Origin of the sequence: Pseudomonas sp. PWP3-1b2 (genome assembly GCF_049896045.1) — a bacterium.
Lineage (GTDB): Bacteria > Pseudomonadota > Gammaproteobacteria > Pseudomonadales > Pseudomonadaceae > Aquipseudomonas > Aquipseudomonas antarctica_B.
Map to the genome: position 1 here is coordinate 1 of NZ_JAFCTN010000030.1, position 54,816 is coordinate 54,816.

General features: G+C 58.3%; 59 protein-coding genes, 2 tRNA genes and 1 pseudogene (1 of these 62 only partly in view). 27 read left to right on the plus strand and 35 right to left on the minus strand.

The genetic code is table 11. The features are described from left to right. Positions 1-333: 333 nt before the first annotated feature. From ACP7A2_RS18860 to ACP7A2_RS18870, 3 genes are all read right to left on the minus strand, one after another. Positions 334-1,716 carry a heavy metal sensor histidine kinase gene (locus ACP7A2_RS18860; RefSeq protein WP_426135417.1) on the minus strand — a complete coding sequence of 461 codons (1,383 nt, stop codon included), beginning with the start codon at positions 1,714-1,716 and terminating at the stop codon, positions 334-336. Next, positions 1,713-2,387 carry a heavy metal response regulator transcription factor gene (locus ACP7A2_RS18865; RefSeq protein ID WP_426135418.1) on the minus strand — a complete coding sequence of 225 codons (675 nt, stop codon included), beginning with the start codon at positions 2,385-2,387 and terminating at the stop codon, positions 1,713-1,715. The genes ACP7A2_RS18860 and ACP7A2_RS18865 overlap by 4 nt, the downstream gene beginning before the upstream one ends. Positions 2,388-2,747: 360 nt before the next feature. Further along, positions 2,748-4,067 carry an OprD family porin gene (locus ACP7A2_RS18870; protein WP_426135419.1) on the minus strand — a complete coding sequence of 440 codons (1,320 nt, stop codon included), beginning with the start codon at positions 4,065-4,067 and terminating at the stop codon, positions 2,748-2,750. A gap of 225 nt (positions 4,068-4,292) precedes the next feature. Between ACP7A2_RS18870 and ACP7A2_RS18875 the strand changes: the two genes are divergently transcribed. Further along, positions 4,293-4,625 (plus strand): DUF2790 domain-containing protein, encoded by a 333-nt coding sequence (locus ACP7A2_RS18875; protein WP_426135420.1) that lies wholly within the window; start codon positions 4,293-4,295, stop codon positions 4,623-4,625. A 141-nt stretch (positions 4,626-4,766) separates the two neighbouring features. Continuing rightward, positions 4,767-5,342: a flavin reductase family protein gene (locus ACP7A2_RS18880; RefSeq protein ID WP_426135421.1), complete on the plus strand. Its 576-nt coding sequence runs from the start codon at positions 4,767-4,769 to the stop codon at positions 5,340-5,342. A gap of 237 nt (positions 5,343-5,579) precedes the next feature. Here the strand turns inward: ACP7A2_RS18880 and ACP7A2_RS18885 are convergent, their stop codons facing one another. Next, positions 5,580-6,389, minus strand: coding sequence for an AraC family transcriptional regulator (locus ACP7A2_RS18885; protein WP_426135422.1), 810 nt, complete (start codon positions 6,387-6,389; stop codon positions 5,580-5,582). Positions 6,390-6,669: 280 nt separating this feature from the next. Between ACP7A2_RS18885 and ACP7A2_RS18890 the strand changes: the two are divergent. Continuing rightward, a pseudogene (locus tag ACP7A2_RS18890) lies at positions 6,670-6,798 on the plus strand (D-alanine--D-alanine ligase A); the annotation flags it as partial. 26 nt (positions 6,799-6,824) lie between these two features. On the opposite strand, the gene ACP7A2_RS18895 reads toward ACP7A2_RS18890, so the two are convergent. The 8 genes from ACP7A2_RS18895 to ACP7A2_RS18930 all read right to left on the minus strand — a co-directional run bounded on the left by ACP7A2_RS18895 (position 6,825) and on the right by ACP7A2_RS18930 (position 14,454). Further along, positions 6,825-7,139, minus strand: coding sequence for a helix-turn-helix domain-containing protein (locus ACP7A2_RS18895; RefSeq protein ID WP_375066013.1), 315 nt, complete (start codon positions 7,137-7,139; stop codon positions 6,825-6,827). Beyond that, complete coding sequence (locus ACP7A2_RS18900) at positions 7,126-7,368, minus strand: hypothetical protein (protein ID WP_375066015.1); 243 nt, start codon at positions 7,366-7,368, stop codon at positions 7,126-7,128. Before ACP7A2_RS18900 ends, ACP7A2_RS18895 begins: the two co-directional genes overlap by 14 nt. 237 nt (positions 7,369-7,605) lie before the next feature. Further along, positions 7,606-8,316 carry a peptidoglycan editing factor PgeF gene (pgeF, locus tag ACP7A2_RS18905; RefSeq protein WP_426135423.1) on the minus strand — a complete coding sequence of 237 codons (711 nt, stop codon included), beginning with the start codon at positions 8,314-8,316 and terminating at the stop codon, positions 7,606-7,608. A 25-nt stretch (positions 8,317-8,341) separates the two neighbouring features. After that, the gene (ggt, locus tag ACP7A2_RS18910; protein ID WP_426135424.1) at positions 8,342-10,171 is read right to left on the minus strand and encodes a gamma-glutamyltransferase; all 1,830 of its coding nucleotides are present in this window, start codon (positions 10,169-10,171) and stop codon (positions 8,342-8,344) included. Between the two features lie 94 nt (positions 10,172-10,265). Then, the gene (locus tag ACP7A2_RS18915) at positions 10,266-11,099 is read right to left on the minus strand and encodes an EamA family transporter (protein WP_426135425.1); all 834 of its coding nucleotides are present in this window, start codon (positions 11,097-11,099) and stop codon (positions 10,266-10,268) included. Continuing rightward, a complete protein-coding gene (locus ACP7A2_RS18920) occupies positions 11,096-11,662 on the minus strand; it encodes a GNAT family N-acetyltransferase (RefSeq protein ID WP_426135426.1) in 567 nt (188 codons plus the stop codon). Before ACP7A2_RS18920 ends, ACP7A2_RS18915 begins: the two co-directional genes overlap by 4 nt. A gap of 1,078 nt (positions 11,663-12,740) precedes the next feature. After that, positions 12,741-13,304, minus strand: a complete 564-nt coding sequence (locus ACP7A2_RS18925) for a carboxymuconolactone decarboxylase family protein (protein WP_426135427.1) — start codon at positions 13,302-13,304, stop codon at positions 12,741-12,743. Positions 13,305-13,323: 19 nt separating this feature from the next. Then, positions 13,324-14,454, minus strand: a complete 1,131-nt coding sequence (locus tag ACP7A2_RS18930) for an FAD-dependent monooxygenase (protein ID WP_426135428.1) — start codon at positions 14,452-14,454, stop codon at positions 13,324-13,326. A 208-nt stretch (positions 14,455-14,662) separates the two neighbouring features. Between ACP7A2_RS18930 and ACP7A2_RS18935 the strand changes: the two genes are divergently transcribed. Genes ACP7A2_RS18935 through ACP7A2_RS18950 form a run of 4 tightly spaced genes read left to right on the plus strand, consistent with a single transcriptional unit; the run spans position 14,663 to position 17,741 of the window. Next, positions 14,663-15,820, plus strand: coding sequence for an alpha/beta hydrolase family protein (locus ACP7A2_RS18935; protein WP_426135429.1), 1,158 nt, complete (start codon positions 14,663-14,665; stop codon positions 15,818-15,820). Positions 15,821-15,867: 47 nt separating this feature from the next. After that, positions 15,868-16,125: a hypothetical protein gene (locus tag ACP7A2_RS18940; protein ID WP_426135483.1), complete on the plus strand. Its 258-nt coding sequence runs from the start codon at positions 15,868-15,870 to the stop codon at positions 16,123-16,125. After that, complete coding sequence (locus ACP7A2_RS18945) at positions 16,118-16,960, plus strand: hypothetical protein (protein WP_426135430.1); 843 nt, start codon at positions 16,118-16,120, stop codon at positions 16,958-16,960. Before ACP7A2_RS18940 ends, ACP7A2_RS18945 begins: the two co-directional genes overlap by 8 nt. Then, positions 16,950-17,741, plus strand: coding sequence for an alpha/beta fold hydrolase (locus tag ACP7A2_RS18950; protein WP_426135431.1), 792 nt, complete (start codon positions 16,950-16,952; stop codon positions 17,739-17,741). Before ACP7A2_RS18945 ends, ACP7A2_RS18950 begins: the two co-directional genes overlap by 11 nt. 19 nt (positions 17,742-17,760) lie before the next feature. Here ACP7A2_RS18950 and ACP7A2_RS18955 read toward each other — a convergent pair whose 3' ends face one another. Next, positions 17,761-18,675 carry a helix-turn-helix domain-containing protein gene (locus tag ACP7A2_RS18955; protein WP_426135432.1) on the minus strand — a complete coding sequence of 305 codons (915 nt, stop codon included), beginning with the start codon at positions 18,673-18,675 and terminating at the stop codon, positions 17,761-17,763. Between the two features lie 237 nt (positions 18,676-18,912). Between ACP7A2_RS18955 and ACP7A2_RS18960 the strand changes: the two genes are divergently transcribed. The 3 genes from ACP7A2_RS18960 to ACP7A2_RS18970 all read left to right on the plus strand — a co-directional run bounded on the left by ACP7A2_RS18960 (position 18,913) and on the right by ACP7A2_RS18970 (position 22,452). Beyond that, positions 18,913-20,049 carry a Rieske 2Fe-2S domain-containing protein gene (locus ACP7A2_RS18960; RefSeq protein ID WP_426135434.1) on the plus strand — a complete coding sequence of 379 codons (1,137 nt, stop codon included), beginning with the start codon at positions 18,913-18,915 and terminating at the stop codon, positions 20,047-20,049. Further along, positions 20,046-21,041 carry a PDR/VanB family oxidoreductase gene (locus tag ACP7A2_RS18965; RefSeq protein WP_426135435.1) on the plus strand — a complete coding sequence of 332 codons (996 nt, stop codon included), beginning with the start codon at positions 20,046-20,048 and terminating at the stop codon, positions 21,039-21,041. Before ACP7A2_RS18960 ends, ACP7A2_RS18965 begins: the two co-directional genes overlap by 4 nt. 64 nt (positions 21,042-21,105) lie before the next feature. Continuing rightward, complete coding sequence (locus ACP7A2_RS18970) at positions 21,106-22,452, plus strand: outer membrane beta-barrel protein (protein WP_426135436.1); 1,347 nt, start codon at positions 21,106-21,108, stop codon at positions 22,450-22,452. Between the two features lie 490 nt (positions 22,453-22,942). Here ACP7A2_RS18970 and ACP7A2_RS18975 read toward each other — a convergent pair whose 3' ends face one another. The 3 genes from ACP7A2_RS18975 to ACP7A2_RS18985 form a co-directional block, all read right to left on the minus strand. After that, positions 22,943-23,626, minus strand: coding sequence for a hypothetical protein (locus ACP7A2_RS18975; protein WP_426135437.1), 684 nt, complete (start codon positions 23,624-23,626; stop codon positions 22,943-22,945). 322 nt (positions 23,627-23,948) lie between these two features. Beyond that, positions 23,949-24,025 (minus strand) — tRNA-Met (locus tag ACP7A2_RS18980). Positions 24,026-24,429: 404 nt separating this feature from the next. Then, on the minus strand, positions 24,430-24,981 hold the full coding sequence (locus tag ACP7A2_RS18985; RefSeq protein ID WP_348058747.1) for an RNA polymerase sigma factor: 552 nt from the start codon (positions 24,979-24,981) through the stop codon (positions 24,430-24,432). A 263-nt stretch (positions 24,982-25,244) separates the two neighbouring features. Here ACP7A2_RS18985 and sctW point away from each other — a divergent pair, with 263 nt between their 5' ends. Genes sctW through sctU form a run of 11 tightly spaced genes read left to right on the plus strand, consistent with a single transcriptional unit; the run spans position 25,245 to position 35,391 of the window. Then, on the plus strand, positions 25,245-26,318 hold the full coding sequence (gene sctW, locus ACP7A2_RS18990; protein WP_426135438.1) for a type III secretion system gatekeeper subunit SctW: 1,074 nt from the start codon (positions 25,245-25,247) through the stop codon (positions 26,316-26,318). Further along, positions 26,315-28,405 (plus strand): type III secretion system export apparatus subunit SctV, encoded by a 2,091-nt coding sequence (sctV, locus tag ACP7A2_RS18995; protein ID WP_426135439.1) that lies wholly within the window; start codon positions 26,315-26,317, stop codon positions 28,403-28,405. Before sctW ends, sctV begins: the two co-directional genes overlap by 4 nt. Before the next feature lie 37 nt (positions 28,406-28,442). After that, a complete protein-coding gene (locus ACP7A2_RS19000) occupies positions 28,443-29,342 on the plus strand; it encodes an FHA domain-containing protein (protein WP_426135484.1) in 900 nt (299 codons plus the stop codon). Beyond that, entirely contained in the window at positions 29,339-30,697 is a 1,359-nt protein-coding gene (locus tag ACP7A2_RS19005) for a FliI/YscN family ATPase (protein ID WP_426135440.1), read from the plus strand. The genes ACP7A2_RS19000 and ACP7A2_RS19005 overlap by 4 nt, the downstream gene beginning before the upstream one ends. Continuing rightward, a complete protein-coding gene (sctO, locus tag ACP7A2_RS19010; RefSeq protein ID WP_426135441.1) occupies positions 30,684-31,112 on the plus strand; it encodes a type III secretion system stalk subunit SctO in 429 nt (142 codons plus the stop codon). The genes ACP7A2_RS19005 and sctO overlap by 14 nt, the downstream gene beginning before the upstream one ends. Further along, positions 31,109-31,567: a type III secretion system HrpP C-terminal domain-containing protein gene (locus ACP7A2_RS19015; RefSeq protein WP_426135442.1), complete on the plus strand. Its 459-nt coding sequence runs from the start codon at positions 31,109-31,111 to the stop codon at positions 31,565-31,567. The genes sctO and ACP7A2_RS19015 overlap by 4 nt, the downstream gene beginning before the upstream one ends. Beyond that, positions 31,564-32,577 (plus strand): FliM/FliN family flagellar motor switch protein, encoded by a 1,014-nt coding sequence (locus tag ACP7A2_RS19020; protein WP_426135443.1) that lies wholly within the window; start codon positions 31,564-31,566, stop codon positions 32,575-32,577. The genes ACP7A2_RS19015 and ACP7A2_RS19020 overlap by 4 nt, the downstream gene beginning before the upstream one ends. After that, positions 32,574-33,227: a type III secretion system export apparatus subunit SctR gene (gene sctR / locus ACP7A2_RS19025; RefSeq protein ID WP_426135444.1), complete on the plus strand. Its 654-nt coding sequence runs from the start codon at positions 32,574-32,576 to the stop codon at positions 33,225-33,227. The genes ACP7A2_RS19020 and sctR overlap by 4 nt, the downstream gene beginning before the upstream one ends. A gap of 7 nt (positions 33,228-33,234) precedes the next feature. Continuing rightward, positions 33,235-33,498, plus strand: a complete 264-nt coding sequence (sctS, locus tag ACP7A2_RS19030) for a type III secretion system export apparatus subunit SctS (RefSeq protein WP_348058731.1) — start codon at positions 33,235-33,237, stop codon at positions 33,496-33,498. Positions 33,499-33,508: 10 nt separating this feature from the next. After that, positions 33,509-34,297 carry a type III secretion system export apparatus subunit SctT gene (gene sctT / locus ACP7A2_RS19035; RefSeq protein WP_426135445.1) on the plus strand — a complete coding sequence of 263 codons (789 nt, stop codon included), beginning with the start codon at positions 33,509-33,511 and terminating at the stop codon, positions 34,295-34,297. Beyond that, on the plus strand, positions 34,294-35,391 hold the full coding sequence (gene sctU, locus ACP7A2_RS19040; protein ID WP_426135446.1) for a type III secretion system export apparatus subunit SctU: 1,098 nt from the start codon (positions 34,294-34,296) through the stop codon (positions 35,389-35,391). The genes sctT and sctU overlap by 4 nt, the downstream gene beginning before the upstream one ends. Here sctU and ACP7A2_RS19045 read toward each other — a convergent pair whose 3' ends face one another. The 19 genes from ACP7A2_RS19045 to ACP7A2_RS19135 form a co-directional block, all read right to left on the minus strand. Then, entirely contained in the window at positions 35,392-35,763 is a 372-nt protein-coding gene (locus ACP7A2_RS19045; RefSeq protein WP_426135447.1) for a transcriptional regulator, read from the minus strand. Continuing rightward, a complete protein-coding gene (gene hrpT / locus ACP7A2_RS19050) occupies positions 35,760-35,963 on the minus strand; it encodes an HrpT family type III secretion system protein (RefSeq protein ID WP_426135448.1) in 204 nt (67 codons plus the stop codon). Before hrpT ends, ACP7A2_RS19045 begins: the two co-directional genes overlap by 4 nt. Then, positions 35,960-38,101 (minus strand): type III secretion system outer membrane ring subunit SctC, encoded by a 2,142-nt coding sequence (gene sctC / locus ACP7A2_RS19055; RefSeq protein ID WP_426135449.1) that lies wholly within the window; start codon positions 38,099-38,101, stop codon positions 35,960-35,962. The genes hrpT and sctC overlap by 4 nt, the downstream gene beginning before the upstream one ends. Positions 38,102-38,115: 14 nt before the next feature. After that, positions 38,116-38,508, minus strand: coding sequence for a type III secretion protein (locus ACP7A2_RS19060; protein WP_426135450.1), 393 nt, complete (start codon positions 38,506-38,508; stop codon positions 38,116-38,118). Beyond that, complete coding sequence (locus ACP7A2_RS19065; protein WP_348058717.1) at positions 38,505-38,723, minus strand: hypothetical protein; 219 nt, start codon at positions 38,721-38,723, stop codon at positions 38,505-38,507. Before ACP7A2_RS19065 ends, ACP7A2_RS19060 begins: the two co-directional genes overlap by 4 nt. A 92-nt stretch (positions 38,724-38,815) precedes the next feature. Beyond that, entirely contained in the window at positions 38,816-39,406 is a 591-nt protein-coding gene (sctL, locus tag ACP7A2_RS19070) for a type III secretion system stator protein SctL (RefSeq protein ID WP_426135451.1), read from the minus strand. A 14-nt stretch (positions 39,407-39,420) separates the two neighbouring features. Then, positions 39,421-39,960: a type III secretion protein gene (locus tag ACP7A2_RS19075; protein WP_375066067.1), complete on the minus strand. Its 540-nt coding sequence runs from the start codon at positions 39,958-39,960 to the stop codon at positions 39,421-39,423. Beyond that, positions 39,953-40,735 carry a type III secretion system inner membrane ring lipoprotein SctJ gene (gene sctJ / locus ACP7A2_RS19080; RefSeq protein ID WP_426135452.1) on the minus strand — a complete coding sequence of 261 codons (783 nt, stop codon included), beginning with the start codon at positions 40,733-40,735 and terminating at the stop codon, positions 39,953-39,955. The genes ACP7A2_RS19075 and sctJ overlap by 8 nt, the downstream gene beginning before the upstream one ends. A gap of 6 nt (positions 40,736-40,741) precedes the next feature. Beyond that, the gene (locus ACP7A2_RS19085) at positions 40,742-41,098 is read right to left on the minus strand and encodes a hypothetical protein (RefSeq protein ID WP_426135453.1); all 357 of its coding nucleotides are present in this window, start codon (positions 41,096-41,098) and stop codon (positions 40,742-40,744) included. Between the two features lie 62 nt (positions 41,099-41,160). Continuing rightward, positions 41,161-41,346 carry a type III secretion effector protein gene (locus ACP7A2_RS19090; protein ID WP_426135454.1) on the minus strand — a complete coding sequence of 62 codons (186 nt, stop codon included), beginning with the start codon at positions 41,344-41,346 and terminating at the stop codon, positions 41,161-41,163. A 181-nt stretch (positions 41,347-41,527) separates the two neighbouring features. Further along, the gene (locus tag ACP7A2_RS19095) at positions 41,528-42,451 is read right to left on the minus strand and encodes a sigma 54-interacting transcriptional regulator (protein WP_426135455.1); all 924 of its coding nucleotides are present in this window, start codon (positions 42,449-42,451) and stop codon (positions 41,528-41,530) included. 314 nt (positions 42,452-42,765) lie between these two features. Continuing rightward, positions 42,766-43,866, minus strand: coding sequence for a redox-regulated ATPase YchF (gene ychF / locus ACP7A2_RS19100; RefSeq protein ID WP_348058703.1), 1,101 nt, complete (start codon positions 43,864-43,866; stop codon positions 42,766-42,768). A gap of 21 nt (positions 43,867-43,887) precedes the next feature. Continuing rightward, entirely contained in the window at positions 43,888-44,472 is a 585-nt protein-coding gene (pth, locus tag ACP7A2_RS19105) for an aminoacyl-tRNA hydrolase (protein WP_375066074.1), read from the minus strand. Positions 44,473-44,641: 169 nt separating this feature from the next. Then, the gene (locus ACP7A2_RS19110) at positions 44,642-45,250 is read right to left on the minus strand and encodes a 50S ribosomal protein L25/general stress protein Ctc (protein WP_426135456.1); all 609 of its coding nucleotides are present in this window, start codon (positions 45,248-45,250) and stop codon (positions 44,642-44,644) included. 138 nt (positions 45,251-45,388) lie between these two features. Next, the gene (locus tag ACP7A2_RS19115) at positions 45,389-46,330 is read right to left on the minus strand and encodes a ribose-phosphate pyrophosphokinase (protein ID WP_003208392.1); all 942 of its coding nucleotides are present in this window, start codon (positions 46,328-46,330) and stop codon (positions 45,389-45,391) included. Positions 46,331-46,376: 46 nt separating this feature from the next. Continuing rightward, a tRNA-Gln gene (locus tag ACP7A2_RS19120) sits at positions 46,377-46,451 on the minus strand. Positions 46,452-46,488: 37 nt separating this feature from the next. Then, positions 46,489-47,292 (minus strand): 4-(cytidine 5'-diphospho)-2-C-methyl-D-erythritol kinase, encoded by an 804-nt coding sequence (gene ispE, locus ACP7A2_RS19125; protein ID WP_426135485.1) that lies wholly within the window; start codon positions 47,290-47,292, stop codon positions 46,489-46,491. Between the two features lie 49 nt (positions 47,293-47,341). Beyond that, positions 47,342-47,959 carry a lipoprotein insertase outer membrane protein LolB gene (gene lolB / locus ACP7A2_RS19130; RefSeq protein ID WP_426135457.1) on the minus strand — a complete coding sequence of 206 codons (618 nt, stop codon included), beginning with the start codon at positions 47,957-47,959 and terminating at the stop codon, positions 47,342-47,344. 4 nt (positions 47,960-47,963) lie between these two features. Continuing rightward, positions 47,964-49,688: a tetratricopeptide repeat protein gene (locus ACP7A2_RS19135; protein ID WP_426135458.1), complete on the minus strand. Its 1,725-nt coding sequence runs from the start codon at positions 49,686-49,688 to the stop codon at positions 47,964-47,966. A gap of 181 nt (positions 49,689-49,869) precedes the next feature. Between ACP7A2_RS19135 and hemA the strand changes: the two genes are divergently transcribed. The 6 genes from hemA to ACP7A2_RS19165 all read left to right on the plus strand — a co-directional run. Further along, positions 49,870-51,159, plus strand: a complete 1,290-nt coding sequence (gene hemA / locus ACP7A2_RS19140; RefSeq protein WP_426135459.1) for a glutamyl-tRNA reductase — start codon at positions 49,870-49,872, stop codon at positions 51,157-51,159. Continuing rightward, a complete protein-coding gene (prfA, locus tag ACP7A2_RS19145) occupies positions 51,156-52,238 on the plus strand; it encodes a peptide chain release factor 1 (RefSeq protein ID WP_426135460.1) in 1,083 nt (360 codons plus the stop codon). Before hemA ends, prfA begins: the two co-directional genes overlap by 4 nt. 12 nt (positions 52,239-52,250) lie before the next feature. Continuing rightward, positions 52,251-53,081, plus strand: a complete 831-nt coding sequence (gene prmC / locus ACP7A2_RS19150; protein WP_426135461.1) for a peptide chain release factor N(5)-glutamine methyltransferase — start codon at positions 52,251-52,253, stop codon at positions 53,079-53,081. Next, complete coding sequence (locus ACP7A2_RS19155) at positions 53,075-53,830, plus strand: molybdopterin-synthase adenylyltransferase MoeB (protein WP_426135462.1); 756 nt, start codon at positions 53,075-53,077, stop codon at positions 53,828-53,830. Before prmC ends, ACP7A2_RS19155 begins: the two co-directional genes overlap by 7 nt. Next, on the plus strand, positions 53,823-54,617 hold the full coding sequence (gene murI / locus ACP7A2_RS19160; RefSeq protein WP_426135463.1) for a glutamate racemase: 795 nt from the start codon (positions 53,823-53,825) through the stop codon (positions 54,615-54,617). The genes ACP7A2_RS19155 and murI overlap by 8 nt, the downstream gene beginning before the upstream one ends. A 112-nt stretch (positions 54,618-54,729) precedes the next feature. After that, positions 54,730-54,816, plus strand: partial view of an acyloxyacyl hydrolase gene (locus ACP7A2_RS19165; RefSeq protein WP_426135464.1) — the start only. Its footprint extends 432 nt past the window's final position; only the first 87 of its 519 coding nucleotides appear in the window; the start codon lies at positions 54,730-54,732; the stop codon falls past the right edge of the window.

Sequence of the window (54,816 nt, forward strand, 5' to 3'; positions counted from 1 at the left end):
CTGTGGGAGCTGTCGAGCTTTAGCGAGGCTGCGAAAGCGGTGGGTCAGTCGACATCTCTATCGGCAATGCCGCCGCCTTCGCAGCCTCGCTGGGGCTCGACAGCTCCCACATTTAATCGGCGGTGTGAGTTGGGTTTTGGCGGGTCGCTGGATCGGGAGCCATGCGCAATCTACTCGCCAACACAGATCAACTGTGGGAGCTGTCGAGCTTTAGCGAGGCTGCGAAAGCGGTGGGTCAGTCGACATCTCTATCGGCAATGCCGCCGCCATCGCAGCCTCGCCGGGGCTCGACAGCTCCCACATTGACCCGCGCTGGATTGCTGTGCGTGCTTCTTAACCAGGAAACACCAGGCGAAATAAGGTAAATCCCCCAGGCAGGCTGCGCACCTCAGCCTGGCCTTGGTGCAGGGTCATGATCGACCTTACGATGGCCAGGCCCAAGCCAGTGCCGCCTTCGGTGCGGGCGCGGCTGCTGTCGACACGGTAGAAACGCTCGAACAGGTGCGGCAGGTGCTGCACTTCAATCCCCGGGCCCGGGTTGCTCACTGACACCGATACGTTGTCCCCACAGGCCTCCACCAGCAGGGAAATATGTGAGCCCGCCGGGGTGTGGCGGATGGCGTTGGACAGCAGGTTCGAGAGGGCACGCTGGATCATCAGGCGGTCGCCCTGCACCTGTGCGTCGCCGTTCAAGGTCAGGGTCAGTTGTTTGTCTTCTGCACTCAGGGCAAACAGCTCCATCACCCGATGGGCTTCATCCGCCAGGGAGACCGCAATGAAAGATGCTCGCGCCGCCGGGTGGCTGACCTGGGCCAGAAACAGCATGTCCGAGACGATGCGGCCCAGGCGCTCCAATTCTTCGGTGTTGGATTCCAGCACCGCTTTGTATGCCTCCGGCGGGCGCTGGCGTGACAGCGTCACTTGGGCTTTGCCCATCAGGTTGGTCAGGGGCGCGCGCAATTCGTGGGCGAGGTCGTCGGAGAATTGCGACAACTGCTGCACCCCCGCGTCGAGGCGATCAAGCATCACGTTGAAACCTTGCGCCAATTCGCCCAGTTCCTGAGGCAGGTTGCCCACGGACAAGCGATGAGTCAGGTCCTGAGTGGTGACTTTAGCCGCCACATGGCTGAACTGCTTCAACGGCGCGAGCCCGCGTTGCACCAGCCACCAGGCGCCCATGCCGATCAGGATCAGCAACATCGGCAGCGCAATCACCGTCGCGCGCAGGTAAGCACTGAGCAGGGCCTGGTCGTCCCTGCGGTCCAGGGACAGCAACACGCGCACACGTTCGCCGCTGGCCAGGCGCATCAGGCTGGAGGCGCTAAGCACACCGTTGCCATTACTGTCGGCCCAGTTGAGGTAACCGAGGGTTTCCCGTGGCGAAAAACCTGTCAGCAACGGCTTCTGGGGTTTGGCGCCGATGCTCAGCAACACGGTTTCGTCGGGGGCGGTGCCGACGATGGTCAGGTAGAAATTGTCATGGCCGATCACCAAATCCATCAGCGAATGCGGGCGGGCGCGGATGGCGTGGGCGTCCAGGCCTTGGGCGAGGCTGTGCTGGATCTGCTCCATTTTGCTTTCCAGGCCTTTACGCGCAAGTTTCTCCAACTCGTGGGTGAGGGCGAGGTAGGCCAGTGTCGCCAGCAACAGCACCAGGCCGGCGCCCATCAAGCTGACCGTCAAACCCAGGCGCATCGACAGGCTGCTGGTTCTCATTGACGCGCTTCCAGCACATAACCCACACCGCGAATGGTATGGATCAACTTGACCTCGCTTTGGTCATCCACCTTGGCGCGCAGACGGCTGATGGAGACCTCCACCACGTTGGTGTCGCAGTCGAAATTCATGTCCCACACCAGTGAAATAATCTGCGTGCGCGTCAGCACTTCGCCGGCCTGGCGCATCAGCACTTGCAGCAGCGCGAACTCTTTGGTGGTGAGGTCGATGCGCCGGCTCCCGCGATACGCGCGGTGGCGGCGCGGGTCCAGCTCCAGGTCCGAGACGCGGAACACTTCCGGCTGCGGCATGTACTCGCTGCGCCGCAACAATGTGCGTACTCGCGCCAGCAACTCGGGGAATTCGAAGGGTTTGACCAGATAGTCGTCGGCGCCCATGTCCAGGCCCTTGATCTTGTCGGCCAAGCGGCCACGGGCTGTCAGCATCATCACGCGCTGGGTGCCGCTGCGGCGCAATTGCTCCAGCACTTCCCAGCCATCCTTGCCTGGCAGGTTGACGTCAAGAATCACCAGCTCGTAAGCGTGTTGCCCGGCGAGGTGCAGGCCGTCGATACCATTGGCGGCGCAGTCAACCACATAGCCACTTTCGCTCAGGCCTTGCTGCAGGTAGTCGGCGGTTTTTTGCTCGTCCTCAACCACAAGGATACGCATGGGGATTTACCTTTTACTGAAAGAGAAGGGCTCCATTTCCTTATGGAATGAGGTGTTTTTGGAGTAGGAAAAGTCTGAACCGTGAAGTAGCTTCAGGGTCAACTGCGACCATCGGTCGCTGACTAAAGTCTGCGCGCAAAAAAAACGCCCCAATGGGGCGTTAAAAATTCATCTCTTTCCAAAGGAGCTACACAAAAGCTTCAGAGATGAATGTGCTCGGTGAAACAAGTTGAATTGAGTATAGGAAGTTAAACTTAACGGGAGGCTGAGCCCGATATTACAGTTTTGTTAGTTGCCAATTTGTGAACAGATGTTAGTTAACCGCGAGCGAATGTAAGCGTTTGCCCTTGTGACGCTTATTCAGAGTGCTGCCAGCGGGTACTCGACGATGACACGCACTTCTTCCAGGTCTGATTCGAAGGCACTTGAACGCACAGTGGCCTGGCGCAAGCGCAACGACAAATCCTTCAGGCTGCCGCTTTGTACAACGTATTTGGCCTCGACATCGCGTTCCCAACGGCGCTGATCAGTCAACGGGTTGCCTGCTGCATCGCGACGCATATACACCGCGTTGGCGTCTCTGTAGTCGGCGCCGGAGCCTTTGCCATAGCGGGTCATGAACGACAGGCCGGGAATGCCGAACGTGTGCATGTCCAGGTCGTAACGCACCATCCACGAACGTTCCTTGGGCGAGTTGAAGTCGCTGTACTGGATCGAATTGTTGAGGGAGATCGAGTCCGACTGGCGCAGGTAGTCGAAGTCGTCGTTGCCGTTGTTGCGTTGATGCGACAGGGCCACGCTGTGGGCGCCGACCTTCATCCCGACCCTGGCACTCCAGATGTTGTTATCGAACTCGCCGAGCAGCTTTTTGCCTTCGTCCACAGCTTTGTAATAGTTGACGTCGCCGAACAGCGAAACGTCGTCGTTCAGTGGGTAGGTGGCGGCGCTGCCCACGTAGTATTGATCCCAGGCGTCTTTCAGTCGGCTGCTGTACAGGCTGACGCTAAGGTGTTTGTTGAGCTGATAATCGCCGCCGAAATAGCCGACCCAGGGCGAGTCGACCCTGCCCGCATAGAAGGTCGCGAAGCCTTTATCCATGCCACTTTGCGTGGGTTGGCTCATGCCGGTCAAACGCCCGCCTTGCAGGCTCAGGCCTTCAAGGCTGGTGTTCTGGGCGGTGACGCCGCGAAAGCTTTGCGGCAACAATCGCGAGTCGCCGGCGGCCACCACTGGCGTGGACGGGAACACATCGCCAGCCTTGATGATTGTGTCCAGCACGCGCAGTTTCGCCGCACCGCCGAATTTGCTGTAACTGCTTTCGGGATGGTTGTTGCTGTCCACCGGCAGCACGTCAAACGAGCCCTTGCCACCGCTGCGGCCAGTGCCCGAGTCGAGTTGCAGGCCGTACAGGGCAAACCCATCCAGGCCAAAACTGACGGTGCCCTGGGTGAAGCCGGACTCGAACTTGCCGATCAAGCCCTGGGCCCAGGCTTCGGAGTAGCCATTGCCCGTGGGGCTGGATTGGCCCTTGCGATCATCGCGATTGAAGTAAAAATTACGCGCCAGCACGTTCACGCTGCTGCCTTCGATAAAACCTTCGGGTTTTTCTTCCGCCGCGACGGCGGCCATAGGCAATGCGGCAATCAGTGAGAAGGGAAGGGTATAGAGACGGATATTCATGTTTCGCTCCTGGTTCATTGCAGTGTCAGCTTCTTATAGGGGTGGGCGTTTTTATTGATCTGGCCCGGGCTGATAGTTGCAAACGGCGAATAACAGCGAAGTTGCGCAAACATTACAATCCTGGAAACTCACGGCCACTTAACAGATACGTAACGTATTAGTGAACTTGTCGTCAGGGTTCACTCGTTAGTCTCGGCACTGAACTTTTCAACCGAGGAACTTGAGATGAACTTTTACAAAATAGCGGTGGGCGTATTCGCGGCGTTGCTCTCATTCGGCGCCTTGGCCGAAGGCGGCGGGGACCGCACCTTTGCCCTGATGATGGAGCGCAATGAGAAGGCCATGGCCGATTACGCGGCCAGAACCGGCAAGCCAGCCCCCGAGGTGCAGGCCTACCGCTATGGCATGCGGCTGGACATTGCCAGGGTGGTCAATGTCACGCCGCCCGTGCGCTCGTGCAATCCGGTGCCGTCGCGCATGACCTATGAGGACTCCAACGGCAAGCTCAATACCCTTGAGTATCAAGTGATGGGCGTGTGCCGAAACAACGGCAGTTAATGGATCCAAAAAAAGAGTTGGGTGCAGCCCTGAAAAGTTGTCAGTGCAGTCGGGCCGTTCGCCAATCAACTGTCGAGCTGACACGTAGGGCTCATGCTTGAGGTATCGTAGGTTTTTTCTCGCTTGAAGAGCCGATCCTCCATGAGCCCTACTCACCGTCGCCCCGTTCCGCTGTCCAAAGCCTACCGCTTGCTCAACCACGGCCCGACCGTGTTGGTGAGTGCCGCGCATAATGGCCAGCGCAATATCATGGCTGCCGCCTGGGCCATGCCGCTGGATTTTGAACCGCCGAAAGTCGCCGTGGTGCTGGACAAGGCCACCTGGACCCGCCAGTTACTGGAAGGCGCCAGCACCTTTGTGCTTCAGGTGCCGTGCGTGGCCCAGGCCGATCTTGTGCAAACCGTTGGCAACATCACCGGCGCCGACACCGACAAATTCGCCGCTTACGGCCTGCAAACCTTCACGGGCGAATACACCGAAGCGCCGCTGCTGGAAGGCTGCGTGGCGTGGCTGGAATGCCGTTTGCTGCCTGAGCCGCACACACAACAGACCTACGATTTATTCCTCGGTGAAGTGGTCGCGGCGTATGCCGACGAGCGCGTGTTCAGCGAAGGGCACTGGCACTTCGACGGCCATGATGAGTTGCGCACCTTGCACCATGTCGCGGGCGGGAATTTCCTGACCATCGGCGAGCCGGTGGTTGGGCGTCAGCTGTAAGCAGCACCACTCGTCGATAGGCGGTGAAGGGCGCTGTTTTTGCCAGCACTGCTTGCGGTCTCCAGGCAAATGGAGATCCAAATGTGGGAGCGGGCTTGCTCGCGAATGCAGTGTGTCAGCCACTGAATCTATCCACTGACACACCGCCTTCGCGAGCAAGCCCGCTCCCACAGTTTTTACCGAGCAAGCCTTCAGCAGCCTCACTGAGTTGGCTTTTATGCCGCTTTCACGATGCACTCAGCGCCCCAGCATCTTCACCCAGCGCGACGGTGGCATGCCGTAAGTGCTGCGAAATTGCCGCGTCATATGGCTTTGGTCGGTAAACCCTGCGGTCAATGCCGCATCCACCAGCAATTCGCCCTGGGCAAGCAGGCTGCGCACCAAATCCAGCCGCCGCATGGTCAAGTAACGGTAGGGGCTGGTCCCAAACAACAACCGAAAATCCCGCGACAACGCCCAGCGATCACGGCCGCAATGGTCAGCGATTTCATCCAGCGTAATGCTGCGGCCCAAGGCGCTGTGGATGAATTCCCGAGCACGCTCGGCGGCGACGTAATCGAAGGATTTACGGCTGATAATCTCGCCCGACGCATGGCTCAGCGCCTGGGCCAGGTCGAACATCGCGTCCTGCTCTTGCAAAGGATCAATCGGGCAATCCAGGCTTTGCAACAACACTTCGCTGGCACGGAACAGCCGTGGATCGGTCGACAAACCATTGGGGATAAACGGCAACGGCTTACCGCCGAGAACCTGCTGGATCAGCGCCGGCTCCACATAAATCATTCGGTACTTGAAGCCTTCCACGCTGCTGGCGCGGCCGTCATGGCTCTCATCGGGATGAATCACCATGGTCGTGCCAGGCAAGCTGTGGGTCATGCAGCCGCGGTAGTGGTAACTCTGCACGCCAAACAAGGTGCGGCCAATGGCGTAAGTGTCATGGCGATGCGGGTCGAACGCGAAACCGGCGAAGTACGCCTCGATACGGTCCAGGCCGCTGGCGTGCGGGGCGCGGTGCAACCAGTCGAGGGTGGAAGTCGGATTGCCCATGGTGGCTTGTCACAAATGGAGATGGAAATACGTTAACCGAGTCTGCATCCGTTGTCTGTGCAGGTCTTGTACGATTGTGCAGCGTGCTGGCGATGCATATGAGCGTTGATAGCGCAGTGGATATTCAAGCATTGCACGGGTGTTTTCCAGCGAGCGCATGGCCGGCGGTTACAGCCGTTCGCGCAACTGGCTCGATCGTTTCGGCGGCGGTGTTATGTGTTGTTAGGCGCACATCCTTCGAAACGGCGGTGAACATGCTTGGCCTGCCAGTGTTCGTCAAACCCGCATCAGCATGTACCCCAAGCTGTGGCAGGCGGCCGGCATGAGCTACAGCGAGTGGGTGAGCCGCTTGATTGAGCTGGCGCTTGAGCGCCATGCGGGGCGCAAGGGGTTGAAGATCAGTCGCTAGTCATTGGCCGAATGACCTTAACGGCATTAGGCGTTACTGAGTACTTCCCGAAAAACATCTGGTCTGATAGCCGCAATGTGCAGCAGAGAGCGAGCGGCACCTGAGGGGGACCGACGCCCTTGTTCCCATTCCTGAAGGGTTCTTACCGAAACCCCTAAAAGCTCAGCAAACCTGGGCTGGGACAAGCCTGTCTTGCTTCTTGCTTCAGCGGCTTGAGTGGTCTCAACGTGATTCACCGAGCCGTAACGCCCCGCGTTAATGTCCTTAACGGCGACGAGTAATTCCTCGCCGATATTGCGTTTGGAGTCACGTTCCTTCAGCTGTTTCTCAGTGAGTGGCATGGTTCATTTCCTTCGCGATTCTGTACAGGGTATGCGCTGGAATATTCTCGGTTGCGCCCTTTCCATAAATCAGTAGCGCTACCAGAGCCCCGCAAGCCAACTGTGTGGTGTAGATAATTCTCACCGCCCCGCTCTTGCCTCGCCCCTCTAAATTCCAGCGTACTTTTCGGCAACCACCTGAGCCTGGAACGACCGTTCCGGCTTCAGGATGGTTGGCTAGAAAAGCCATGAAAATACCTCTTTCCTCCTCGGTCCAGTAGTCAGGCCATAGCCTGCTGAACAGCGGAGACTCTATGATCGTTAACACGCGAAATTCTACGTCTTTGACGTAGCCTCTGGCAAGAAAGCACGGACCAGAAAATCGCAGGAGAAAAGAGGCTGCTCAAGAGGCTTTTTACTGCAAAAAATGACATGGCACTTTGCGTACGAAGCGCAGAGTGGGAGCTTGGGAGAGCTGCTTGTAGGTTCAGTCTCGCCGGTCTGTACGAGCAATCCACGAATAAATCAGCGTCTTCGCCTCCTCCGGGTTATGCGTTCTTCGGCGGTAGCTGGCGTAGGTGGGTGACGTGCAATACGTGCACACCTCACTCACCTCAATCTGCTCCCGCTTCACCCCCGCCGCCAGCAACAACATCAGCCCATACCCGCTTAAATCAAACCATGCACTGCCCGGCTGCCTCGCGTGAGGCGGTGGGATTTGCGGCGCCAGCAACGGCGACGGTTGCGTGAGGTGCCACAGGTGCCGCTGATCCGCCGGAAACTGCGCAATAAATGCGTCGCTCACCTCATAACAGCACGGCTTGATCGACGGCCCAATCGCCACCTGCAACTGGTCCACGGTGATGCCTTCGTCGGCGAAACGCTGTACGGCATTGGCGATAATTCCGGCTTGCAGCCCCTTCCAGCCACCGTGCACGGCGGCCACCCGGTCGCCGTTTTTTGCGGCGATCAGAATCGGCAGGCAATCGGCGGTAATCACCGCAATGGGCTGATGCGCAGCGGTGCAGACACCGTCGGCCTCGAGGGTGTTGGACACCTGGCCCGCTTGCCATTCAATCACTGACGCGCTGTGCACCTGCTTGCAGATAAACACGTCATCCGGGCGCAGTGGATCATTGATTGTACAAAAGCCATGGTCGACGCCCGCGAGGGCGCCGAGATTATCTGCCTGCTGCACGTGGCTCTCTCCGAAAATTATAGGTTCAGTCGCCGACCGCTTCGCCTTCACGCCGTGGGTCGGCGCCGCCGCTGAGCGACACTTTCCCTTGGGCATCGCGGGTACGCACGATGGCCTGGATGCCGCTGGTCATATCAATCTCGCTCAACGCGTGGCCTTTGTCCCGGAGTGCCTGTTTCAACGCCGGGCTGAACAAACCCGCTTCCAGTTCGGTAGCACCATTGCGGCTGCCGAAGTTGGGCAGGCCGATGGCGGCTTGCGGGTCGAGTTTCCAGTCGAGCATCGCCACCAGGGATTTGCTCACGTACTCGATAATCTGCGAACCGCCCGGTGAACCTACCGTGGCCAGCAATTCGCCGCTGTTACGGTCAAACACCAGAGTGGGCGCCATCGCCGAGCGCGGGCGTTTACCCGGTTCGACGCGGTTGGCCACCGGTTGGCCGTTCTCTTCGGGGATAAACGAAAAGTCGGTCATCTGGTTGTTCAGCAAAAAGCCCTGCACCATCAGGTGCGAGCCAAAGGCCGCTTCCACCGTGGTGGTCATCGACACGGCGCCGCCCTGGTCATCCACCGCCACCACTTGCGAGGTGGAGATGCGCAGCGGCGAACGGTCCGGCGCGTAGGCGACCTGGATGCCTGCCGGTTGGCCCGGTTTGGCGATGCCCATGCTGCGCTCACCGATCAGCGTCGCGCGCCTGGCCAGGTAGTCCGGGGCGACGAGGCTCGCGACGGGGACCGGCACGAAGTCGGCATCGGCCACGTACAGGGCACGGTCGGCGAAAGCGAGGCGACCCGCTTCGGCGAGCAGGTGCACGGCTTCGGGCGTGGGTTCAAGGCCTGCCGGCGATGGGCTCTTCACGGGCGTCATTGATGCGATGGCGAGTGCCGGGTCGCGCGCTTCAAGGGCCTGCAACGTGCCAAGGATTTGCGCGACAGCGATCCCGCCCGACGACGGCGGCGGCATGCCGCACACACGGTATTGTTTGTAATCAGTGCACAGCGGCGCGCGTTCTTTGGCGGTGTAGCCCTTGAGGTCCGCCTGCGACAGGCTGCCCGCGTTGCGATTGCCCTGAACCTTGCGCGCGATTTCATCGGCTATCGGGCCTTTGTACAGTGCGTCCGGCCCTTCCTTGGCGATGCGTTTGAACACGGCGGCCAGCGCCGGGTTTTTCAACAGCGTGCCGGTGGCTTTCGGCGTGCCGTCGGCGTTCAGAAAGTAGGCGGCCATGTCGGGCGATTGAGGGATATAGCGGTCGGCCGCGATCAAGCTGTGCAAGCGCGGGGAAATCGCAAAGCCGTTTTCGGCCAGCCGAATCGCCGGCTCAAACAGCGTGGCCCAGGGCAGGTGCCCGGTTTTTTTGTGCGCCATCTCCAGCGCCCGCAATACCCCCGGCGTGCCCACCGAACGCCCGCCAATCTGCGCCTCGGGAAACGCCATTGGAGTGCCGTCGGCTCTGAGGAACAGACGCTCAGTCGCCCCAGCCGGCGCCGTTTCGCGGCCGTCGTAGGCGTGCACGTTTTTCCCGTCCCACAGCATGATGAACGCGCCGCCGCCGATACCGGACGACTGCGGTTCCACCAGGGTCAATACCGCCTGCATCGCAATCGCCGCATCAATCGCTGAACCGCCCTGGCGCAACATCTCGCGCCCGGCCTCGGCGGCCAAGGGGTTGGCGGCAGCGGCCATATGGCGCTCGGCGTGCTGGGTGGTGAGGTCGGTGCGATAACCCGAGCCCAACTCCGGTGCCGGCGGTTGCTCATTGATGGGGCTGTGGCAGCCAGCCAGGGCGAGGGCTGCGGTAATCACTGACAGTTGACGGCGGGAAATTGAAAACACGCGCTGAACTCCGTTCATTGTGAAAATGATCTGTTGTCCTTGGGGCAGTCCTTTTTACAGGTAAATCGTGCCGTGCGGGTAGGGCACCGCTTCGCCCGAGATGATCACGCGGTCAGCCCAGCCGCAGCAGCATCGCCCCGGCGGCGATGATGCACGCGGCGACGACCCGTACCCGCGTCAGGTGTTCTTTAAGCACCAGCGCCGAGATCAACACGCCGAACAGGATGGAGGTTTCCCTGAGCGCAGACACCGTGGCGATGGGCGCCGCCGTCATGGCCCACAGCGCCAGACCATACGAAGCGATCGTCCCAGCGCCGCCGACGACGCCCAGCCGCCAGTTGCGCGTGACGTAATCGCAGAACACCGCGCGCCGAGTCGTTAACGCCCATGCCGCAAGCGGGAGACCCGTCAGCAGAAAAATCCACAGTGTGTAGGCCGCCGGCGCGCCGGATTTGCGCACGCCCAAGCCGTCGATAAGGGTGTAGCCCGCGATCACGCCCGCGTTGATCAATGCCAGGATCACGCCTTTTCTCTGCCCCGTCGAAGGCGCTACGGCCATGCTCAAGATGCCCAGAGAGATCACCGCAATGCCCAGCCATGCCAACGCCGACAAGCTTTCCGACAAAAGACATACGCTGACCGCCGCCACCAGCAAAGGCGCGGTGCCGCGCATGATCGGGTAGGTTTGGCTCATGTCGGCAATACGGTACGTCGAGGCAACCATCACGAAATACACCACCTGAAGAACCACCGACGCGCCGATGAACGGCCAGCTCTCTTTCGCCGGAAGTTCAAGAAAGGGAAGCGTGGCCACGGCGATCAACGATGCGACGCACGTGATGGTGCAGGTGGTGAGCAGCTTGTCGCTGCCGCCTTTGACCACCGCGTTCCAGGTAGCATGAAGCAGCGCGCCGAGCAGGATTATGGCGAACACGTCGAGGTTCATGCGTCGGGGTGTCCCGGATTGATCAGCGACGTCAGTACATGGTCCGCCCACACGCCATTGATTTTGAGATAGGCCCGCGCTTCGCCCTCTCGCTCAAACCCCAAGCGTGTCAGCAGTCGCTCACTGCGGGTATTTTCTGGTCGATAATTGGCCATGATGCGATGCAGTTTCATGTTCTCGAACACATGCGCAATCGCAGCCGCCAGCGCTTCGTGCATCACCCCCTCGCCCTGGGCCGATTCGCAGAGCGCATAACCCAAGTGGCAGGCCTGGAACGCGCCGCGCACGATGTTGCTGAAGTTGCAGGTGCCGATGATGTGGTCGTCGCGCAATATCAGCAGATGCAAGGCTTCGCCGCCGGCGGTTTTCTCGGCCATGGTTTCAAGGCGCAGGATGATGGCGTCAAGTTCGAAAAAATCATCACCGCGCGTTGGTTCCCAGGGTTGCAGAAAGACACGGTTTTGCACCAGGTACGCTTGCAAAGCGCGAGCGTGGGACGGGTTGGCGGCTTGAAGTGTCAGTCGCGGGGTGGCGATGCCTTGGGTCGGGAAGTGAGGGTTCACGTATCGCCTCCTTGTGGTTGGGGGCGAGTATGCCTCAGCACTTTTCTCGAGGCATAAAAAAACGGCCTACCTTTCGGTAAGCCGTTCTAGTACTTGGTGGCTACTAGTACATCTACCTTATCTTCCAATCGGCCGCTACTTTTGAACCATTCAATGATGTGATTTGAATCCTCAAAGGAAGCTTTATCTTCGTGATTTTGAAATTTAATAGTTTTTACGAACAGCCCAGTCTCCATACCAGATACAACTAATTGAGCGATGACATCATGTGCTGCAAAACATAGCTCAAATGCAGCATGGAATTTTTCAGGTGGGTGGGTAGGTGCTAGGTGCTTTGAGCCGTGGGTGCTTAGACTTCACTCCTTCGATCCTAGGGGCAGCATACAACTTTCAACTGTGACCAATACGAGGTCCGAGGTAAACGAAATTCGTAATAAGGTAGGTTGGTCTTTGATTACCTTGTGGTACGTCCTGATCTTAGACTTTGTCCTTTTTATAAGTCGACTTTCAGTGAAAATCACTACCAAACTTTGGAACAATAGTGGAAGCCAGCGCCCGGCAACTATAACTTTTGATAACAGGCTGGCGGCCTGATTAGCACCAGGTTCGCGTTAGAGGGTGCGAACCTAGCGCCAGTACGCACCCGGATGCGTACCAATGTGCCTACTGAGCTGCGTACGTTAAGTGCGCAATTTGCGCAGTTACTGCGCAATCCGGGGCGAGACTTTGCTGAGGCAGAACCGGCTACACGTTCAGTTGCAGCTATTTTTAATAGACGGTCAATGTCCACTTCAATCTCCTCAAAAATCGTTGCTTCCAGAATGACGATGACCTATCAAACGCGCAAAGACTCAGGCGATTTCCATCTCCACGCTGCTACCCGGTCCGCGCTATGTTGGGAGAAACCTGTTCCATCCCCGCCCACTTTTCGAAAGCGTGGTTGCCAAATAAACAGGCCAATTCATTTAACAGCGGGTAATCAATCGACGTCGTCGTTCGTGACACCGAACTTCTGCTAGCACCTTTAAAGCGTTTGCCCGGAGGTGGCCCTCAGTGCTCTTTTTTCAGAGCCGAAACCTTAGGCAGGAAAGGGTAGTTCGCTGCATTTATCGTCTGGAGCTACTGCAAAAACATTCAAGGTCATAGCGACCAGCGAGTAGTACCCTAAAATCCCCGTTAGCTCTACAACACCTGCTTCGCCAAGCAACTCGACCGCTTCGCAATACAGGTCATCGCCTACCCGTCGGCGTGTATAAAGGTCTGTAACAAAGCGGTAAATCAGACCCTCGTCAGTCTTCAGAAATCGAGGAGATTCTCCGTTCCGAATCTGGCTCAATACTTCCTCAGTTAATCCGCTTTTAAGGCCGATAGGTTCGTGGATCATCCATTCAGCTTGCGACTGCCAAAGTGCAGCGGTGGTCAGAATGGCCAGTTCGCTCAACCTGGTTTCAAGGGAGGTGTCGTAACGGCAAAAGGCGCCGAGTCGCTGAGCATGATCTGCAAATTTCGGGCTATGAATCCATGCTAGAAAGGGACCGTCTAAATTTCCTCGGGGGCCCCGCAAAATCTCGTTAAGCACCTCGTGCTGCTCGGCATTCAGCTGTTCCTCCGGAATTCGGCTTAAGCGCGATCTCGTAAACATCTTTTGTTCTCCCGGATTTTTAGAAAGGATTAGCCAGCTGCCGAAGGGTCATTTCGACGAGTTCTGTTTGAGTGCTGATTGGCGCGCCGGCTTGCTCTCTGCGACCTATCTCTAGTGAGTTATCCACCACGAGTCGGCACCGCTGAAAGCGCCTCTCCATGAAGTCAGAAAACACGTTGGGGATATCACCACCTCTGGCAATTTCTTGTGCGATGACGACACCGTCCTCTACTGCCATGCCCGCGCCGGACGCGAGTTGCGGGGTTGTGGGGTGGGCCGCGTCACCCATGAGTAAGACTCTGCCGCGATACCACGGTGCATGAACAACCAGCCCTTGGAGTGGCCGCATGATGATGGACGACTGATCATCCAATTGCTCACGAAGCTCACCGATTATCCCGCCATAAGGGGCCATCAATTTCCCCAGCTCATTGGCAAGATCTGCGTCTTCAATACGCTCCAGTGCCGGCGCGTTTTGAAGGAGAAACATGTACATCAGATCATTGCTTACAGGGCTTAGGCCGACTTTTACGGGCCCGCCAAGGAAATAATGGCGACAGTCGATCTGTGGGCGACGTTTCGCTACCAAACGCCAAGCGTTTTGGCCGGTAAAAAAAGGGCGACCACAGTCGGGCATGATCAGTTGGCGCATTCGCGAGCCAATGCCGTCCGCTCCGATGATCAAGTCGTACTTTCCATTTGTTCCATCGCTGAACACAACATGCGCTCCGTCAGAGCGCTCTTCCAGCGCATCCACGGTGATACCTAATCTTACGTTGGTTCCGGAGACGAGCGTGCGCTGGGAAAGAATGCCGTGTAGGACCGGACGAAGAATTCCGCCGCTACCGGGGATGTCGGTTCCGACAGGAACTGGAGTGGGCAACTCATTGAGCATATTGCCGGCGATATCGCAGACCCTGATTCCGTGGCCTGTGTAAGCCACATTCATGATCTCTTCGAGAATTCCCAGCTCGTGGAATGCTCGGAGTGTCGGTCCGGTAATCGTGATACCTGCGCCGTAAACCCGCCAGTCTGGATCAAGGTCGACCAAGTCGATGGCCATATCTAGATTCAACCGAGAAAGGGAGATAGCCGCCGACATGCCGCCAATCCCGCCGCCGACAATCAATACTCTTCTAATTGTGTTCATGAATCGACTCCGTAGGGGTGTACGGAGGTTAAAGGTCAGGCTCCTTTGGCACTTGTCTGTGTGAGCAGCAAAATTTGTCCTGAGATGTGGGGCCTCTAACCCCAACGCATAGAGTCAAAAATCAACGCAGGTAAAGCCAAGTACCACCTGAAGCAACTACCTAGGATGTGCGCATCGTCTTTTTTTACGCCAAGAATAAGGAATTACCATGACGAGTGCGCCAAACACTACCGCTGTTCAAGGTCGCCCGAAAACGCTTGCTGAAGTCAAAGTCTGGATGAAGGAGAAGCTTGCTGCCCGAGTTCACCCCCTCAACCTTTTAGATCCGGACGAAGGTCCGACACTAATCGACAGCCTTACCGGCCTTGACGGGGCGAATTGGGCGAAAGTGTGGCTGGACGCTGGTCAAGCAGCCCAACAGCAGGCAGAAGCGCTACGAGAGGCTGGCGATACTGCATCTGCGGCGAAGTTTTATATGAAGGCCAGTGGGCTTTATTTCCTGGGGCGCTTCCCGTGCCCGAATCATCCAGACAAGCTGCGCAGTGCAGAACTTGAACGCGAGACTTACGTAGCCGCTAGCCAGAGCTGGGAGTCGCCGGTCAGTAAGGTGACCATTCCTTTTGCGGGTCGTCAAGATGAAGGCCAACAGGTAGTGTTTTACTACCGTCGCCCTCTCGGAATTAAGCACCCTCCAGTCGTCATCATGTGGGGTGGGGTCGATGCGTGGAAGGAGCAGATGACTGCTGCGTGCAACGCATTTCTTGCCAAAGGCATCGCCACCATCGCCCTCGACAACGCAGGCACAGGTGAGTCACCAGTCAAAGGTGTTATCGATGCAGAGCGGCAATTCTTAGCCGTCATGGAGTGGGCAGAAAGTCAGCCCGATCTCACCTCAGAACGCGTTGCGCTTCTTGGACGCTCGTTTGGTGGTTACTGGGCTACAAAACTGGCCCTTACGGTCCCTGATCGAATTGCGGCCGCCGTCAATTGGGGTGGTGGTGCGCACCACATGTTCCAACCTGAATGGGTGGAAGCATCCCGGTATCCAGACAGCTACTTAATGGAGCTGGTGGAAACTCGTTGCCGGATGTTGGGGGCCAATAACGATGCTGAATACATTGAAGGCTTCAGGCGCCTTTCGCTCTTAGACCAGGGCTTGCTGGATAACCCTAGTGCCCCGCTATTACTGGTCAATGGCAAGCAAGATCGCCAGTGCCCGATTGAGGACATCTTCCTGCTGACGGAGCATGGTACACCCAAAAGCGTGCGTTTCTTCCCTGGCGGCCATATGGGGAATACCCCTAAAACTCTTCCATCGATTGTGGACTGGGTCGTCGATCAGCTGCGTATGCGAGCATCGAAATGAAGGCTGGTAACTGGCGTCAAGCGATGCCAAGCACTGAAGCGTATTGGATGAATCGCGTCCTCTACGACGTGCATCACAAAGCGGACCATCTCCAGCGGTATATGGAAGGCCCAGACCTCTACATGCAGTCCGTTCCGCTTAGTGAGGAGAAGAGAGCCGCAATTCGTGATAACGACATTGGGGCTATGTATCTCGCAGGGGTTAATCCCTACCTTCTTCGTGCTCACTGCCTCGGTTTGCATATTTCAGAACAGGTATTTGTTGAGTCACTCCGGTCTGTGAGTGCGGAGGTGAATCATGGCTGAATTAGTAGGCATCTTTGCTGCTAGCCACACGCCTGTAATGCTCAATTTTCCGGACGCCATTGCGGATGAGCAGCGAAACGAAATTTTTGCGGCATTTCGGTCTGTCGGCAAGAGGCTACGAGAAGCAAAGCCTGACGTTCTGGTGATCATCGCAGACGATCATCTGCACAACTTCTTTCTCGATAATCTTCCGGCGTTCTGCGTGGGAGCGGCTGAGAGCTATGCCACGCCCATCGAACACTGGTTAAAGGCGCCGAAACGCATTCTGCGAGGTTCACCACAGTTCAGTACTCATTTGCTGGAAGTGGCATTTAACGAGGGCTTTGATCCAGCCTTATCCATGGATTTGACGCTCGATCATGGCGCGTTAACACCATTGGAGCTTTCCGGGCTGTCAGATGAGTTGGCGGTAGTCCCCTTACTAATTAACTGCGTTCAACCACCGCTACCTACGATGGCCCGATGCCTGGCCTGGGGCAAGCTGCTACGCAAAGCCATCGACAGCTATAACCCCACGCAACGAGTCGCGATCCTGGCCACTGGCGGAATCAGTCACGATATCGCCACGCCACGGATGGGCCTGGTCAACGAAGAGTTTGACCGGCGCTTTCTGGAGTTGCTGGAACAGGGCTCGGAGGAGGAGTTGCTCAAGCATTCCACAGAGCAAGTGCATACAGCAGGTAATGGCGCAGAGGAGATTCGGAATTGGTTGATCGCCCACGGTGCTGCCAATGGAACTGCTGCCGAGACCATTTTCTATAAACCGGTTGAAAAGTGGTATACCGGCATCGGTCTGGCCAGCTGGGGTGTTGAGGGGAGTCGTCATGACGCTTGAGCTTCGAGAGCGTGGGATTTACACCGATGGTGATCCCAGCAAGCCGTCTCTTGTGCTTCTGCATTCCATCGCAACCTCCAGCGAAATTTGGCTCCCGCTGTTACCACTGCTCACTCAGCGATTCTATGTTATCCGGGTGGATCTTCCAGGTCATGGCAGGGCGCCGCGTCATGCTGCGAATGGGTCTATGGACGGATACGCCAGATATGTGGACGACATCCTAAATGAGTTGCGCACGCAGCCGGCAGCGATGCTCGGCATTTCGCTCGGAGGCATGGTCGCCCAGGCCTACGCTTTAGCCCATCCCGGGTTACTTCGTGCATTGGTACTTGCGAATTGCGGCGCCATCACTCCGAAGCCTGTGCAACAACTATGGCAGTCGCGTATCGAAGCGGTCATTGCTAATGGTATGTCCTCCCAGATTCAGGACACACTCGCTCGATGGTTTACACCAGCTTTTACGCAACGCTCGCCTATGTGCCTGGAGTGGATTGGAAAGTTGATCGCCACTACATCAAGTGAGGGCTATATCGCGGCTGCAAAAGCCATTCAGCAGCTAGACCACCTCGAGATGTTTAGCAAAATTGATATCCCGACACTCATCTTGGCGGGCGATCAAGATGCCGCCATTCCGTTAGCAGCCCTTGAGTTGATGAGCACTGTTTTACCTAGTGCGAAGCTGCACATACTCCAAGATGTCGGGCACCTCAGCGCCGCCGAGGCACCTACAGTTTTCGCCGAAACTGTGGGTGCATTTCTTAAGTCCGCGGTGCCGGTCTAACTCCGTAAGGAACTTCGGGCTAGCCTTCGATCTGAGACAGCTTGCGCCATTCACGTGGCGAGCAAGCATAGCGGTCACGAAACGACCGGCTGAAGTGCGCGACATCGCTGAAACCCCATCGATAGGCAATTTCGCCTATCGAGCGGTTTCTCAGCTGTGCGTTCGAAAAGTCCGTTTTGCATTGCTCCAAGCGAAGCCGCCAAACCCTTTTCATCAGGGTTTCAGTTTCGCTCGCTGTGAGTTCATAGACATACCGAGTAGACAGCCCAACACCTTTGGCGATGCTCTCTGCATCTAGGGAAGGGTCCGCCAAATTCGCCTGGATGTACTGGTCAATGCGAAGTTTGTGCATTGCAATCAAGCGATTGGGCGATACCTCGTCCGATTGCCCCAGGCTCATCAACGCTATTGAAAGCATATGCGGAAGCGCTTCGGCAATTCGATCAGCGGTTGGCTCGTCCAGAGTGGGGGCTAGCTCGAAGAGCTGATCAAGCATATGGCCAAACATTGCACCGACACCTTTTGTCACGTCGATGGCCATAGCAGTCATGTCATCAATACCGGGCATCAAGGCACGGAGCATCGCTGGTGGCAGATAGACTGAGTGGGTTTGTATTTCCCCAGTCCGGATGTGGAACGCCTTATTAGGGTCAATCATGAACATTTGACCCACCGAGATTTTGCTCGTACGTCCCCCTTGGCTCACCTCAACCTCACCTTCTTTTTGAAGGGTGATTAGCATTCGAGATGTCTGAAGGTGAATGTTGGACGCACTGGACGTGGAGTGCGGAGAAAATCGCAACGAGGCAAATTGGAGCGTACGGCTTCGATAGGCGACAACTTGGCTCCAGAACGGTTCTGCATCAATGGCATTTACGGAGAGGCCAATAGAGAAGTCTTTCTCCATTGCCTTCTGAAAATCCGTGCGGCCCATGTCATTTCTTATTGTTTGCATGGTTAGCCCTCATCAACAACGCCTTCACAGTGCGCGATGCGCTGCTAGTCAATGTACGCCAATCCAAACAGCAGACAACTGCTAGGCGCTAGTACCGGATAGACAGTCAAAATTCACGTCACCCCTGGTCAAAAGGCCTTTGGGAGGTTTTGGTATTTTCCAGGTGTATGAACCATCCACGCTGGGTGGCAAGTAAACAGGCCCTGGAGAATAATAATGACCGTGCCTTCGCCTTCCGTAGTCAACGGCGCCAAAACTGCCATGCGCCACCTGGCAAACCGTGACACGCCTTTCATCTTCAACGAGTGGTATGTAGCTGCTTTCAGTAATGAAGTCAGCAGAACGTTACTTCAACGCACTATCCTTGGCCGCACTCTCGTGCTTTTCCGCACCGAGGCCGGCGCGCCTATCGCGCTGGATAACCGCTGCCCGCACCGCTCATTCCCTCTGTCAGCTGGCCGCCTGGTTGGGGACACGCTTATTTGTGGCTACCACGGATTCCGGTACGACGCTCAGGGCACCCTGATCGAGGCTCCTTCTGTAGCGAAGTGCCCGCGAAATATTGGTGTGCGCGATTTCCCCATGGTTGAACGGGGCTCTGTAATTTGGATCTGGATGGGCGATCCGGCTTTAGCTGCTGAAGAAAAGATTCCACATCTGCCATGGATGGAGTCGCCACATTGGGCCGGCGGCCAGGGGTACTACGCCCTGAAGTCGAGTTACGTGAGTCTTCACGAAAATCTGTTGGATACCTCTCACCTTAGCTTTATGCATGAGAACACCATCGGCTCTCCCGATTATGTGCGTGCGCCAACGGTGACCGAAATCAATCCGGGCCGGTATGCCTTGATTCGTACTGTCGAACCTACGCGTCTACCTCCGGTTTGGGGCAAACCTACAGGGTTAGAGAACAACGCAAACGCAGGCCGGATAGTGCGCAATGAGTTCCTCTCCCCGGCAGTGTATGAGGTCACGACTCGGCTCTACGACGGTTCTCTTCCCGCAGGTGAGCGGCCGGAGTACCAGATCAAGGTGGCTCACTTTCCAACCCCCGAGTCCGCGACTTCGACCCATTACTTTATTTACTTAGGCCGTGACTTTGCGCAGCAAAGTGCCGAAGCCTCCGAGTTCATGGCGACCCACTTCTTCAGGGCATTTGACGAAGATGTTGTGGGGTTGGCGCTGGTGGAGGAGGTAACCAACAGCACGCCTGTAGATGAGTTTTTTGAGGTTTCCATTGCCAGCGATGCGTTGGGCATTGCAATGCGCCGTTACCTGAAGGAGCGGGCAGACAGCGAACAATCGGCGACGCCGGAAATAATCATCGCTCGTGAAGCGGCTGCACAAGCATGAACGCGCTCAACAGAAGTCTTGAAGGCACTTCAATGCAGACTACTTGGATTGATGTAACCGTCGTGAGCAAGCAGGAGGAGGCAGCGGGCATCGCCTCTTTCGAACTCGCTGCTGCGAACGGTGTAACGCTTCCCGCATACACGCCTGGATCTCATATCGATGTAGAAGTCTCGCCCGGTTTGATTCGCCAATATTCGCTCTGCAGTGCAAAAGAGCATGAAGGGCGATACCTGATTGGCGTGTTGAACGACGAAAACTCCAGAGGGGGTTCGCGCGCGCTACACGCCATTGAAGTAGGCCGTGCATTAAGGATCAGCGCCCCTCGCAATCATTTCCCACTAGCCGAAGATGCCGAACATTCAGTCTTGTTCGCCGGGGGTATTGGTATCACGCCAATACTATCGATGGCGGAGCGGCTTGAGACGGACGGCCAATCGTTTGAGTTGCATTTCTGCGCACGATCCGCTGACAGAGCGGCCTTCTATTCGCGCATCGTTGCAAGCGGTTTTGGGAACAAGACCACCTTCTATTTTGACGACCAGAAAGAGCGGGCTGACCTCCAAAAAATCCTTCAAAAGCCGCAAAAGAACTCGCATTTGTATGTGTGTGGACCACAGGGGTTTATGACGGCAGTTCTTTGCGCCGCAACTGGTCAGGGCTGGCCGGAAGATCAATTGCACAAAGAGTTCTTTGTCGCCCCCGCCCACGAACATAGCGAGGAGAACCGGTCGTTCGATGTGATTCTTTCCAGCAGTGGAGAGCGGTTCCAAATCAATGCCAGTGAAACCATCGTCGAAGTCCTTGAGCGCCACGGATTCGAGATTCCCGTTTCCTGCGAACAGGGAATTTGCGGCACCTGCCTCACGGGGGTACTTGATGGGGAAATAGACCACCGAGATTCCGTTCTTTCGAATGTAGAAAAGGCTTTGAACACAGTATTTACCCCGTGCTGCTCCAGAGCCAAGGGAGACTTACTAGTCCTAGACCTTTAACTTGCTCGGTAAAACATCGGCGGCGACTTGACGCCCACCAATAAAAATAAAAAGGGTTAATTTAATGCGAACTCGCATTGCTTTGTTGTGCGCGACATTCTGTGGGCAACTGTACGCAGCTGCTCCACCTGGCCCCTCTGGCGAGGGCGATCTAGCCACGTGGCTGCTGCCGCAGCTAGAGCGTGAAACCGGTATACGCGTTTACGGCGTTATCGACGCAGGCTATTCACGTAACGATACGTCCAAGACAAGTGAGCGAGATGGGGGGCTAACTAACCTTCCTGTGGCCGGCTACGCGGATGAGAAGTTTGAGCTGGCTTTTGTGAATCTATTTATCGAAAAGGTTCTGAATGCCCCCTACCTGACACGCATTACCCCTTTGCCAGGTCCTCAGCCAACTGACTACTCGTTGGGTTTTAACTTGGGTCTGCTATACGGGCGCGATGGACAATTCTCTCGCACCGTAGGCTGGGATGAGCATTGGGGCGTCAACGAGCCTGGGGCTACTGATGCCGATTACTCAAGACGTAACCGGCAAAAGTATTACTCCTTCCCAGATTTGTTTGGGACGGCATACCTACCAGTTGGCACGGGCATCAGCGTGATGGCGGGAATATTTGGTCCTGGGATTGGGTATGAAATTCCGCCAAACATTCGACTAGCACGGAATGCATTCGCGACCAAAACTTACGCATTTGTTTCAGAGCCCGCGACAGTCTCTGGCGTGGTACTCGGCTCCCGGTTGTTTTCAGGCAGCTCGGGTGTATTAGGCGCTGAACTCGGAGTCGTACAGGGATGGAATAATTTGCGGGATAACAACGACCAACAGTCCTTACTCGGGGCGGTTCGTTGGCGCACGAACGATATGCAAACCTGGGTCGATTACGAGTTCATTCTTGGGGACGAGCAGAACAAAGACTTCTCAGATGTACAGGCTCCGACAGCTCGTCTGATCTCCCCTGATGGGCAATTCAAGCAACAACACTCACTCAACGCTTGGCACGCATTTGACGAGCGTTGGTCCGCAGGCGCAGAGGTGGTGTACGGCAAGCAAGACGGTGATGGTAAATCCAGCACCATAGATATCGTGACTGGTCCAGGCTTTGACGGCGCTCACTGGTGGGGGGCGAACACTTCGATCAGCTACAAATATCAAGATGACCTCACTTTTTCTGTCCGTGCAGAACACTTTAACGACCCTCAAGGTTTCGCGATTTTTCCTGTCTCACTCGCCCACGGTTCGTTCAACTCCCTGACGGTTGGGCTTCGTTACGAAGCGAGCCGAAATCTCTCCATTAGGCCAGAACTGCGATATGACCGCTTTAATGGTCGCGAAACAGACCATCCATTCGGAAACGGGCGCGACAGAGACCAGACGACGGCCACCGTTGAGGCGCTGCTCTATTTTTAGTGTTAAGGACATCGTTGCCGGCATGAAGACGTTTGCAGCTTCGTCTGTTTGAAGTTCGACCAGAAAGGTTTGGGCTTCACATTACCTAAACACGCAGTGCCTGGTAGGCCCGGCATGTACGCGCTAATTCTATCCGATATGGCGCGTTCTCTTTGAGAGGTATTTCCCCATAGCGGGCTCCGGCGGCAATAGAGATCCTATCGCCGTTTTTTGACCCAGTGATGGATGCATAGCTCTCCAGTTGAATAAAACGGGAGCTGAACGCCTAACATTTTTGCCCGGGAAACCTTGCGATTGGTCTCGGAGTGCGTTGCGGGCTTTTTTATGAGTGCGTACTTTGTGATTGGAAGAACACAGTGATTGCCCCCTGCTTGTTTCCCCACAGGATGTCCATCTTAAAGTCCACTTTTGGCCGATTTCTTCAATTTGGTCAGCGCCAGCGACTTAACAAAACTTAACCTTTTTTCAGGTCGACCCTGTGAACAATAAGTCAACGTCGGCGGGCGTTGGTCGACACGGTGAGAGAGGTCTCGTTATTAAAGGGTACTAATGGCTGGGCAATCGGAAGCTTGAGTAGTCTTCGCGTTCGATCTACTACAGAGGCAATCTCTGAAGTAAACAATTTTTGATCATTAGCCATCGAAGCCAATTGCGCCGCTCGGTCCTGTAGTGAACTCATCCATTGAGCCTTGGACTCTTCATTCGTAACTCTAGAAAACTGATATTCCGCAACCTCCGCATTGCCAGAAAGTCCGGCCGCTACGCCCGCATGAAAGTAGCCCCAAGGTGCATTGAGCGGATGGGCACATAGATGGTCCGCGCAAACCTTGATCGTGGGATATTTTAGGCGCAGTTTCAGCACTTCTTCCCTTGCACTCTGGGCTAGATATTTCGCATCCTCAGCAAACTGCTGCGCATTTGTGAACTCTTGAAATGGCTTCACTCTGTGGCCATCATCAAACGAAAAGTAGTCCTTTTCGAACCATAGCCAACACGCTCCTACATTCAGGTAGCTGCCGTGTGCTCCTGAGTGCGGCTGGAATTCCACCACGCCAACCCACCAACCATGATCATCCAGCCAGGTTCTGGACCTGCCTTTTTGTGAGCAGCCTATGGGGGCTAGCTCAAGCTTGGCGGCTTCGGATATGAGGCGACTATGCTCGGTAGGCTTCATGATCTGCGTTTCCTTGTAAATACATCATCAGCAAGTTGGTCAGCGAAAAAGACGACTTGGTATGAGTGAGGCCATGTAGTCTGTTTCGATCAGTCAGCTAAATGGAGCTTGGCCGAATCTCCGTTGCATTCTGAGTATCCGAAATCCTGAACTTTTTGGGTTTCCCCCTGAGCTGATCTCGGTTGGCAAGCAGCTGCCAACCGTCCGAAAACCGTTGTCTCGACTAACTGCCAGTGTCGCACCGTTGGGGCCGAGTAGGCCTCAGCACTTTTCTCGAGGCATAAAAAAACGGCTTACCTTTCGGTAAGCCGTTTTTAGTACTTGGTGGCTACACAGGGACTTGAACCCCGGACCCCAGCATTATGAATGCTATGCTCTAACCAACTGAGCTATGTAGCCAAGTGGCGCGCATTATTCGCGTAGAACGGGAATGCGTCAAGCACTTTTATTGAGATTTTTTCTACGCTTTCAACTGTTTAACGAAAAACCGGCTAAACGGCGACGGGCGGCAATGATCGATCCGTGAAGATCTAATGTGGGAGCGGGCTTGCCCGCGATGGCGGTGGGTCAGTTGGCAGGTGTGCTGGCAGACACGGCGCTATCGCGGGCAAGCCCGCTCCCACATTGGGTTTGCGGCGCGTTCCAGGCTGCGTTTCAGGCGCGGTCGAGGTGCAGCAATTAGTCTTTATATTCGAGGACGATAGTGCTTTGGTTCAGGTGGGGAAACGCAGAGCGAATTCGAAGCGCAGGCCAATTCAGTTGGGCAGATATCCCTGCCACCCAACAGTTGCCTCTCTGCGGCCTTACGGTTGTGACGGGGTGTGCGTGACGCGTTTCAGTTGTTCGCGTGCGCGCGACAGGCGTGAGCGAACGGTGCCGATCGGAATGTCCAGCACGTCGGCAGTGTCCTGGTAGCTGCCATCTGTTTCCAGCGAGGCATACAGCGTCTTGCGCATTTCTGCGGGCAAGTGGTCAATCGCGCTGAGGGTTTTCTCCAGCCGGCGGTTGACCTCGAATTCCCAATCCAGGTTTTTGTTGTCTTCCTGGCCGTGCCACAGCGATTCGTCGAATTCGCAGTGAATCGGTTTGGCGTACATGCGCCGGAAGTGGTTGCGGATCAGGTTCTGTGCGATGCCGCACATCCAGGTGCTGAGGGTGGCTTGGCCACCGAAACGCTCGCGGTTGCGCCAGGCCTCCAGGTAGGTGAGTTGCAGGATGTCATCCGCATCTTCGGGGTTGAGTACGCGTTTATGAATAAAACGTCGAAGTTTTTTCTGCTGTTCGTCCGTCAGTTGGAGCATGAATTGAGGCGAGCTGCCAACAAGGTGCGCTAAAGCTTCAATGGGGATATTCACGATGTTTTCCTCAGGGTAGACGCTGTCGAATGGGTTTCGACGAGAACCCCTTTTGCACCGGCTGTGCCAAGCGGAAAACTCGTGCAAGTAATTGAATTACATAAATATATATCTTGAAATAGAGTGTTTTTGCGCAGCTATTTGCAAAACCTTCGACGGTTCTGTGCGGGTATTTTCAAAACGCGCGATGGCGATAGTCCTGATGGAACCGTTCGCCAAACGCCTGCCACATAGGGACACAAACTTCCTGTCCCGGCACGCCCATGAAAGTCGAATCCAACCACGATCTGCACAAAATCCAGCGCCTGGAGCAGCCTGCCTCCGAGAAGGTCGCCCAGGTTCGCGCTCAGGTTGCCGCGCCGGGTCTGGATGAGCTCGCCAGCGCGTTCAGCCGGGAAGTGGCGTTCACCAGCAAAACCTTGAATCAACGCTCGATGGGGGTTCTGGTGACCCCGACCGAGCAGCTCGCGCAACTCTATGATCAGTTGGGTCATCCTGCGCAGGTGAGCCTGGCCTCCATCACTCAGCAAGCCCGGCAGGCGCTGAAAAAGCAGCCCAGCGTCGAAGATTTGTTGAAGCTCACGGGCGGCGATCCGGCGCGTACTTACGTGGTGCTGCGACAGATTACGGCGCAGGCGGAAGCCGAAATGCGCAAGACGGAAGCCGCGCTGGCGCGTGATGCGCTGGCCAGGCTGGAACTGCGCCACAAGCGCGAAATCCAGGCGGGCCTGAATATCGCCATGACGCTGCAAGCCGCCAGTGGTGACCCCCAGGAACGCCAGGCGGTACGCGCGCTGTATTACGCCAATGTGGTGGTGCGCCAATCGTTGTCGAGCATGATGCAGGCGCTGTTGGGCATGTACGGCGGCGATCGTTTCTCTGATGGGCTCAACGTCATGCGCCGGGCCCTGGCGGACGATGTGGCAGCCCTGGCCTCGTCCATCCCGACGGCCAAGTTGCGCACGCTGCTGCTGGGGCTGCAAAGCTGCGGTCAACTCGGGGGTGTTTTGTCGAGCTGCAATGGCTTGATCGAACGCTTGAAGGTCGAGCACGACGCGGTCGTGCTGTTGCAGCGCCTCTTGGGATACGCCGGCAACGGCATTGATACCTCCGAAGTGGAGCGGCTGGCCGCAGAGTTGCTCGGTGAGGAGGCGGCGAACCCGTTGGCGTCACTGAATGCGATTTACCCCGTGATCAAAAGCTTGCCGATGGCGCTGTGGCGCGATACCCGCGGGCGTCAGGAAGGCCTGCATAATTTTTTGCTGGTGATGGACGAATTCACCCTGCTGGAGAAAGGCCACGCCCGGTTTGGCAGTGAGTCGAGGGTGATCGCGTGACTGTCCTGGCGACCCTCAACCGCTGGCTGCTGTTGGCCGCCCAGCGCGCCGAAGTACTCGGTGCGGTGGTGGTGTTGGCCATTGTGTTTATTTTTATCGTGCCGTTGCCCACCTGGTTGGTGGACATCCTGATCGCGCTCAATATTTGTATTTCCTGCCTGTTGATTGTGCTGGCGCTGTACCTGCCTGGGCCGTTGGCGTTTTCTTCGTTCCCCTCGATTTTGCTGTTGACCACGATGTTTCGCCTGGCGCTGTCGATTGCCACCACGCGCCTCATTCTGCTGGAGCAGGACGCGGGCGATATCGTCGAGGCGTTCGGCAATTTTGTGGTGGGCGGCAACCTGGCGGTGGGGTTGGTGATCTTCATGATCCTGACGTTGGTGAACTTCCTGGTGATCACCAAGGGTTCCGAACGCGTCGCCGAGGTAGCGGCGCGCTTCAGCCTCGACGCGATGCCCGGCAAGCAGATGTCCATCGACAGCGACTTGCGCGCCGGGTTGATCGACGGCATCCAGGCGCGCGACAAGCGTGACCAGTTGTCCCGTGAGAGCCAGTTGTTCGGGGCCATGGACGGCGCCATGAAGTTCGTCAAAGGCGATGCCGTTGCCGGTTTGGTGATTGTGGTGATCAACCTGCTGGGCGGGTTTTCCACCGGTATGTTTCAGCATGGCATGAGCGCCGCCGACTCGATGGCGTTGTACTCGGTGCTGACCATTGGCGACGGTTTGATTGCGCAGATTCCGGCGCTGCTGATCTCCCTGACGGCCGGCATGATCATCACCCGCGTCGCGCCGGATGGGCGCAAAGGCGTCAGCAACATGGGCGCCGAAATTGCCCGGCAGATGACCAGCGAACCCAAGAGCTGGATGATTGCATCGGTGGGGATGCTCGCCTTTTCTGCGTTGCCCGGCATGCCCACCACGGTGTTCATCCTGATTGCAGCGATTACCGGTTCCCTGGGTTTTTACCTCATGCGCCAACGCCAGCGCGAGGAGCGCGCCAAGGAGGCGGAAACCATCGAGATGGCGCCGGAAGAAAACGGTTTCGTTGACTTGCGGGGGTTCGATCCGTCCCGGCCCTATCTCTTGCAGTTTCCTCCCTCGTTGCGCGGCACTGACGTGGTGGTGGAACTCATGCACGAGATCCGCAAGGCGCGTAACGGCATTGTCGCCAGAATCGGTTTGACGCTGCCGCCGTTTGAAGTCGAGTTCGACGCTTCGTTGGCCGACGACGAAATGCGTTTTTGCGTGCACGAAGTGCCGATGGTCAAAGCCACTCAGGGTCACCAGGTGGCCGTGGCGCGTTCGGCGCTCAAGGACCCGGCGCACGGTGTACCGGGCTTGCCCGAGCGTGAAGAGCAGGACTGGGTGTGGTTGCCCGTCGATGATCCACTGCTTGACGACCCGGACCTTGAGCGTTTCAGCGCATTGAGTCTGGTCGTTGAACGCATGACCCATTCGATGATGCTCAGCGGGCCGCAGTTTCTCGGCATCCAGGAGAGCAAATCGATCCTCGGTTGGCTGGAACACAACCAGTCGGAGCTGGTTCAGGAACTGCAACGCATCATGCCGCTCTCGCGCTTTTCGGCGGTGCTGCAGCGCCTGGCCAGTGAAGGTGTGCCGCTGCGTGCGGTGCGGCTGATTGTCGAGTCGTTGATTGAGTATGGCCAACACGAGCGTGAGCCCGATGCCTTGGCCGACTACGCGCGCATCGCCCTCAAGTCGCAGATCTTTCATCAGTACAGCGAGGCCGACGGCTTGCACGCCTGGCTGCTGGCGCCGCAGACCGAAAATATCCTGCGTGAGGCGCTGCGTCAGACCCAGACGGGCGTGTTCTTTGCGCTCGATAACGACAGCAGCGCGGCGCTGATCAGCTTGCTCAACCAGGCCTTTACCCTGCGCGCAAAGACCAAAAGCGTGATGTTGGTTGCCCAGGATCTGCGCAGCCCCTTGCGTACCTTGTTGCTCGAAGAATTCAACCATGTGCCGGTGCTGTCATTTGCCGAGTTGGGCAACACCTCCAAGGTCAAAGTGCTCGGCCGTTTTGACCTCAGTCAGGACGAGCTGATGCGCGGGGCGGTGGCATGAGTCAGTCCCTGTGGCATGCGCGAGGGTGGGCTCGATGATGTATGAGCTACGGGTATTGAGTGGTTTGCATCAAGGCGCCGCGCTGCCGTTGTTCGGTGAACAATGGAGTATCGGTGCCCATGCCGATGCCGACCTTTTGCTCAACGACGGCGGAATTGCCGAGCACCATGCGCGGCTGCGGCTCCTGCATGGGTGCTGGTCGGTCCAGGCCGAGGCGGGGCTGATTCAGGGCGCGGATGGCCTGATCCTGGCGCAGATCACCGACCTGGCGCTCAACACGGTTTTTTCGATTGGCGCCGTGCGCCTGTGCGTCACGCTGGCCGACCATCCCTGGCCCCAGGCGCCAGCGCCGCAACCGGCACCGTCAGCCCCCGATAACGCGGCACCTCTGGCGTTGACGCTGTCATCCATTTCGCCCACGCGGCAAAAGCACCTGATCAGCCTGGTGCTGGTGTGCGCGGTGATCATCGTGGCGTTGGGCGTCGCCTCCACGGGCGAGCGCGAAGCGCAGGCGTCACTGATGCCGGCGGCGGACCAGAAACGCGAGTTGGGCTCGCCCTTCGAGGTGCGCCAGCAACTGCTGAAAATGCTCAGTGAGCGTGAGTTGGGCCAGCGCGTCAGCTTGCTGGTGATCAACGGCCAGATCGTGCTGGACGGCGAAGTGCCCCAGGACGACGTCGAGTTGGTGACGCGCATGCTCAGCCGCTTCGGCGAGCAGTTTGAAACGGTGGTGCCGGTGCTCAGCCGTGTGCGGGTCAGCGACGGCACGCTGCCCTTCAAGATTTCGCAGATCGTCGGCGGACCGAATGGCCACGTGGTCCTCGAGACCGGCGATCGGCTGTTTGTCGGTGATGAAGTAGACGGCTTGCGCTTGCTGCAGATCGACAACAACAAGGTGGTCTTCGATGGGGCACAACGGTATGAGGTGCGCTGGTGAACGATAACCTGCAAGAACGCCTGCAAGCCTGGCAGCAGCAACAGTCACTGGCATTGACGCGTTTTGCGCCGATTACCCAGCGCGGCCGCATTCAGCGCGTCAGCGGCATGCTGCTGCAATGCCGGTTGCCCGAGGCGCGTATTGGCGATTTGTGCCGGGTCGAGAAATCCCCTGGCGACAGCATGCTCGCCGAAATCATTGGTTTCGATCAGCAGGATGCGCTGCTCAGTGCCTTGGGCAACCTGGAAGGCGTACGCGTGGGCGCCAGCGTGGAGCGCCTCGGCGTACCGCATCGGGTGAGGGTCGGTGATGACCTGTTGGGCCAGGTGTTGGATGGTTTTGGCCGGCCGATTGCGGGCGATGGCCCCAGTGCGTTTGTCGAGACCGACAGCGCTGACGCCAGCCCGGTGTTATGCGAGGCGCCGTTGCCCACGGAGCGCCCACGGATCAACCGCGCACTGGCTACCGGCGTGCGCTCGATCGATGGCCTGCTCACCTTGGGCGAGGGCCAGCGTGTCGGCCTGTTTGCGGGCGCCGGGTGCGGCAAGACGACCTTGCTCGCAGAGATCGCGCGTAACGTTGAGTGCGATGTGATTGTGTTCGGCCTCATCGGCGAGCGGGGCCGTGAGCTACGTGAGTTTCTCGACCACGAGCTGGACGATCAGTTGCGCGCCAAAGCCGTGTTGGTCTGCGCCACCTCCGACCGTTCCAGCATGGAGCGCGCCCGAGCGGCCTTTACCGCGACGGCGCTGGCCGAGGGGTTTCGGCGCAAGGGCAAACGGGTACTGCTGCTGATCGACTCGCTGACGCGTTTTGCCCGGGCCCAGCGCGAAATCGGCCTGGCCGCCGGCGAACCTCTGGGCCGCGGTGGTTTGCCACCGTCGGTCTACAGCCTGTTACCGCGTCTGGTGGAACGTGCCGGGCTGACCCGTGACGGCGTGATCACCGCGATCTACACCGTGCTGATCGAACAGGACTCCATGAATGACCCGGTGGCGGATGAAGTTCGTTCGTTGCTCGACGGTCATATCGTGCTGTCACGCAAGCTGGCCGAGCGTGGCCATTACCCGGCCGTTGATGTGTTGGCCAGCCTCTCCCGCATATTGAGCAACGTTGCCGAGCCCGGGCATATCAGCGCCGGCACGGGGTTGCGGCGGTTGTTGTCGGCCTACCAGCAGATTGAACTGATGCTCAAGTTGGGCGAGTACCAGCCGGGCAGCGATGCCTTGACCGACATGGCCGTGGACAGCCGCCAGGCGGTCGATGGTTTTTTGCGCCAGGACTTGCGCGAGCCGACACCCATCGAGACCACCCTGCAGCAACTGACGGAGCTGACGGCGTATGTCCCATTCTGATCTGCAACTCGACGAGATCGAGACCCTGCGCCGCCTGCGCAGGCACCGCGCTGACCGCGCCGAGCGTGCATTGCGTGAGGCAAAACGAACCCAGCAAGCCTTGCTCGCCAGTATCCGGCAGGCGCAGGACACGCTTGAACAAACCCGGCGGGATGAAGCCGAGCAAAGCGCGCAATTGCTCAACGAACACCAGGGCCAGGTACTGACCTTTAAAGCGCTGAAATCCTGGAGTGCGCAGGAGCAGACGTTGTCTGCCAGCACCCAGCGCGAAGAAGGCCAATTGCATGAGCTGCAAGACCGGCGAGAACAGCAGGAAATTGAAATTGGCAGTGCCCAGAAGCAGGTGACCCTGTGCCTGCGTCAAGTCGAAAAACTCCATGAATTATCCAATCTGCTGGCTCAGGAGCCGACATGACAAAGGTCTCCACCCGTTCGCCCAAACGCCTGCGCTCCCGCGATGCCAAGGATGACTCCGAGTCGCAAATGCTGGCCGCAGTGCCCTGGGAGCAAAGACGGCTGTTCTCCCAACTGTTCGACGACCGTGGGGGCGGCAGCGGCCACGGGGCAACCCTTGCACGACGCAAACCCTCAGCCGATGCCCTGATGGTCGAGGCATTGACCGAACAGCTGGCGCCACGGGTGCTGGGCGCATCGCAGTGGCCGCTGGTCGCGGTGTTGTATTTGCCTCGGCTGGGGCGGATTAACGCCTCTGTTCGTCGCGAGAGCGGGGCGTGGAACGTCGAGCTTGCAGCGGAGGAGGAGTCCACCGCGCGCTGGCTCAGTGGTGTGCGCCAACGCTGCCAGGAGGGCCTCGCGCAGAGCTTGCGCATGCCGGTCAATTTAAGCGTCGCCAGCACGGGCCCGGCATGATGGTTTCCCTGTTGAATTTTCCTTGTGTCAAGGGCGATGCGGTGGCCGCACGGCGCCGGTTGGGGCGTGGCTTGCGCCTGCCGTTTGAGGTCGCGCAGCAAACGGGTGAGCTGTTGCTTGAGCCGGGGCGTGCCCCGGTGGGCGCGAAGCCGTTGTGCTTCGAGACCGCGTGCGGCGTGTTGGCGTTCGGCGAGCCGGGGCCGCTGTTCAGCCTGCTCGGCGAGTGCCCGGTGACGCTTGCCCAGTCCGGTAACGATCCGGACTCCTGGTTCTGGGAGTTGTTCCAGCATCACCTCAGTACTCAGATACGCGCGCTGTTGGGCTACGTGCGATTGCGCACGACCGATCGGCCTTCGGACTTCGGTTGCAGCCTGTCAGTGACCCTGGGCGCGTCCAGGGTCGTGGGCTATTTGTGGCTGGCGCCCGAGAGCTTTCTCGCCTTGTGCGAGGCGGGCCCGTGGGTGCCCATCGCCGAACCCTTACCGGCGCAGTTTCAGGTGGCGATTGCCGTCACGCTTGGCCACTCACAGCTGCCCATCAAGCAGGTGAGCCACCTGCGGGTGGGCGATGTGCTGATGCTCGAGCAGAGTTTTTTTCAAGCCCGTGGCGATGGTTATGTACAGGCCGGCAGGCAGCGCCTGCATGGGCAAATTGATGATGAATCCGGGCCTTTGAGCCTGACCCTTGTTTCTATCGAGGACACGTTTGTGGAAGAGGATTTTGCAGCACCGCACTACCTTGGGCAGGCGGACGATGAGCCCGTGGAGGATGTGTTCGGCCACGAGCCGTTCGATGAATTGAGCATGGCGCTGACGGTGCGTTGCGGGACGCTCAACCTCACACTCGGCGAGCTGCGCAACCTGGCACCGGGTGCGGTGCTGGGCATTTCCGGGTACGGCCCAGGCATGGCGGGTTTGTATTACGGCGATCGGGCCATCGGCCAGGGGCAACTGGTGGACGTCGACGGACGACTGGGCCTGCAGTTAACCCGCGTGATGTTTTCCCGATGAGTTTTCAGGGGGTAGATCCCCTCGTTCTAGCAGTGTTTCTGGCGGCGTTATCGTTGATGCCGATGCTGCTGATCGTGTGCACGGCATTTTTGAAGATCGTGGTTGTGCTGATGATTACGCGCAACGCCATCGGTGTGCAGCAAGTGCCGCCGAGCATGGCCATCAACGGCATCGCCCTGGCAGCGACGCTGTTTATCATGGCGCCGGTGGGGTATGAAATCGCCGAGGTGGTCAAGGTCACGCCGCTGAACCTTGCCAACGTGCAGACGCTCCAGCAAACCGGGCTCGAGGCGATCAAGCCATTGCGGGCCTTCATGGTGCGCAACATCGACCCGGATGTCCTCACCCATTTGCTGGAAAACACCGCGCGCATGTGGCCGCCGCAGATGGCACAGGACGTACAGCGCGAAGACCTGATCCTGCTGATTCCGGCGTTTGTACTGTCGCAGTTGCAGGCGGGGTTCGAGATCGGCTTTCTGATCTATATCCCCTTCATCGTGATCGACCTGATTGTGTCCAACCTGCTCCTGGCGCTGGGCATGCAAATGGTCTCGCCCATGACCATTTCCCTGCCGCTCAAATTGCTGTTGTTCGTGATGGTCTCCGGATGGTCGCGGCTACTCGACAGCTTGTTCCTTTCTTATCTCTGAGCCTTCTATGGAACCGATCGTGCTGTTCAAGCAGGGCATGTTGCTGGTGGTCGTACTCTCGGCGCCGCCGCTGATTGTGGCGGTGATCGTCGGCGTACTGACGTCGCTGGTGCAGGCCCTGATGCAGATCCAGGACCAGACCTTGCCGTTTGGCATCAAGCTGGTGGCGGTGGGGATCACCCTCGCGGTGACGGGGCGCTGGATCGGCGTGGAGCTTATCCAGCTGATCAACCTGACCTTCGACATGATCGCCCGCTCTGCACTGAACTGAGGGCCTGCCTGTGTTGCTTTATCTTGAGTTCCTGCCCAGCCTGCTGATTGGCATGGCGCGGATCTACCCCTGCGCGTTTCTGGTGGCGGCGTTCTGTTTTCAGCATATTCGCGGTATGCCCCGGCACACGATTGTGATGGTCATGGCGCTGATCCCTGCGCCAGGCATCAACGCGCTGCTGGCGGGCACTGACCTCTCGGCGCTGATGCTGGCCGCGCTGGTGCTCAAAGAAGCGGCGCTGGGGTTTCTTCTAGGCACATTGCTGTCGATGCCGTTCTGGATGTTCGAGGCGGTGGGGGCGCTGCTGGATAACCAGCGTGGCGCGCTGGCCGGTGGCCAACTCAACCCCTCGCTCGGGCCTGACGCCACGCCAATCGGGCACCTGTTCAAGCAACTGGCAATTTACCTGTTAATGGTCAGCCTGGGCCTGGGAGCGTTGACCCAGGTGATCTGGGACAGCTACCAGATCTGGCCGCCGACTGCCTGGTTTCCGGTGGTGGGGGCCAATGGTTTCAGCACCTTTGTGGCATTGCTCAGCGATACCTTCATGCACATGATGCTCTACGCGGCGCCCTTTATCGCGGTGTTGCTGTTGCTGGAGTTCGGTATCGCCTTGCTGGGCCTCTACAGCCCGCAGTTGCAGGTGAGCACACTGGCACCGCCGGTGAAATGCCTGGCGGGCATCGGCATTTTGATTCTGTATTTTGCCTTGCTGCAGGACTTGATCGTCGGGCGCATGGTGCTGTTGGGTGACCTCAAACATTCCCTTGGCTTGATGTTCAAGGTGTCGGCGCCATGAGTGATTCGGGAGAAAAGAAACACCCGGCCAGTGCGAAAAAACTGCGCGATCAACGCAAGAAAGGCCAGGTTGCGCAAAGCCAGGACGTCGGCAAATTGCTGGTGTTGACCGCCATCAGTGAAATCGCGCTGTTCACGGCCGAAACCAGCCTGCAACGCTTTCAGCAATTGATGCTGTTACCGCTGTCGCGCTTCGGCCAGCCCTTTGCGCGCGCCCTGGAAGAAGTGCTGACGGACGCCTTGCTGATTTTCTTCTCGTTCGCGCTGTTGATGGTCGGGGTAGCGATTACGGTGAAGCTGATCAGCAGCTGGATGCAGTTCGGTCTGCTGTTCGCACCGGAGACTCTGAAACTGGATTTCAAGCGTCTCAACCCGCTCAATCAAGCCAAGCAAATGTTCTCGCCGCAGTCGCTGATGAACTTGCTGATGGGCATCGTCAAAGCCTCGCTCCTGGGTTTGATTTTGTACGTGGTTATCGGCCCGTCACTGAACGCGTTGATCAACCTGGCCAACAGCGATCTGCAAAGCTACATCCTGGCGCTGATCGCCGTGTTTCGTCATTTGCTGCATGCCTGCCTTGGGCTATTGCTGGTGCTGGCGCTGATTGACCTGACCTTGCAGAAGTATTTCTTCGCCAAGCGCATGCGCATGACCCAGGTTGAGGTGGTCAAGGAATACAAGGACATGGAAGGCGACCCACACGTCAAAGGCCAGCGCCGCCAGCTTGCGCAGCAATTGGCCCAGGAAGAACCGAAGGTCAAGTTGCCCAAGCTCGAGGAGGCCGACATGCTGGTGGTCAACCCGACGCACTTTGCCGTCGCCTTGTATTACCGACCGGGGAAAACCCCGCTGCCGCTGCTGGTGGAAAAGGGTACCGATGCCGACGCGCGAAAACTCATCGCGCGCGCGAAGGCCGCCGATGTCCCGGTCATCCAGTGCGTGTGGTTGGCGCGTACGATCTACGAGAAAAAGTTGGGCGCGAGCATCCCTCGCGAGACGTTGCAGGCCGTAGCGTTTATCTACCGCACCTTGCGCGAGCTGGACGATGACGCCAAGCGTGAAACCCTTGAACTGCCTGAGCTTGAGCAACGCTGATCAACGAACCAGGCGGCCATCCAGGGCATCAAGGTTGGCCAGCGACAGCAGTCGGCTGAGCGTTGGTTCGAGGGCTGTGCGCGCCTCGGGCAGTGCCTGCCAGATCACCAGTGCGCCACGCGCATCGAGGTAAATAAAGCAGCCGTCGAACGCGACGGCCTGCTCAAAACGGCGTTCCAGTACGCGCTGCAATTGCCCGGCCTGCAGGGCTTCGCGGGCAACCATCAGGCTCAGCCCCGGGCGGGTGCCTGCCTTCATTGCGCACAGTTTGATTCCCTGGCAAAGCGGCAGGTGAACGGCATCGCCGTTCACCAGAGCGTCCAGAAACGCCTGGCGATTAGAGGTATCGCCAGGCAAACCGGGGGTGCTCATCGCTCCAGCGACACCGTTTGATAGTCCGAGCGCTCGCCGGACGGGCCAGTGTCGACGCGCATGTGTGGCGGCCACCAGACCACCAGTTTGTCACTGCTCGATTGCGGGCGTGAACAGGAGTCGCCTTTGCAGGTGGGCGTACAACCGGCGAGGAGCAGCGCGGCACCGATCAGGCTGGCGCACAACAATGTGTGTTTCATGGTCGGGTCTTCTGGGTTGGGGTGAGGAGGGAAGGGCGCGATACACCGATGTGTTCATCCTTCACGACCGGGCGCATGGCGATAAACACTTCTGCTTCCTCGCCGGGTTTGAGCCAGGCACGCGGCCAGACGCTGACGGCCAGGGTCTGCGAATTGCTGCATTCCTTTTCATCAATGCGTACGTTGCGTTTGATCTGATTGCGCACCACCACCACCGCCACGTTGAACTGGGGGCCTGTGTACCACTGGCTGCGTTCGGGGTTGAGTGCCAATACGTCGCGGGTGCTGCACAAGGTGTCCAGCCCCAGGGGCATCGGTCCCGCCTCGAAGCCTTTGGGCACTTGCCCGCTGACGAGGTGAGCCAGGGTACCGGTGATATCGCTGCGCTTGATTTCAGGCTGGTGAGGGGCGAGGCGGCGCGCCAATGGTTTGAGCGCGGCCTGCAGTTCGGCCTGGTCTTCCTGGGGCAAATAACGTGACGGGTCGGCCTGATCGCCGATCACCCGTGGCGTGAGGATGAACAGACGTTCGCGGCGGTTGTTCTGCCGTTCAGTCGAGGAAAACAACGCCTTGCCCAGCAGTGGAATATCCCCCAGCAGCGGCACCTTGCTTTGCTTGTCTCGGTTGTTTGTCACGTGAAACCCACCGACCACCAACGAGCGTTTTTCTGCCATGACTGCCTGGGTGCTCACCTTGCCGCGGCGCACATCAAGGCCGTCGAGCGTGGGGTTGGATTCATCGAAATTGCCGTCTTCAATGTCCACCACCAAGTGAATCTGATGGCTGCCCCGGCTGGTGATAACCCTTGGCACCACCTGAAAGCTGGTACCGACGGTGACGGGCAAAATGGTCGCGTTTTCAACGCCGGCCTTGAGGAACTGGGTGCGGTTGAAGTCGATCACCGCCGGCTGGTTCTCCAGGGTCAGCACCGACGGGTTGGAGACCATGGTCGCCAGGCCTTTGGCTTCGAGGGCGCGTACATCGGCGAAGAAGCGATCGCGACTTTCGATGGCCAGCTGTGAGGTGGTGCCGGGTGCCACGTTGGCGCCGCCGCGGAACCGACTGTTTTGAAACCCCCAGTTGACCCCGAATTCACGCAACTGTGTGCGCTCGATATCCAGGATGATTGCGTCGATCTCCACCAGCTTGCGCGCGACGTCGAGCTGAGTGATCAGCTCGCGGTACATCGCGTGGCGCTCCGGCAAGTCGTAGATCAGGATTGCGTTGTTGCGCACATCCGCCTCGACCCGGATTCGACTGGCACCCCGCGCCGCGCGTGGGGTGAGCGCGGCACCGGTTGCCAGCTCTCCTGAGTTTGTAGAGCTGCCGAGCATTTGTTCCAGCAACGGGTTACCCAGCCGAGGGAAATTCGGCATTACCAGTGCTGTTGGTGACGGGGCGTTGGGCGCTTTGCTCGCGGTTGAAAGCGCGGAGGCTGTACGCGGCTCAAGTAACCCGCGCAGCATGCTGGCGATGCCCGGGATAGTCAGCTTCTCGCCGCGATAATCCACAATGCGGTCGGCCGCGTTGGCGAACTTCAGCGGGTAGCTCAGCACGCTCTGTTTTTCATCCGGGGAGCGGCGCTGACTGCTGAACTGCTTGATCTGCTCGATGTAACGTTTGGGGCCTGAGACCAGCACCACGCCATCTTCAGCCAGTTCGCCCCACCCGAACCGACTGTCGAGCAGGCCGATATCGGTCAGTGCCTGCTTGAGGTCGGAGATGGTCTCGGAGGAGACTTCCAGGCGCGCCGACTCTTGCAGGTCCAGGGTGCTGATATAGAGCGTGTTGTTGTACAAATACCATTGGAAACGGTGCTCAACGGCAAGCCTGTCGAGCAGTGACTGAGGGGTATTGGCGCGTATTTTTCCGTTGACGATGCCTTCGAGCAGGCCGTCGACTTGCAGCTGTATGCCAAAGGTCTGGGCAAAATCTTCCAGCACCTCTCGCAAGGGTTTGTGCTCGGCCTCATACGCATAGGCGGTGTTTTTCCATTCAGACGGAATGGCCGCCAGGCTGCTTTCCAGGGGCAGCAGCAACCAGGGCAATAGCATCAGGCTGCGCCATTGAGCCGGTTTGGGCGGGCAGGCAGGCGAGTGAGCGCGCAAACGCGTGCGTTTGTGGGGCGTGTTGTCCATGGAGAGTTCTCGGGTTAGAGCGCCAGCGAGCGTAGCGCCGAAGAAGGAGTGGGAGGCACGGGCCGCGCTTGGCGAGTGACCATCGCGCGCCAGGCATCACGTTGGTTGAGCAGGCTTTCGAGGCAACCCAGAATCTGCTCCTCGTTCGCCTCATCCTGCAGGCACTGAACCAGCCAGAGCGCGCCACGGTCCGGCGCTTGCGAGAGCGCTCCCTGAAAGCGGCCAAGGCTGTATTCACCCGGCCGCATCCAGGTTTCCAGCTGAGCGTTGCCGGGCCGCGAGAGCGTCAGTTGAACACTCAATTTCAGGGCGCCCGATTCGCGCTGCAGGGTGATGGCGTGGTTGTCTTCAAACAGCGTGAGCGGGTCTTCACGGGCATGCACCCAGTTGGCAATCAGGGCGTTCAACTTTGCGCGCCGTCGATGGCCGCTTTCAGCAACATGTGCCTGGCGCGGACCTGTTCGTGGAAGGCGTATTTGGCGTTGCGTTGCAGCATGCTCATTTCGAACAGGTCGACGTCGGCGTCGTCTGCATCGGTTTCCTGCATGGCCGTTTCGGTCCGATTTTTTTCAATATCGGCGCGTCTCAACAGTTGGTTTTTCAGGTTCCCGTAGAATTCCATACACTTTTACTCTTGATGTGTATGGGCTATGTGGCGTGTCAATCGCCACCAGTTCCATCGTGAGTCAGCCGGGTTAAACATTTGCAAGCGGGTTACGTCGCTGAAAACGGGTCCTCGCGCACCAGCAGGATTTTGCGCATCGAAGCCCAGTCAATACGGAAGTCGCCTTCGGTTGTTTCCAGTACCAGCGACTGAGGTTTAACCGCGTCGTCGGCGCGTAGCACCCAGAGTGTGATGTCCAGCAGGGCGAGGCATTGCTCCAGGCTGGCAAGCTCGGAAGGATGGCAAAGGAGCGTTGCGCTGACGGTCGGCAGCTGCGCGGCCATCAGGCGTTTGATCAGGGCGGTGAGGCGTTGCGTCGGCGGGATGTCTTCAAGCAGGCAGCACAGAGCCTGGTCGGCAATCGAGGTGGCGTATCGCTCCAGGTTGTCGCACATCATTTGGCGCTGATGTGCCCACTGTTCAAGCTGCGCGTTGGCCTGTTGCCAGAATGCCTGGTTCGCGTGCTCAAGCAGCACCTCGCACTGTGCCGCCGCCTCGCTCAGCAACTGATCAGCCTTGGCGTGCGCACGCTCCAGCAGTTGGCTGGCTTGCGCGCTCTCCTTGAGCATCTCTTGGGTAATCAAGACGGTTGCCTGGCCTGTAGAGCCACTGTGTAAGTCAATCTTGCGTCGGCATAGCATCGGGGGCAGCTCTATCAGGGTAGGAAATCGTCGCCGCTCGTGGTCGTCACTCGCCAGACGATGGCCTGCCAGAGCGTGTCGAGTCGACTGTGTGCGTCTTCGAGAGAGGCGTGTGTTTCTTCCAGCTTCAGCACCCGTGGGCGTGAAAAACGCAACCGAAGCCGCTGCCAGATGGCTGGCGTGAGCCAGGCACGCAGCAGTTGCAGGGGGTCGTCGTCGGGCAGCAGCAGCGTCTCGGGTTTCAAGGCTTTGGAAATACGCAGGCACCATAGGTGCTGGGGCTCGCTGACGGTTCCGTCGATGGGGCGGTGGCAGGTGTTACCCAGCAGCGCGAGCATGTGGTTGAGCTGCTCTGTGGAGGCGAGTGCCAGGCGCAGCACGGTGGAATGCGGTGAGGGCGGCAGGCAAGGTGCGATGCCCAGCAGCCGGCTGATGCGCATGTGCCCGGCGCGGCTCAGCGCGTCCACGCTTTGTTGATCGAGCACCTGCCAGTCCGCATGCGAGTGCTGCCATGGGATGGCCCACCACTGAGCCCACGCCAGTTGTTCACTCATTCGCAGGCTGAGCGTCGACAGATGATGCCTGTGCACGCCTGCGGCTGCGCCAGAACAACCCGCCGCCCACCGCCAGCCCGGTGGCGATCAGTGAAAGTGCGACACAGGCTTGCCAGAACGCAAGGTCCTTTTCCGGAATCAGGAACGGCCCGAAATAACTCAGCCGTTGCTGCTCTGTGTAGACGGTTGCCGGTACAAAAACCACCGTCAGTTTTTGCGCGTTATCCACGGCGGTGGACATGCCGGGGATACTGCTGGCGACCATGCGGCGTACACGCGCGCGGATATTGTCGGGTTCAAGCCGTGGGTCATGCTTGATAAACACCGAGGCGGACGCCGGCTGCACCGGTTCGCCGGGCGCGACACGTTCCGGCAGCACCACGTGGACACGCGCGACGATCACGCCGTCAATGTTCGACAGGGTGGCTTCCAGCTCCTGTGACAAGGCGTAGATGTAACGGGCGCGCTCTTCCAGCGGGGTGGAGATGACGCCTTCCTTGCGAAAGGTCTGGCCCATGGTGATGCGCGCCACCTTGGGCAGCCCGGCAGCTTCCAGCGTGCGTACGGCGCGGCTGATGTCGGAGGCACTCACGCGCACTGTCACGCCCTCTTTGGCGGGGACCTTTTGTGCGCGAATGTGCTTGTCCGCCAGTTCCGCGACGACCTCGTTGGCCTCCTGTTCGGACAGCTGACGGTGCAATTCAACACTTTCACCGCAGCCGCTCAGCAGGAGTACCAGCGATAACATGAAACCCGGAGCCAGAAGACGGATCATTTTTACCTACTGCAGGTTGCTGATTTTTTCGAGGAATTGGGCCGTTTTACCGACGCTCTTGGTCAACACGGTGGTGAGCAACATGGAATCGGAAAGGTTGGCGGCGTAGTTGGCGCTGTCCTTTTCCTTGTTACCGGTACTGTAGGCGCGCAGGCCTTTGCTCATGCCGGTGGTCGACTTGATCAACTGATTGGAGACGTCAGTCAGCAGGTTGGAAGGCGACGATGCCGTCACGGGCCGCGCCGAGCTTTCCATCTGGGCACTGAAGAAACTGGCATCGTCCCGTTGCAGGTTTGACTCTTGAGTCTTAAAGGGTGTGTGCAGTGCGTCGTTACCCGACGTGAGGTTGCGTTCTATGCGCATAAAGAGCCTTCGCTAATGTTCAAGGAAGCCTCTCCTGCCGTCAGGCAGGAGAGGTTTGCGGGTCAGCGCACTGCTTCAGCGTTCTTTTTTGCTTCGTTGTTTTCGTACACCTTGTTGCTACGCTGGAAGGACTTACGTTGCATGGCATCACGCTCCTGCTCCAAGTCCTCGTTTTTGCCGCCGCCGTTGCCGATGGACGAGTTAAGAGTTTGATAGAATGAGGCAAGAGGGTTGGTTGAATCGAGCATGTTGGAAACTCCATTGTTAACGCACAAAAGATGAGTGTTTAACGCCGTTGTCTTTTGAGCGTCATTCAGTCGCTCAAAGCACCGGGGTCCCAGACTGTGTGGCACTCAGCCGTTAAAACGTTCCAGATGTTTCTCAGTAGAAACTAGGTTCATGTAGTGGGTGTTGCGGCGGCAGCAGGTATTAACTCAATGAGATGTCTAATTGTTTCATTCGATAGTACAGCGTGCGCTTGGCGATACGCAGTTCCCCGGCAACGCCATCGACGTTATGTGCATGACGACGCAAAGACTCTTCAATCAGCATTTTCTCTATTTGCTGTAAGCGGTCCTTGAAGTTGGGTTGTAAGTCTTGAGTTGGCAGCGGTGGTACTGACAGCGGTGTCAGCCCCAAGACAAAGCGTTTCGCGGTGGAGCGCAACTCTCGTACATTGCCCAGCCAGGGGTGGCATAACAACTGTTGAAGCAGTGCGTTGGAGGCCAGTGGAGGCGGGCATTTGAAGTACTCGGCTTCCTGGCGAACCATGTCCAGGAACAGCGGCACAATGCGCTCCTGTTTTTCACGCAGGGGGGAAAGCTTGATGTTGACCACATTCAGGCGGAAATACAGGTCGCGACGAAAGGTGCCTTGCTCCACCATGTCATGCAGCGACTGCTGGGCGGAGGCGATGACGCGCATGTCCACCGGGATGAAACGGGTTGAGCCCAGGCGTTCAACCCCGCGCGCCTCCAGCGCCCGCAGCAGCTTGGCTTGCAGTGACAGAGGCATGCTGTCGACTTCGTCGAGGTACAGCGTGCCCAAGTGCGCAGCTTCGATAAAGCCCGCGCGTGACTGCACGGCCCCTGTGTAAGCGCCGCTGTTGACGCCGAAGAGTTGGCCCTCCGCCAGGCTTTCGGGAATGGCTGCGCAGTTAACGGCGACGAAGTTTCCGCGTCGGCCCGACAAATGATGAATACGTTTCGCCAATGTATCTTTGCCGGTGCCCGTCTCACCCAGTAACAGGATGTCAACGTTGAGTGTGGCGGTCGTATTGAGTGTGTTCTCAATATCAGCGGCTTCAATGAACGGGGCGTCTAATTCATTTTCCTTTGGGTAGGCGGCCGACATGTTCTATCACTTCACTATGAGTGGGGCAGTGTTCAAAGAGGGGGCGCAGTAGAGCGTACTTTATTCAAGTTGTCACTGTCTTATTGCAAGATTGCATCTTATTTATAGGCGATTAGTTTGCAAGAGTGTAAGCGTGAAGTTATTCAATAGTCAGGGTCGGAAGTTGCTGTTTTTATTCGTAGGATTAAACTTAAAGTCGGTTGGAATACAGGAAGTGCTAACGTGTCGCCGCGCCAGTGCTTAACGCGCGCCCACAAAAAAGCCGATGCAATGCATCGGCTTTTTTGGTGTGCGGTGATGACCGCGGTTAACGCTTACACGTTGAAACGGAAGTGCATCACGTCGCCATCCTTGACGATATATTCCTTGCCTTCCAGGCGCCATTTACCGGCTTCCTTGGTACCGGCTTCACCCTTGTACTGGATGAAGTCGTTGTAGGCGATCACTTCGGCGCGGATGAAGCCTTTTTCGAAGTCAGTGTGGATCACACCGGCGGCCTGTGGCGCGGTGGCGCCGACCTTGACGGTCCAGGCACGGACTTCTTCGACACCGGCGGTGAAGTAGGTCTGCAAGTGCAGCATCTCGTAACCGGCGCGGATCACACGGTTCAGGCCAGGCTCTTCCAGGCCCAGGGCCTCAAGGAACATGTCTTTCTCTTCGCCGTCTTCGAGCTCGGCAATTTCTGCCTCGATCTTGTTGCACACCGGAACAACGATTGCGCCTTCTTCTTCGGCAATGGCCATGACCACGTCGAGCAGCGGGTTGTTTTCGAAACCGTCTTCAGCCACGTTGGCGATGTACATCACCGGCTTGGTGGTCAGCAGGTGGAAGCCCTTGATCACCGCCTTTTCGTCGACGCTCATGCTCTTCATCAGGCTGCGTGCCGGCTTGCCCAGGGTGAAGTGAGCGATCAACTGCTCCAGCAAGGCTTTCTGAACGACGGCGTCCTTGTCGCCGCCCTTGGCGTTACGCGTGACCTTTTGCAGTTGCTTCTCGCAGCTGTCGAGGTCGGCGAAGATCAGTTCCAGGTCGATGATCTCGATGTCGCGTTTCGGGTCGACGCTGTTGGAGACGTGAATCACGTTTTCGTCTTCGAAGCAGCGGACCACGTGAGCGATTGCATCGGTCTCACGGATGTTGGCGAGGAACTTGTTGCCCAGGCCTTCACCTTTCGAGGCGCCGGCGACCAGGCCTGCGATGTCGACGAACTCCATGGTGGTCGGCAGGATGCGCTTTGGATTCACGATGGCCGCCAGGGCGTCCAGGCGTGTATCGGGCATCGGCACGATACCGGTGTTCGGTTCGATGGTGCAGAAGGGGAAGTTCTCCGCCGCAATACCGGACTTGGTCAGGGCGTTGAACAGGGTGGATTTGCCGACGTTGGGCAGGCCGACGATGCCGCAATTGAATCCCATGGTGTTTCCCCTCGGTAAGAGTCAGGCCTTCTGGCTGTGCAGGTTTTTCATCGCGCGGTTCCATTCACCGGCGAAGATATCCGGCAGCACGCCGAGGGCAAAGTCGATGCTGGCATCGAGTTTTTCCTGTTCGGCGCGTGGCGCACGACCCAGGACGAAATTTGAAACCATACTGGCAACGCCTGGGTGGCCAATGCCGAGCCGCAGACGGTAAAACGTATTCTGATTACCCAGCTGCGCGATGATGTCGCGCAGGCCATTGTGGCCGCCATGCCCGCCGCCTTGCTTAAGCTTGGCAACGCCGGGTGGCAGGTCCAGTTCGTCATGGGCCACCAGGATTTCTTCGGGTTTTATCCGGAAGAACCCCGCAAGCGCCGCGACAGACTGGCCGCTGCGGTTCATGTAGGTGGTGGGAATCAGCAGACGAACATCCTGACCCTGGTGCGAGAAGCGCCCGGTCAGGCCAAAATACTTGCGATCGGCCACAAGGTTCACACCTTGCGCGTGGGCGATGCGCTCAACAAAAAGGGCCCCCGCGTTATGCCGGGTCTGTTCGTATTCGGCGCCTGGATTTCCCAGGCCAACGATCAGTTTAATGGCAGTCACGACAGGGGCCCTTCCTTTGGAGTTGTGGATAACATCGCCGCAACCTGGTTGCGGCGAAAGTGGACGACAGAAGCTAACTTATCCAGAGATAAACTTCGCGTTATCGCCCGCTTTCTCGCTACGTTTCGGTCCGCGATGTTTCCTCAAGCTCCGACGTTACAGAGAGAAATTACTCTGCAGCGGGTTCTTCAGCTTCGTCAGCTTCTTCGGCTACACGTGGAGCGTGGACGTTGGCAACAGCCAGGTCCTTATCGTGAGCCAGAGCAACGAACTCAACGCCTTTAGGGGCTTTGAGGTCGGACAAGTGAATGATGGTGCCGATTTCAGCGGCCGACAGGTCGACTTCGATGAACTCAGGCAGATCTTTCGGCAGGCAGCTCACTTCCAGCTCAGTGGTAGTGTGGGAAACAACGCCACCTTTCTTGACCGGTGCTTCTTCACCGATGAAGTGTACAGGCACGATAGCGGTCAGTTTCTGACCGGCTACTACGCGGATGAAGTCAGCGTGCAGCACGTGGCCTTTAGCTGGGTGGCGCTGCAGAGCCTTGATGATGACGTTCTGCTTTTTGCCACCGACGTTCAACTCGATGATGTGGCTGTAGGCCGCGTCGTTTTCGAGCAGTTTGGCGATTTCTTTGGCCAGCATGCTGATGGATTCAGGGGCTTTTTCGCCACCGTAAACTACAGCTGGAACCAGGCTTGCGAGACGACGCAGGCGGCGGCTCGCACCTTTCCCCAGGTCGGAACGCGCTTCAGCATTCAGAGTAAAATCGTTCATGTTGTATCTCCAAAATAACCACATTCGCCCTAGCGTTTGCGACCAGCGCTAAAGGCGATATGGGCAAAAAAGCCCCGCCCCGGCAAAATGCTGGGGCGGGGCGCTTTTCGTCAGTGAGGTGTACCGAAGGTTTGACCCTTAACGGAACATCGCGCTGATCGATTCTTCGTTGCTGATGCGGCGAACCGCTTCGGCAACTACCGGTGCGATATCCAGTTGACGGATACGCGAACAGGCTTGAGCTGCTGCGGACAACGGGATGGTGTTGGTCACCACCAGTTCGTCCAGCATGGAATTCTCGATGTTCTCGATCGCTCGGCCCGACAGCACAGGGTGTGTGCAGTAGGCGAAGACTTTTGCTGCACCGTGCTCTTTCAAGGCTTTGGCCGCGTGGCACAGGGTGCCGGCGGTGTCGACCATGTCATCAACCAGAATACAGGTACGCCCTTCGACATCACCGATGATATGCATCACTTCAGAGTGATTGGCTTTTTCACGGCGTTTGTCGATGATCCCGAGATCAACGCCCAGGGATTTGGCAACAGCCCGTGCACGCACGACGCCACCAATGTCCGGGGACACGATCATCAGGTTTTCAAAGCGCTGGTCTTCGATGTCGTCCACCAATACCGGGGAGCCGTAGATGTTATCTACTGGAATATCGAAGAAACCCTGGATTTGGTCAGCGTGCAGGTCAACCGTGAGAACACGGTCGATACCTACCACGGTCAGCATATCGGCAACGACTTTCGCGCTGATAGCCACACGTGCGGAACGCGGACGGCGATCCTGACGGGCATAACCAAAGTAGGGGATTACAGCTGTGATTCGAGTCGCTGAGGAGCGGCGGAAGGCATCAGCCATCACGACGAGTTCCATCAGGTTATCGTTGGTCGGAGCGCAAGTCGGCTGAATAATGAAGACATCTTTACCGCGGACGTTTTCATTGATCTCTGCTGTAATTTCGCCGTCGGAGAATTTACCGACAGAGATGTCACCGAGAGGGATATGCAGCTGACGTACGACACGTCGAGCCAGATCGGGGTTAGCGTTCCCCGTAAAGACCATCATCTTGGACACGCGCAGTACCTAGAGGCTGAGGGTAACCTGGATGAGTATTAGAAAATGGCAGGGGCGGCTGGATTCGAACCAACGCATGGCAGGATCAAAACCTGCTGCCTTACCGCTTGGCGACGCCCCTGTATTTGATGCAACGAGTGCCTAACACTCGATTCCTTTTAGAGCAGACTTTGCAGCTTGCGATGCAACATCGAAACGTTGCTTCCCTTTGCTACAAACCCTGTAAGGGTCTCTGTAAGAAGGGCCGAGACTTTATCAGCTTCAGCTTTGCTTGGGAAGCCCCCAAACACACAACTTCCAGTTCCGGTTAATTTTGCTTCGGTAAATTTACCTAACAAATTCAAAGCGTTACGTACTTCTGGATAACGCCTTGCTACAACCGATAAGCAGTCATTTCGACTGTTTCCCTTGGGAACGGGGCGCACTTTAATGGGAGGAGTGTTACGTGTCAACAGTGGATCTGAAAAAATTTCTGCTGTACTTACAGATACTTGCGGAACAAGCACGACATACCACGGCTCTTCGGGGTATTCGGGGCTGAGTTTCTCCCCCACGCCCTCGGCAAAAGCCGCGTGCCCACGCACGAAAACCGGCACGTCGGCGCCCAGCGTCAGGCCCAGCGCAGCCAGGCGATCAAGGTCCCAGCTCAGCTGCCACAAGTGGTTCAGGCCGAGCAGCGTGGTCGCGGCATTTGAACTGCCGCCACCGATGCCGCCGCCCATGGGCAGGATTTTATCGATCCAGATATCGATGCCGAGCGAGCAACCGGATTGCGCCTGAAGTTTTTTTGCCGCCTTCACAATCAGGTTGCTGTCGTGGGGCACGCCTTCAAATTCGGTGTGCAGCTTGATCACGCCATCGCCGCGTAGGGTGAAGGTCAGTTCATCGCCGTAGTCGAGAAATTGAAACAGCGTCTGCAACTCGTGGTAGCCGTCTTCACGGCGACCCAGAATATGCAGCATCAAATTGAGTTTGGCCGGGGAGGGCAGGGTCAGGGTGGTAACGGTCACGTTATTGCCCCAGCTTGCGCGGTTGCCAGTCCTTGATCACCAGCGTGACGTCCAGGTCGGTGCCGTGCAGCTTGATGCGCTCGGGCAGCCAGTAACTGCCTTGCTGCACGTAGCTCAGGTATTCGACCTGCCAGCCATCCTGTTCCAGGGTGGCCAGGCGGCTGTCACCGTTGAGGCTTAGACGACTTTTGCTGTCCGGCGCGGGCAAGCCGCGTACCCACCAGACCAGGTGCGAAACCGGCAGCTTCCAGCCCATTTGCTGTTCCAGCAGCTCTTCCGGCGAGGCTGCTTCATAGCGGCCCTGATTGGCGACTTCAAGGCTCACCTGGCCCGGGCGACCGGTCAGGCGAGCTGCGCCGCGGCCCAGTGGACCGGACAGGCGAATGTCGTAATAGTCCTGGCGTTGCAGCCAAAACAAGGTGCCACTGCCGGAGTCTTTCGGCGCGCGAACCCCGACCTTGCCCTCGATCTGCCAGCCATCAATGCTGCTGAGCTGATCTTTGTGCTGCTTCCATTGCGCCGGGTTGCCCTGGCCTTCAACGGATTCACGGCTGCCGGTGCCCGCGCAACCGGCGAGCAGGGCGATAAAACCAAATACGATTACATGGCGCAAAAACATAAGCTTAAGGGGTCTCGGATCCGGTCAGGCGCTTGATGGTGCCGCGCAGGATTGGGCTGTCGGGTTGTTCCTTGAGGAATTTTTCCCAGATTTGTCGTGCTTCACGCTGCTTGCCATTGGCCCAGAGCACTTCGCCCAGGTGTGCAGCGACTTCCTGATCGGGAAAGCGCTCCAGCGCCTGGCGCAGCAAGCGTTCGGCTTCGTCCAGGTTGCCCAGGCGGTAATTCACCCAGCCCAGGCTGTCGAGGACGGCCGGGTCTTCCGGGTTCAACTTGTGGGCTTGCTCGATCAGTACCTTGGCTTCGGCGTAACGCGTCGTGCGGTCAGACAGGGTGTAACCCAAAGCGTTCAGCGCCATGGCGTTGTCCGGGTCGCGCTTGATGATCAGGCGCAGGTCTTTTTCCATCTGCGCCAGGTCATTGCGTTTTTCCGCCTGCATCGCGCGGGTGTACAACAGGTTCAAATCGTCAGGGTATTGCAGCAAGGCCTGTTGCAGTACCTTCCAGGCGCGGTCGCCCTGTTTGTTCGCCGACAGGGTTTCCGCCTGGATCAGGTAAAGCTGGATCGCATAGTCCGGTTCGGCGTCGCGCGCCGCAGCCAGGCGTTTTTCCGCCTCGTCGGTGCGACCGTTGCTCATCAGGATGTCCGCCTGGCGCAACTGCGCCGGCAGGTAATCATTGCCGGGGCCGACCTTGGCGTATTCGAGCAAGGCGCCTTGCGGGTCGTTGCGCTCCTCGGCGATACGGCCAAGGTTCAAGTGCGCCGAGTCCACATGGCTTTCACGCTGGATCAGCTCTTCCAGGTAACCCTTGGCCTCGTCCCAGGCTTTGGCTTCCAGGCACACCAGCGCCAGGGAGTAACGCAATTCGTCGTCGTCCGGGTATTGCTGGACCAGGTTGGCGAACTGCACCTTGGCGTCCGCCATGCGGTCCTGCTCCACCAGCATGCGCGCGTACGTCAGGCGCAGGCGCTTGTCTTCCGGGTACTTCTTGATGCTTTTTTCCAGCAGTGGAATCGCTTCCTTGCCGCGATTGAGGTTCTGCAGCAAGCGTGCGCGCAGCAAAATCGGCGCGATCTCGCCGTCTTCCGGCGGGTTCTGCTCCAGCAGTTTCAGCGCGGCGTCGGCTTCGTCGTCCTGTTGCAACAGCAAAGCCTTGCCGAAAATCAGTTGGCTGTTCTTCGGGTGTTTTTGCAGCAGGCGGTCGAAGCTCTTCATCAACCCGTTGCGCGTGTCCTGGTCGGTGTCGGCGGCCGACAGCGCAAGGAAATCGAAATGCGTGTCGCCCTTGCCCTGCAAGACTTTCTCCATGTAGACCATGGAATCGTCATAGCGCCCGGCGCGTGCCAGTTGAACAGCAGCGGCGCGTTGCGCTTCAAGATCGTCCGGCGCGTTTTTCGCCCAGATCAGCGACGTATCCAGGGCAGCCTGGTCGGCGCCCAAATACTCGGCGATGCGAAACGCCCGCTCCGAAATGCCCGGATCCTGGGTGTTGATGGCCTGGGTCACGTAGTTATCCAGGGCAATGTCGAAACGATTGCGCTGGCCGGCCAATTCGGCAGTCAGCAGGCTGTAGACCGTTTCTTCACTGAACGAGGAATAAACCTTGGGCTTTTCAGGGGCGGGGGTGCTGTCTTCTACCGGCGGCGTACCGTCCGGCGACACGGGGGCCATGGCCTGGCAGCCGCTGAGGAAGACAAAAGCGAGGAGCAACGCGGAAGATCTATTCATATAGGAAGAGGACGACTAACCTGCGGTCGGATCATCATGACACAAGCCTTCGGCCAAACATAACCGAGTCTCAGTGGATGCCTTATAGGCACAAGGTATTAGGACAATAGCCTACGGTGGTTGTTCTGAATCATTCGAAGTAGGACAATTGTCGGCTTCCCGACATCATCAGCGATATTGAATGGCCTTCCTTGCACTCGGTATTAACCACAAGACTGCCTCCGTCGACGTGCGCGAGCGCGTGGCGTTTACGCCAGAGCAGTTGGTTGAGGCCTTGCAGCAGCTCTGCCGGATCACCGACAGCCGCGAAGCTGCGATCCTTTCGACCTGCAATCGCAGTGAGCTTTATATAGAGCAGGAACATCTTTCAGCGGATGTGGTACTGCGCTGGCTGGCCGATTTCCACCATTTGAGCCTCGACGAGCTGCGTTCGTGCGCTTATGTGCACGAAGAGGATGCGGCAGTTCGTCACATGATGCGCGTCGCCTCAGGCCTTGATTCGCTGGTGTTGGGTGAACCGCAGATTCTTGGCCAGATGAAATCCGCCTACGCCGTGGCTCGCGAGGCCGGCACCGTCGGGCCGCTGCTGGGCCGGCTGTTCCAGGCCACGTTCAACTCCGCCAAGCAAGTGCGTACCGACACCGCCATCGGTGAAAACCCGGTGTCCGTAGCGTTTGCAGCCGTCAGCCTGGCCAAACAGATTTTCAGTGACTTGCAGCGCAGCCAGGCCTTGCTGATCGGTGCCGGTGAAACCATCACCCTCGTCGCCCGTCACCTGCATGACCTCGGCGTGAAGCGTATCGTGGTTGCCAACCGCACGCTGGAACGCGCGAGCATCCTTGCCGAGCAGTTCGGCGCCCATGCCGTGCTGCTGTCGGACATCCCGGCGGAGCTGGTGCGCAGCGATATCGTGATCAGTTCCACCGCGAGCCAGTTGCCGATCCTCGGCAAGGGCGCGGTGGAAAGCGCCCTGAAGTTGCGCAAGCATAAGCCGATCTTCATGGTGGACATCGCCGTTCCCCGCGATATCGAGCCAGAAGTCGGCGAGTTGGACGACGTTTACCTCTATAGCGTCGACGATCTGCACGAAGTGGTCGCCGAAAACCTCAAGAGTCGCCAGGGCGCCGCCCAGGCCGCCGAGGAAATGGTCAGCACCGGCGCCGAAGATTTTATGGTGCGCCTGCGTGAATTGGCCGCGGTGGACGTGCTCAAGGCCTATCGTCAGCAGGGCGAACGCCTGCGTGACGAGGAATTGCTGAAGGCCCAGCGGTTGCTGGCCAATGGCAGCAGCGCAGAAGAGGTGTTGATGCAACTGGCCCGTGGCCTGACCAACAAATTGCTCCATGCACCCAGCGTGCAGCTTAAAAAGTTGACTGCCGAAGGCCGCCTCGATGCGCTGGCCATGGCCCAGGAACTCTTTGCCCTCGGTGAGGGGGCGTCAGAAAGCTCTTCGGATAAAAAACCGCAATGAAAGCGTCACTGCTCAATAAACTGGACGTGCTCCAGGACCGTTTCGAAGAACTGACCGCCTTGCTCGGCGATGGCGAAGTCATCTCCGATCAAACCAAGTTCCGCACCTATTCCAAGGAGTACGCGGAAGTTGAGCCGATTGTGACCACCTACAGCCAGTGGCTCAAAACCCAGGCCGACCTCGAAGGCGCCCAGGCGCTGCTCAAGGACAGCGACCCGGACATGCGCGAAATGGCCGTGGAAGAAGTCCGTGAGGCCAAGGAAAAGCTGATAGAGCTGGAAGGCGACCTGCAGCGCATGTTGCTGCCCAAAGACCCTAACGACGGGCGCAACGTGTTCCTCGAAATTCGCGCCGGCACCGGTGGCGACGAGGCCGCGATTTTCTCCGGCGACCTGTTCCGCATGTATTCGCGCTACGCCGAGCGTCGCGGCTGGCGCGTCGAAATTCTTTCCGAAAACGAAGGCGAGCACGGCGGCTATAAAGAAGTCATCGCGCGGGTGGAAGGCGACAACGTCTACGGCAAGCTCAAGTTCGAGTCTGGCGCGCACCGCGTGCAGCGGGTTCCGGCGACCGAATCCCAGGGCCGTATCCACACGTCCGCGTGCACTGTGGCCGTGTTGCCCGAGCCGGACGAGCAGGAAGCCATCGAGATCAACCCGGCGGACTTGCGTGTCGACACCTACCGCTCATCGGGCGCCGGTGGCCAGCACGTTAACAAGACCGATTCGGCGATTCGTATCACCCACTTGCCGTCCGGCATCGTGGTGGAGTGCCAGGAAGAACGCTCCCAGCACAAGAACCGTGCGCGGGCCATGTCCTGGCTGTCGGCCAAGCTCAATGACCAGCAGACCAGCGCCGCCGCCAACGCGATCGCCAGCGAACGTAAATTGCTGGTGGGTTCGGGCGACCGCTCCGAGCGCATTCGCACGTACAACTTCGCCCAGGGCCGGGTCACCGACCACCGGGTCAACCTCACCCTTTATTCTCTCGACGAGATTCTCGCCGGCGGCGTGGATGCGGTGATCGAGCCCTTGCTCGCCGAATACCAGGCCGATCAACTCGCGGCGATTGGTGAATAAACAGGTGAATAAATGACCATTATCGCCAGCCTGTTGCGCGCCGCCGACCTGCCGGACTCGCCTACCGCGCGTCTGGACTTGGAATTGTTGCTCGCCGCTGCCTTGGGCAAACCGCGCAGCTACTTGCACACCTGGCCGGAAAAAATCGTCAGCAGCGAACATGCGCTGACGTTTGCTGGCTACTTGCAGCGCCGCCGCAGCGGTGAACCGGTGGCCTATATCCTCGGCCAGCAAGGCTTCTGGAAGCTGGACCTGGAGGTCGCGCCGCACACACTGATTCCACGCCCGGACACCGAGTTGCTGGTGGAAGCCGCGCTGGAATTGTTGCCGGCCACCTCGACTCACGTCCTCGACCTGGGCACTGGCAGCGGCGCAATCGCCTTGGCCCTCGCCAGCGAGCGCCCGGCCTGGCAAGTAACGGCCGTCGACCGCGTGATGGAAGCGGTGGCGTTGGCCGAACGCAATCGCCAACGCCTGCACCTGAAAAACGCCACGGTGCTGAACAGCCACTGGTTCAGTGCCCTGAAAGGCCAAACCTTCGACCTGATCATCAGCAACCCGCCGTACATCGCCGACAACGATCCGCACCTGGTTGCCGGTGATGTGCGTTTTGAACCGGCGAGCGCGCTGGTGGCGGGCCACGATGGTTTGGACGACCTGCGCGTGATCACTGCGCAAAGCCCGGCCCATTTGAATGCCGGTGGCTGGTTGCTGCTCGAGCACGGTTACGACCAGGCGGCGGCGGTGCGTGATTTGTTATCGGCGCAGGGCTTTGAAGACGTCCACAGCCGCATCGACCTGGGTGGTCACGAACGCATTACGCTGGGACGCCACCCGTGCTGACCGACAGGGAGCTGTTGCGCTATAGCCGACAGATTCTGTTGCAGCATGTCGACATCGACGGCCAGTTGCGCCTTAAACACAGCCGCGCGCTGATCATCGGCCTCGGTGGCCTGGGCGCGCCAGTCGCACTCTATTTGGCCGCCGCCGGTGTGGGCGAGTTGCACGTGGCTGACTTCGACACCGTTGACCTGACCAACCTGCAACGCCAGATCATCCATGACACCGATAGCGTCGGGCAGACCAAGGTCGATTCGGCCCTGCGCCGCCTGACCGCGATCAACCCTGAAATCACCCTGGTTGCCCATCGCAGCGCACTGGATGCCGACGCACTCGCGGCAGCCGTGGCGGCGGTGGACGTGGTGCTTGATTGCAGCGACAACTTTGCCACCCGCGAAGCCGTCAACGCCGCGTGTGTGGCCGCCGGCAAGCCATTGATCAGTGGCGCTGCCATTCGCCTTGAAGGCCAGTTGTCGGTGTTCGACCCGCGCCGCGCCGACAGCCCGTGTTATCGCTGTTTATACGGGCACGGCAGCGACACCGAACTCACCTGCAGCGAAGCCGGCGTGGTCGGCCCCCTGGTGGGCCTGGTCGGCAGCCTGCAAGCCCTGGAAGCCTTGAAGCTGCTGGCGGGTTTTGGCGAACCGCTGGTGGGCCGGCTGTTGCTGATCGATGCCCTGACCACCCGTTTTCGCGAGCTGCGCGTCAAGCGCGACCCAGGTTGCAGCGTGTGCGGGACGCAGCATGGTTAAGGATGCGCCCATCGGTGTGTTCGACTCCGGCGTCGGCGGCTTGTCGGTGCTGGATGAAATCCAACAGTTACTGCCCCATGAATCCCTGTTGTACGTGGCCGACGGCGGGCATATCCCCTACGGCGAGAAAACCCCGGCTTTCATTCTTCAGCGCTCGCGGTTGGTCGCCGAGTTTTTCCGCGAGCGTGGCGCCAAGGCTTTTGTGATTGCCTGCAACACCGCAACCGTCGCTGCCGTCGCGGATTTGCGCCTGGACTATCCCGACTGGCCGTTGGTGGGCATGGAGCCCGCCGTCAAACCTGCTGCAGCCGCCACCCGCAGTGGCGTGGTCGGCGTACTGGCTACCACCGGCACCCTGCAAAGCGCCAAGTTCGCCGCCTTGCTCGACCGCTTTGCCACCGATGTGCGCGTCATCACCCAGCCGTGCCCCGGCCTGGTGGAGTTGATCGAAACCGGCGACCTGCGCAGCCCCGCGTTGCGCCAGATGTTGCAGGGTTACGTCGAACCGCTGCTCAGTGCCGGTTGCGACACCATTATCCTGGGCTGCACCCATTACCCCTTCCTCAAGCCGCTGCTGGCGCAGATGCTTCCCCCAAGCATCATCCTGATCGACACCGGCGCCGCCGTGGCGCGTCAGCTCAAGCGTTTACTGGGCGAGCGCGACCTCCTGGCGACTGCCGATCCCGCGCCCGCACAGTTCTGGACCAGCGGCGATCCCGACCACCTCAGAAATATCCTACCCACACTGTGGAAATACCCGGGCATTGTGCGAAGCTTTGCCGTGTGAAAAAAACGTGAAAAACCGGCGTTATCCGTTGGAACTTCCGTCTATGCGCCAGCTTCTATAGCGAGTTAGCCTGCATAAACCATAAAACTTCGTTTTCAAGGGATTGTTTCATATGACGCGCTTGTTCTGTTTGGCTGCGATTGCAGCCGTTGTAGTGGGACACTCTATTTCGGCCCAGGCGGCTGGCTTGGAACTGGGT

Coding starts and splice junctions, on each gene's coding strand:
- ACP7A2_RS19065 (WP_348058717.1), bottom strand. CDS start 38,723: ATGGAATTCTACGGGAACCTGAAAAACCAACTGTTGAGACGCGCCGAT.
- sctS (WP_348058731.1), top strand. CDS start 33,235: ATGGAACCGATCGTGCTGTTCAAGCAGGGCATGTTGCTGGTGGTCGTA.
- sctW (WP_426135438.1), top strand. CDS start 25,245: ATGAAAGTCGAATCCAACCACGATCTGCACAAAATCCAGCGCCTGGAG.
- ACP7A2_RS18970 (WP_426135436.1), top strand. CDS start 21,106: ATGCGAACTCGCATTGCTTTGTTGTGCGCGACATTCTGTGGGCAACTG.
- lolB (WP_426135457.1), bottom strand. CDS start 47,959: ATGTTTTTGCGCCATGTAATCGTATTTGGTTTTATCGCCCTGCTCGCC.
- sctL (WP_426135451.1), bottom strand. CDS start 39,406: ATGCTATGCCGACGCAAGATTGACTTACACAGTGGCTCTACAGGCCAG.
- ACP7A2_RS18870 (WP_426135419.1), bottom strand. CDS start 4,067: ATGAATATCCGTCTCTATACCCTTCCCTTCTCACTGATTGCCGCATTG.
- ACP7A2_RS18945 (WP_426135430.1), top strand. CDS start 16,118: ATGGCTGAATTAGTAGGCATCTTTGCTGCTAGCCACACGCCTGTAATG.
- sctU (WP_426135446.1), top strand. CDS start 34,294: ATGAGTGATTCGGGAGAAAAGAAACACCCGGCCAGTGCGAAAAAACTG.
- sctR (WP_426135444.1), top strand. CDS start 32,574: ATGAGTTTTCAGGGGGTAGATCCCCTCGTTCTAGCAGTGTTTCTGGCG.
- ACP7A2_RS19000 (WP_426135484.1), top strand. CDS start 28,443: ATGTATGAGCTACGGGTATTGAGTGGTTTGCATCAAGGCGCCGCGCTG.
- ACP7A2_RS18965 (WP_426135435.1), top strand. CDS start 20,046: ATGAACGCGCTCAACAGAAGTCTTGAAGGCACTTCAATGCAGACTACT.
- sctJ (WP_426135452.1), bottom strand. CDS start 40,735: ATGATCCGTCTTCTGGCTCCGGGTTTCATGTTATCGCTGGTACTCCTG.
- ACP7A2_RS18915 (WP_426135425.1), bottom strand. CDS start 11,099: ATGAACCTCGACGTGTTCGCCATAATCCTGCTCGGCGCGCTGCTTCAT.
- ACP7A2_RS18895 (WP_375066013.1), bottom strand. CDS start 7,139: ATGCCACTCACTGAGAAACAGCTGAAGGAACGTGACTCCAAACGCAAT.
- ACP7A2_RS18955 (WP_426135432.1), bottom strand. CDS start 18,675: ATGGGCCGCACGGATTTTCAGAAGGCAATGGAGAAAGACTTCTCTATT.
- ACP7A2_RS19075 (WP_375066067.1), bottom strand. CDS start 39,960: ATGAGTGAACAACTGGCGTGGGCTCAGTGGTGGGCCATCCCATGGCAG.
- prmC (WP_426135461.1), top strand. CDS start 52,251: ATGACCATTATCGCCAGCCTGTTGCGCGCCGCCGACCTGCCGGACTCG.
- sctC (WP_426135449.1), bottom strand. CDS start 38,101: ATGGACAACACGCCCCACAAACGCACGCGTTTGCGCGCTCACTCGCCT.
- ACP7A2_RS18860 (WP_426135417.1), bottom strand. CDS start 1,716: ATGAGAACCAGCAGCCTGTCGATGCGCCTGGGTTTGACGGTCAGCTTG.
- ACP7A2_RS18975 (WP_426135437.1), bottom strand. CDS start 23,626: ATGAAGCCTACCGAGCATAGTCGCCTCATATCCGAAGCCGCCAAGCTT.
- ACP7A2_RS19020 (WP_426135443.1), top strand. CDS start 31,564: ATGATGGTTTCCCTGTTGAATTTTCCTTGTGTCAAGGGCGATGCGGTG.
- ACP7A2_RS19090 (WP_426135454.1), bottom strand. CDS start 41,346: ATGCTCGATTCAACCAACCCTCTTGCCTCATTCTATCAAACTCTTAAC.
- hemA (WP_426135459.1), top strand. CDS start 49,870: ATGGCCTTCCTTGCACTCGGTATTAACCACAAGACTGCCTCCGTCGAC.
- hrpT (WP_426135448.1), bottom strand. CDS start 35,963: ATGAAACACACATTGTTGTGCGCCAGCCTGATCGGTGCCGCGCTGCTC.
- ACP7A2_RS19110 (WP_426135456.1), bottom strand. CDS start 45,250: ATGAACGATTTTACTCTGAATGCTGAAGCGCGTTCCGACCTGGGGAAA.
- sctO (WP_426135441.1), top strand. CDS start 30,684: ATGTCCCATTCTGATCTGCAACTCGACGAGATCGAGACCCTGCGCCGC.
- ACP7A2_RS19045 (WP_426135447.1), bottom strand. CDS start 35,763: ATGAGCACCCCCGGTTTGCCTGGCGATACCTCTAATCGCCAGGCGTTT.
- ACP7A2_RS19085 (WP_426135453.1), bottom strand. CDS start 41,098: ATGCGCATAGAACGCAACCTCACGTCGGGTAACGACGCACTGCACACA.
- ggt (WP_426135424.1), bottom strand. CDS start 10,171: ATGAACGGAGTTCAGCGCGTGTTTTCAATTTCCCGCCGTCAACTGTCA.
- ACP7A2_RS18930 (WP_426135428.1), bottom strand. CDS start 14,454: ATGAACACAATTAGAAGAGTATTGATTGTCGGCGGCGGGATTGGCGGC.
- ACP7A2_RS18935 (WP_426135429.1), top strand. CDS start 14,663: ATGACGAGTGCGCCAAACACTACCGCTGTTCAAGGTCGCCCGAAAACG.
- ACP7A2_RS18885 (WP_426135422.1), bottom strand. CDS start 6,389: ATGGGCAATCCGACTTCCACCCTCGACTGGTTGCACCGCGCCCCGCAC.
- ACP7A2_RS18900 (WP_375066015.1), bottom strand. CDS start 7,368: ATGGCTTTTCTAGCCAACCATCCTGAAGCCGGAACGGTCGTTCCAGGC.
- murI (WP_426135463.1), top strand. CDS start 53,823: ATGGTTAAGGATGCGCCCATCGGTGTGTTCGACTCCGGCGTCGGCGGC.
- ACP7A2_RS19095 (WP_426135455.1), bottom strand. CDS start 42,451: ATGTCGGCCGCCTACCCAAAGGAAAATGAATTAGACGCCCCGTTCATT.
- ACP7A2_RS18875 (WP_426135420.1), top strand. CDS start 4,293: ATGAACTTTTACAAAATAGCGGTGGGCGTATTCGCGGCGTTGCTCTCA.
- ACP7A2_RS18950 (WP_426135431.1), top strand. CDS start 16,950: ATGACGCTTGAGCTTCGAGAGCGTGGGATTTACACCGATGGTGATCCC.
- ACP7A2_RS19015 (WP_426135442.1), top strand. CDS start 31,109: ATGACAAAGGTCTCCACCCGTTCGCCCAAACGCCTGCGCTCCCGCGAT.
- ACP7A2_RS18925 (WP_426135427.1), bottom strand. CDS start 13,304: ATGTTTACGAGATCGCGCTTAAGCCGAATTCCGGAGGAACAGCTGAAT.
- ACP7A2_RS18940 (WP_426135483.1), top strand. CDS start 15,868: ATGAATCGCGTCCTCTACGACGTGCATCACAAAGCGGACCATCTCCAG.
- ychF (WP_348058703.1), bottom strand. CDS start 43,866: ATGGGATTCAATTGCGGCATCGTCGGCCTGCCCAACGTCGGCAAATCC.
- ACP7A2_RS18880 (WP_426135421.1), top strand. CDS start 4,767: ATGAGCCCTACTCACCGTCGCCCCGTTCCGCTGTCCAAAGCCTACCGC.
- prfA (WP_426135460.1), top strand. CDS start 51,156: ATGAAAGCGTCACTGCTCAATAAACTGGACGTGCTCCAGGACCGTTTC.
- ispE (WP_426135485.1), bottom strand. CDS start 47,292: ATGCTGCATATTCTGGGTCGCCGTGAAGACGGCTACCACGAGTTGCAG.
- ACP7A2_RS18960 (WP_426135434.1), top strand. CDS start 18,913: ATGACCGTGCCTTCGCCTTCCGTAGTCAACGGCGCCAAAACTGCCATG.
- ACP7A2_RS18865 (WP_426135418.1), bottom strand. CDS start 2,387: ATGCGTATCCTTGTGGTTGAGGACGAGCAAAAAACCGCCGACTACCTG.
- ACP7A2_RS19135 (WP_426135458.1), bottom strand. CDS start 49,688: ATGAATAGATCTTCCGCGTTGCTCCTCGCTTTTGTCTTCCTCAGCGGC.